Origin of the sequence: Allobosea sp. TAB14, assembly GCF_052113865.1 — a bacterium.
Classification (GTDB): Bacteria; Pseudomonadota; Alphaproteobacteria; order Rhizobiales; family Beijerinckiaceae; genus Allobosea; species Allobosea spartocytisi.
In genome coordinates this window covers 1-55,964 of record NZ_JBFRDQ010000020.1, presented here as the reverse complement: position 1 = coordinate 55,964, position 55,964 = coordinate 1, and the positions used below count along the sequence as shown (strand labels likewise).

The window sequence follows — 55,964 nt, the reverse complement described above, 5'->3', positions numbered from 1 at the left end:
GGCGCTGGCGAAGCACGCCGTGCGCTTCGGCTTCGAGGGCGTCACCGTCACCGGCACCGGCGCGGATGAGACCGTCTGGCTCGCCGTGCAGCGCGAATGGCAGGACGATCCGAAGGGCAAGACCAAGATCCTGTCCTACAAGCCCGCGACCAGGGAATGGGGCGTGCTGCACTATCCGCTGAGCCAGCCGGCGAAGGGGCACTGGATGGGCCTCTCGGAGCTCGTCGCGCTCGGCGACGACCGTTTCGCCGTGCTGGAGCGCGACAACGCCTTCGGGGCTAAGGCCTTCAAGACGATCCAGGCCTTCTCGGTGAAGGGGCTCAAGCCCGCCGCGATCGGCGCAAGCGAGATCCCGACCGTCTCCAAGACCCTGCTGCGCGATCTGACGCCGGACCTGATGAAGGCCGGCGGCTACGGTCTCGACAAGGTCGAGGGCATGGCGGTGGACAAGGCCGGCCACCTCTTCGTCGTGACCGACAATGACGGCGTCGAGGATTCCTCGGGCGAGACGCAGTTCTTCGCTTTCGGGCCGCTGCCGCGCTGAGCAACATCGATACAGAAACGCGCCGTCATTCCGGACAAGCCGCGATAGCGGCGCCGATCCGGAATCCATCGTAGAGCTCCGCGCCCCATGATGGATTCCGGGTCAAGCCCGGAATGACGGCGCGTTTTGATCAAAAGACGGTGCGATCTGGCGCGCACAAACAAAAAGCCCGGATGCATGAGCATCCGGGCAGGTGCCTGGCTGATGATCGAAAAGCCAGGTGGGAGGAGAGGGTTACCAGCCGGCGAGGACGGCGCCCTTGAAGCGCTCGGCGACGAAAGCCTTGATCTCGGGCGTGTGGTAGGCGCCGAGCAGGCTCTTGACCCAGGGCTTGTCCTTGTCGGCGCTGCGCACGGCGATGACGTTGACATAGGGACCCTTGGCGTCCTCGCGCAGGATGGCGGAGGCCGGGTCGATCTTGGCGTCGACGGCGTAGTTGGTGTTGATCGCGGCGGCGGCGACGTCATCGAGCGAGCGCGGCGTCTGGGCGGCCTCGATCTCGATGATCTTGAGCTTCTTCGGATTGGCGGTGATGTCGGCGACGGTCGGCTTSAMGCCGACGCCGTCCTTCAGCTTGATSAYGCCCTTGTCCTGYARCAGCAGCAGCGAGCGGCCGCCATTGGTCGGGTCGTTCTGGATCGCGACGCTCGCGCCGTCCGGCACCTCGCTCCAGCTCTTGTATTTCGACGAGTAGATGCCGAGCGGGAAGTTCACCGTCAGCCCGACGGTCTCGATCTTGAAGCCACGATCCTTCACCTGATTGTCGAGATAGGGCTGGTTCTGGAAGGAATTGGCCTCCAGCTCGCCGGCGTCGAGCGCCTGGTTCGGCACGACGTAATCGGAGAACTCGATGATCTTGAGCTCGACGCCCTGCTTGGCCAGCAGCGGCTTCACCTTCTCCAGGATCTCGGCATGGGGGCCGGGCGAGACGCCGATGCGGACGACCTGGTTCTGCTGGGCGAGCGCGGGCACGGTTGGGCCGAGCGCCAAAGCGAGGCCGGCGGCGAGCGTGAGGCGGCGGGTGAGGGAGATCGTCATGGTCGATGGTCCTTTGGATGGAAGACGGGGATGGCTGTAGTCAGGCTTGGCGCAGGCGCTTGTTGAGGCGGCGCGCCAGGCGGTCGCCGAAGCTCTGCACGAACTGGACGAGGACGATGAGCACGGCGACGACGGTCGCCATCACCTCGGGCATGAAGCGCTGATAGCCGTAGCGGATGCCGAGATCGCCGAGCCCGCCGCCGCCGACCGCGCCGACCATGGCCGAGAAGCCGATCAGGCTGACGATGGCCAGCGTCAGGCCGAGCACGATGGCGGGCAGTGCTTCCGGCACCAGCACCTTTCTGACGATCTGGAGGGGCGTCGCCCCCATGGCGCGCGCCGCCTCGACCAGCCCCTGATCGACCTCGCGCACCGCACCTTCGATCAATCGCGCGATGAAGGGCACGGATGCGACCGTCAGCGGCACGATCGCCGCCGTGGTGCCGATCGAGGTGCCGGCGATCAGCCGCGTGAACGGGATGATCGCGACGACGAGGATGATGAAGGGCGTCGAGCGCGTGGCGTTGACCAGCACGCCGAGCGCGGCGTTGAGGGCGGGCGCCGCGAAGAGCTCGCCGCGCTTGCTGGTGGCGAGGAAGACGCCGAGCGGCAGGCCGAGCAGCGTGCCGATGCCGGCGGCGACGGCGACCATGCTCAGCGTGTCGAGCGTCGCCTGCCCGATCAGGCGCAGGATTTCAGGAGACATGGCCGATCACCTCCGCCTTGAGACCGAGGTTGCGGAGCGCGCCGAGCACGGCCTCGCTCTCCGGGATGCGCGACGGCACCGAGACGAGCAGGCTGYCGAAAGGCTTGCCGGCGATGGCGTCGATCCGCCCGGCCAGGATGTTGACGTCGACCCCGACGACCGAGCTCAGCCGGCTGATGACGGGGGCGGTGGCGTTCTCGCCGGTGAAGGTGATGCGCAGCACGATCTCGGAACCGGGACTGGCCTGCGGCCGGATGCGATCCGCGAGATGGGCGGGAACCTCGACGCCGGTGACGGCCTCGACGAAGCGCGCCGTCGTCGGATGCTGCGGGTTGGTGAAGACGGYRAAGGTCTCGCCYTCCTCGACGATCCGSCCGCCCTCGATCACCGCRACGCGGTCGCAGATYTCCTTGATCACCGGRATYTCGTGGGTGATCAGCAGGATGGTGATGCCGAGCTCGCGRTTGACCTGCCGCAGCAGCGCGAGGATCGATTGYGTCGTCTCGGGATCGAGCGCCGAGGTCGCCTCGTCGCAGAGCAGCAGCTTCGGGTCGGTCGCGAGCGCGCGGGCAATGCCGACGCGCTGCTTCTGCCCGCCGGAGAGCTCGGCCGGGTAGCGCCCGCTCTTGTCGGCGAGCCCGACCAGCGCCAGCAGCTTCTCGACCTTGCTGGCGATGGTCGCCTTCGGCGTGCCGGCGATCTCGAGCGGCAGGGCGACATTGTCGAACACCGTGCGCGAGGACAGCAGGTTGAAGTGCTGGAAGATCATGCCGATCTCGCGCCGGCGGCGACGCCATCCGGCCTCGTTCAGCGCGGTCACGTCCTCGCCCTCGATCAGGATCCGGCCCGCGGTGGCGTGCTCCAGCCCGTTGACGAGCCGGATCAGCGTCGATTTGCCGGCGCCGGAGCGGCCGATGACGCCGACGATGGCGCCGGCCGGCACGGTGAGGTCGATGCCCGACAATGCGGCCACGGCCTGCTGCCGGCTGCGGCCGGCATAGGTCTTGCCGACCTGCTCGAAACGGATGATCGGATCGGGAACGGCAAAAGGCCGTGCGCCGATGCCCAGAGCATCGGGTTTGACGGGGGCGTTCATCATGTCCTCAGAAATGCGGATGGCAGGACCAGTGGCTGATGCCGAGCTGTTCCAGCGTCACGGCCTGCACCGAGCAACGCTGATCCTCATTGCCGGCCGGCCCCGTTTCCGGAACCGCCCGGCGGAACCAGGCACTGAGCGCCTGCCACAGGGAGAAGAAAGTCCGCATGGCCGTTACGACGCCAGGCGAAAGGCCGGCGTACCCCGGCGGGGCCCGGCCAGCATGCGCGCGGCCAGCTCCGCCGCGCCAGGGGTGGCGAAGCGGTGGCCGTCGAGGGCGCGGAAGGCGGCGCTCGCCGCGATGAAGGTGAAGAAGCGCTCATCGGCGCGCCGGTTGACGAGGCCGGCCTGCGTCTCGCCGACCTCGATGACATAGGCTTGCTGGGCCGGGCTGTGCCGGCCGGCGTATGGCAATGGAAGGGACATGGCTCTGCTCTCGGGCCGCGTTGCGGCGTTGAAGGTGACGATGGAACGAAGGGGCTTGAGGCGCCCGATGGTCTCAGCGTCGACAGCGGCAGAGCGGGGAACGGAAGCGCGGTCGGTTCCGGAGGTCGTTCGCGTCGGTCATGTCAGTCTCCTCGGTCTGGAGCCCACGACCAAGTCGTGGCGCTTTAGCGTTTGGTGACGCGGCGCAAGCTGCTGCTCAAATCTCCGCGGCTCCCGGCACGCCGGAAGCACCGCCAATCTGGTTCAGGAAGTCCTGTTTGTCAATCGCTCCGTTCTTTTAAAGAAACGAGCCATCGGAGAATAATCTTCTCCGCGACGAGAGGGCGAACGCTGCCGGGGCAGGCGTGCTGCGGCAAGAGGTGGGCTTGACCACAGCCTCGAACGGGCGCCATGGATGCCGCATGCCGGCCCGTGCCCGCCTTTTCCAACGGCTGCGCCGCTCCGTTCTCGGGGCGTGGTTCGCTGCCGCCTATGCGCTGACGGTGCTGGCGCTCGCTCTGGCGCCGACGCCTTCCGTCGCGTTCGGGCTGCCCGGCGGCGTTCTGCTCTGCTCGGGCGTGCCGGCGCCGGATGGCCGTTCGGAGATCCCCGCGACGCCGCTCGGCGATCTCGCCCATTGCAAGGGCTGTCCGCATAATCCCGTTCTCGGTGCCCCTCCCGTGCTCGCGGCGCTTCTCGTTGCGCGCCCGGGTGTCCGTCAGGCGCTTTCGCGGCAATGGGATGAGGAGCAGCTCTCCGTCGCCGCGACCGGCCTGCCGCCGTCGCGTGCGCCGCCTGCCATCTGAGCGGCACGTCTTTTCTTTTCGTGATTCCCTTTGATGCCGAAGTGCCGCCGAAAGCGCTGTCGCGTCGGCCGCCGTTCCGCAGGACCATTCCGATGAAGCTCTCGCTTTCCCTCGCCGCCGCCATGCTGGCGCTCTCGGCCGGTTTCGCCTCCGCCCACGATTTCAAGGTCGGGCCGCTCAAGATCGGCCATCCCTGGTCGCGTGCCACGCCGGCTGGCGCCAAGGTCGGCGGCGGCTACCTCACCCTCGAAAATACCGGGACGACGCCGGACCGGCTGGTCTCGATCGCGGTTCCCTTCGCCGCGCGCGCCGAAATGCACGAGATGGCGACCAAGGACGGCATCATGACCATGCGCCCGCTGGAGAACGGCATCGAGGTGCCGGCCGGCGGCAAGGTCGAGTTCAAGCCCGGCGGCTACCACATCATGTTCATGGAGCTGAAGCAGCCGCTGAAGCAGGGCGAGATGATGAAGGGTTCGCTGACCTTCGAGAAGGCCGGCACGGTCGATGTCGAGTTCAAGGTGGATTCGATCGCCGCCAAGGGCGGCGAGGGCGAGCACAAGGGGCACTGAGTCAAGCTTCAGCCGTCATGCCCGGGCTCGACCCGGGGCATCTCCTCGACGAGAGTCTCGGGCCGCCGCGGCGCGGCGCCCGAGAATGACGCTGTCGTCTCAGATCTTCGCGCGCGGGTCGTGCTTGGCGATCCGGGAGAGCAGATAGTCGACCTCGGCCTTCGCCGCCGCGCTCAAGGCGGAGCCCGGCTTGCGTTGGGCGTCATGGGCCAGGATGCCGCGCTTGGCCATCACATATTTGCGCACGGCCAGGCCGACGCCCTGCTGCTGCTCGTAGCGCATCAGCGGCAGATGCAGGTCGAAGATGTCATGCGCCGCATCGCGCTGGCCGGCCTTCTGCAGCCTGACCACGTCGATCAGCAATTCCGGGAAGGCATAGCCGGTATTGGCGCCATCGGCGCCGCGCTCCATCTCGAAATCGAGGAAGAGGCCGCCATTGCCGGTCACGATCGAGATCGGCCGCAGCGATCCCTCTTTCTGGAATTTGCGCAGCGTCGAGATCTTCTCGAGACCCGGCCAGTCCTCGTGCTTCAGCATCACGCAGGACGGGTTGTCCATGACGATCTTGCGGATCACCGCCGGCGTCATCACCACCGAGAGCGTCAGCGGGTAATCCTGGATGACGAAGGGGATGTCGGTGCCGATCGCCTCGACGGCCTGCGCGTAATAGCCGGTGATCTGGTCGTCGGTGCGCAGAGAAGGCGGCGGGGCGATCATCACGCCGCCGGCGCCGAGATCCATCACCTGCCGGGCGAGCGAGCGCATTGCCGCGAAGCCCGGTGCCGAGACGCCGACGATGATCGGCTTAGCCCCCATCCTGGCGACGCAACGCTTGACCAGCTCGACCGATTCCTCCGGCTCGAGCTTGGGCGCCTCGCCCATGATGCCGAGCACGGTGACGCCGTCCGAGCCGATGTCGTGATAGAACTGGAACAGCCGGTCGGCCGAGGCCCAGTCGATGCTGCCATCCGGGTTGAACGGGGTCGGCGCGATCGGGAAGACGCCCGAGGCGTCGGAGGTCAGCGGCATGATGGTTCCTCGTCCTGCGCGTGAGATCAGACGATGCGGGTGCGGACGGTGCCGACGCCGGYGATCTCGCCTTCGAGCACGTCGCCCTTGGCGACCGCGGCCACACCCTCGGGCGTGCCGGTGAAGATCAGGTCGCCGGGCTTGAGCTCGACGAGGCCGGAGAGATAGGCGATCGTCTCCTCGACGTTCCAGATCTGCTTGGCGAGATCGGAGCTCTGGCGCACGACGCCATTGACGGTGAGCGCGATCTTGCCGGCGCTGGGATGGCCGGCCTGGCTTGCCGGCACGATCTCGCCGACCGGGCCGGACAGGTCGAAGCCCTTGCTCATGTCCCAGGGGCGCCCGGTCTTCTTCGCCGCGTTCTGCAGGTCGCGCCGCGTCATGTCGAGCCCGGCGGCGTAGCCGTAGACATGGGCGAGCGCCTCGGATTCGGGGATGTCCTTGCCGCCGGTGCCGATCGCGACGACGAGCTCCATCTCGTGGTGGAGATCCCCGGTCTTCGTCGGATAGGGCATGTCGGCGCCGTTGATCAGCAGCGCGTCGGCGGGCTTCGTGAAGAAGAACGGCTCCTCGCGATCGGGGTCGCCGCCCATCTCGCGGGTGTGCTCGGCATAGTTGCGCCCGACGCAGAAGACGCGGCGGACCGGGAAGGAGCCGCCGCCGGCAACCGGCACGGCGGTGATCGCCGGCGGGTCGATCACATAGTTGCTCATCGGATGTCTCCCTCTCGATTATCTCCGCGCCGTTCATGCGGGAGCGGCCGCGTTGCCGCAAGGGCTCCCGTTCCGGGAACGGGCCTGCGCGGGAGGCATTGCGCCTAAAGATCGAGGGGCTTTTCGCTCTCGCGGCAAGGTTTTGTGCACCGCGTCGTTGCAACCTCGGCGAAATGCCCCCTACAGTGTCGCGCCGGGTCGATCCGGCTGACGCGTATAGGAAGGGAACACACGTGAGCACGGGAACCGTCAAATGGTTCAACGAGACGAAGGGTTACGGCTTCATCACCCCTGATCAGGGCGGCGGCGACATCTTCGTTCATATCAGCGCTGTCGAGCGCTCGGGCCTGCGCGGTCTGAACGAGGGGCAGAAGATCAGCTATGATCTCGAGCCCGATCGCAAGACCGGCAAGAGCTCGGCGGTCAATCTGAAGGTAGCCTGAAGCGGCGGACTGGAAAGCGCAATCCGCTTTCCGGAGACATCCGGCGCTGAAACAACAGGATAGATCGCCAGTTTGCGCCTGATAAGGGCGCATGGCGATCTAGCGACCAACGACTACGGGAAGACGGGCGGCGGCGGCATCGTTTCCCAAGCCACGGCGAATCTCGATCGCACGGATTCGATTGCTAGGATTCCGGGCCTGTCCGTCGCCTATGGCGGCGGAACGAAGGGAAGGCGCCTCAGGAGCGCCCGGGCGCCGGATGGAAGAGCCGGCCCTTCTCGACGATCAGCACGATGCCGAGCGCGACCAGCCCGCACAGGAAGAAGCCGAGCGTGATCGGCACGACCGTGCCGTCGAAATGCTGGCCGATATAGAAGCCGAGCAGCGCGCCGACCACCGTGGTCACGAAGCCCTGGACCGAGGAAGCCGTGCCGGCGACATGGCCGAGCGGATCCATGGCGAGTGCGCCGAAATTCGGGCCGATCAGGCCGAAGCAGAACATGGCGCCGCCCTGGAAGAGCGCGAACAGCAGCAGCGTCTCATGGCCCGAGAGCGCGACCAGCGCATGGGTTCCAGTGAAGAGGATGTAGCCGATCAGCGCGCCATGCGAGACGCGGCGCATGCCGAGCCGCCCGACGATGCGCGAGTTCAGCAGGGAGGCGGCGGCCATGAACAGCGCGATCCCGGCGAAGACGATCGTGAAGAGGTGGGGCACGTTGAAGACGTCGACGAAGACCTGCTGCGCCGAGTTGATGAAGCCGAACAGCCCGCCGAGCACGAAGGCCATGGCCAGCATGTAGCCGACGCCGATGCGGCTCGTGAGGGTGGTGCGGAAGGCGGCCGAGACATTGGCGACGTCGATCGGCTTGCGGTCCTCCGGGTGCTGCGTCTCGGGCAGCTTGAACATCACCCAGATCATCACCGCGGCGCCGAACGCCGTCAGGATGCCGAAGATCCAGCGCCAGGGCGCCACCAGCAGGATCGCCTGGCCGATCGAGGGGGCGAGAATCGGCACGGCCAGGAAGACGATCAGGGCCAGCGACATCACCCGCGCCATGTCGCGGCCGGAATAGCAGTCGCGCACGATCGAGACGGTGAGGACGCGCGTCGCGGCCGCCCCGATGCCCTGCACCACCCGGGCGATCATCATCGCTTCGAAGGAGCCGGACAGGGCCGCGCCGATGCTCGCCAGCACATAGACGCTGAGCCCGAACAGCAGCACCGGCCGCCGTCCGTAGCGATCGGAGATCGTGCCGTAGAAGATCTGCGAGACGCCGAAGCCGAGCAGATAGGCCGTGATGATCCATTGCCGCTGATTGGCCGCGGCGATGCCGAGCGCCTCGGCCATCTCCGGCAGGGCCGGCAGCATGGAATCGATCGCGAGCGCGTTCGTCGCCATCAGCGCGGCGGTCAGCCCTACGAAAGGATAAAAGCCCATGCCGTGGCGCGGCCGGACGATGGCTGTCATGTCGTTCATGGCGAAACTGCGAGGTAGGCGCGCAAAATGGCGCGCAAAGGCAAGCTGCCCAGCTTGCCTTCACCGTGTAAATCGGCCGGCAAGACGCGGCAACCCGCGATGTCGGCGGCGCGCCATGCGCTGGGCGCGAGGCCGGGCGTCATCCGGCCTTCTGCATCTGCGCCATCAGCTCGTCGTCGATCTGCTTGGCCCGCAGGGCCGCCGGCCGTGCGGCGAGCCGCGCGCCATAGGCTTCGAAGGCGGGGCGCTTCTCCATCGTGCCGAACTGCAACCCCCACAGGACCTGCGAGCCGACATAGATATCCGCCGCGCTGAAGCGGTCGCCAGCGATATATTCGCTTTGCGAGACCGCGTATTCGAGCGTGTCCATCGCATCGGCATAGGTGCCATAGCCGACCGATCTTGCCCGTTCGGGCGGAGCTTCCAGCCCGAAGGCCTTGTTGGTCACGGCAGCCTCGACCGGCCCGGCGGCGAAGAACATCCAGCGGTAATACGGTCCGCGCCGATGGTCGCCGGGCGCGGGCGCAAGCCCCGCCTGCGGGAAGGCGTCGGCGAGATAGGCGCAGATCGCGGCGCATTCGGTGACGACCGTCGCGCCGTGCACCAGGGCCGGCACCTTGCCCATCGGGTTGATCGCCTTGTAGGCGGCGCCCTTCATCGGCCCGCCGAAGCCGACGATCTCGGCACGGTAGGGCTGGCCGAGCTCCTCCATCATCCAGCGCGCGATGCGGCCGCGCGACATCGGGTTGGTGTAGAGCACGAGTTCGTCGGACATGGGTTCCGCTCCTGAGAGATCGCGCGGCTTCTATCCTGCGATAGTGACACGCTCCTGTCAGGAGCGTGCCTGACGCGCCGGTGCCGAACTGTTAGTCTGCGCGCGAAGCAGGGCGGGAGCATGAACGAATCACAGCCAATACCCAGCGTCTCCGTCAGCGATGGATGGATGACGATCGACGGGCTGCCGCATCGGTATCAGCAGGGTGCGGCGCGCCGTTTCCGGCTCGATGCAGCGGCGCTGCGCGTCATCCGCGGCTATGCCAGCCGCGACGGGCGGCTCGAGGATGTCCGGCGGCTCGAGGCGGAGGCGCGGATCGTCGGGGGCGCGCTGCGCCGAGCCGGGCTGGATGGAGCGGTGGGCCGGCTGCATCTGACGCTGCGCCCGCTTGCGACCTCGAGCGAGGCGGCGCGGCTCCTGCTGCTGCTCGGCTATCGCGACGAGAACGGCGAGGCCGAGCCTTTCGCCGAGGGCTTTCTCGCGCCCTCCGTCTTCGAGGYCCTGAAAGCCGACATCTTGACGGGCGTCGCGCAGGAGCTCTCGCTGGAGGCGACGACCAGCCTCTGGATTCGCGAGGAGGACCGCGACACCCCGGCGGGGCAGCCGGTCGACTGGTATCTGGGGCCGGCGGCGGATGGGCACGGCAGCGCGCCCGCCCGTGGCTTCATCGAGAGCATCGAGTGGCGCCAGGCCGTTGCCGTCGCCCCTGAGGCGCCTGATCCGGCCGGATCGGAACCGATGGCTCCGCTCGATCACGCCGAGTCGGAGGACCACCATCTGGATGACAGCGCCGACCAGCTCCGCCGCATCAACTGGAGCCTCAAGCAGCTCCTGCTCGTTCTGGCCTTCATGCTGATCATCATCGCGATGAAATAGATCTCAGCGCTCGCGGCGCCGGATGCGGCGGATCATCTCGTTGAGCGCCAGCAGCACCAGCGCGAGGATGAAGGGCAGCAGGTAGTAGATCACCCGGAACAGCAAGAGCGCGCCCAGCACATATTCGAAGGGCAACCGGTTGAGCGCGACGAGCATCGTCGCCTCGAACACGCCCAGCCCGCCCGGCGAATGGCTGGCGATGCCGATCAGGCAGCCGAAGATATAGGCGGCGAGGAAGGTCGGGTAGTCGAGATTGTAGCCGCCCGGCAGCAGCACGAAGAGCACGGCTGCGGCGGCGCAGACCTCGCTGGCGCCGAGCGCCATTTGGCCGAGCGTCGTGCCGAGGCCGGGCAGGTGCAGGTTCCAGCCCTTGACCCGCAGCGTCCGCTCATCGGTCGCGACCCAGACGAGATAGCCGAGGATGCCGGCCGAGATCAGCCCGCCCACCGCCTGGACGACAAGCGGCGAGGTGCGCGCCAGCATCGCGACCGAATCGGCCGAATAGAACAGGCTGACGCTGAGGATGGCGCCGAGGCCGAGCCAGAAGGTGAGCCCGGCGATCACGGTCAGGCTCGCGACTTCCGAGGCGCGCACGCCCTTGGGCGCATAAATCCAGTAGCGCACCGTGCCGCCGGTCACGATCGGAAAGCCGAGCGTGAAGGACACCGAGTAGCTGGTGAAGGAGGCCAGCGCGGTGGTTCGGTAGGGGATCGACAAGCCCAGCCGGCGCAGCGCCAGGGCGTCGTAGCCGGTGAGCAGCAGATAGCTCAGCGCCGTGAAACAGGCGGCGAGGCCGAGCTGGCGCGGGCTGGCGTTGGAGAAGGCCGCGGCGAGATCGCCCGGATTCATCTGGCCGATGATGTGCCAGAGAACCGCGAGCGAGGCGCCGAAGATCAGGATGCTCGCCAGCGGCCCGAGCCACCACCAGCGGCTGCGCCTGCGCAGGTGCATTCCTGGCTCATGCGGGCCGAAGGACATACGCTCTCTTGGTCGGTTGCGCGCCGCCGGCGGGGAAGGCGGCGCGGTTGCGGAAGCGAGGTCGCCGATGGCGTCCCGGCCCGAGACATAGCGCTTCGACGGCGATGCACAAGCCGTCGAAGCGAATGGAGCGCATGAGGCGTGCGCCGGCCCGCCCCATGCGTTGGGCCTCAGCCGCCGATATTGAAGGCGGCGAGCGCGGCCATGTTGACGATGTCGGAATCCTTGGCGCCCAGCGGCACGATCTGCACCGGCTTGTCGAGCCCGACGATCAGCGGGCCGATCACGGTTGCCCCGCCGAGCTCCTGCAGCAGCTTGGTCGAGATCGAGGCGGAGTGGAAGGCCGGCATCACCAGCACATTCGCCGGCCCGGAGAGGCGGCAGAACGGATACTGGCTCATGATCTCGCGGTTGAGCGCGACATCGGCGGCCATTTCGCCGTCATATTCGAAATCGACGCGCTGGCTGTCGAGGATCTTCACGGCCTCGCGCACCTTCTCGGAGCGTTCGCCGGCCGGATGGCCGAAGGTCGAGAAGGCGAGCATCGCGACCCGAGGCTCGTAGCCGAGCCGCCGGCCGACGCCGGCGGCCTCGATTGCGATCTCGGCCAGCTCCTGCGCCGTCGGCATCTCGGTGATCGCGGTGTCGGCGACGAGCACGGTGCGCTCACGCGAGATCACCACCGAGACGCCGATCAGCCGATGGCCGGGTTTCTCGTCGATGACGCGGCGGACCTCGTCGAGCGCGATCGAATAGTTTCGGGTCACGCCCGTCACCATCGCATCGGCATCCCCGAGCGCCACCATGGCGGCGGCGAAATGATTGCGGTCCTGATTGATCAGGCGCTGGCAGTCGCGGAAGAGATAGCCTTCGCGCTGCAGACGCTCGTAAAGATATTGCGCATAGGCCGAATTGCGGTGCGAGAGCCGCGCATTCTGGACCTCGATGCCCTTGCCTTCGAGATCGACGCCGAGGAAGGTCGCTGTCTCGTAGATGCGCTCGTCGCGGCCGACCAGGATGGCCTGGCCGAGCCCCTGATTGACGAAGGAGGCGGCGGCACGGATGACCTGCTCCTCCTCGCCCTCGGCGAAGACSACGCGYTTCGGATAGCGCCGGACMCGCTCGAAGATGCSGTTCAGCGTGCCGGCGAYCGGGTCGCGGCGGGCCGAGAGCTGSGCCTTGTAGGCSTTGGTGTCGACGATCGGCTTGCCGGCGACGCCGGAATCCATCGCGGCCTTCGCGACCGCCATCGGCACGACATGGATCAGCCGCGGGTCGAACGGCACCGGGATGATGTAGTCCTTGCCGTAGCGCGGACGGGTGCCCTGATAGGCGGCGGCGACCTCGTCGGGCACGTCCTCGCGGGCGAGCGCCGCCAGCGACTCGGCGGCGGCGATCTTCATCTCCATGTTGATGGTGGTGGCGCGCACGTCGAGCGCGCCCCGGAAGATGAAGGGGAAGCCGAGGACGTTRTTGACCTGATTGGGATAGTCCGAGCGGCCCGTCGCCATGATCGCGTCGTCGCGGATGGCATGGACCTCCTCCGGCGTGATCTCCGGATCGGGGTTGGCCATGGCGAAGATGATCGGGTTCGGCGCCATCGAGGCGACCATCTCCGGCGTCACCGCGCCCTTCTGCGACAGGCCGAAGAAGGCGTCCGCCCCCTCCATCGCCTGCGCCAGCGTGCGCCGGTCGGTGACGGCGGCATGGGCCGATTTCCACTGGTTCATGCCCTCGGTGCGGCCCTGGTAGATCACGCCCTTGGTGTCGCAGAGGATGACGTTGTCGGGCTTGAAGCCCATCGCCTTCAGGAGCTCGATGCAGGCGATGGCGGCAGCGCCCGCGCCGTTGATCACGAGCTTCGCCGAGGTGATGTCGCGCCCGGTCAGGTCGAGCGCGTTGATCAAGCCGGCGGCGGCGATGATCGCGGTGCCGTGCTGGTCGTCATGGAAGACCGGGATGTCCATCAATTCGCGCAGGCGCTGCTCGATGATGAAGCACTCGGGCGCCTTGATGTCCTCGAGATTGATGCCGCCGAAGGAGGGGCCGAGATAGCGCACCGCGTCGATGAACTTGTCCGGATCCTCGGTATCGACCTCGAGATCGATCGAGTCGACATCGGCGAAACGCTTGAACAGSACSGMYTTGCCYTCCATCACCGGCTTSGAGGCGAGCGCSCCRAGATTGCCGAGRCCGAGGATSGCCGTKCCRTTSGWGATCACCGCGACGAGGTTCGAGCGGGTCGTGTAGTCATAGGCGCGCGACGGGTCTTCCGCGATCGCCAGCACCGGCACGGCCACGCCCGGCGAATAGGCGAGCGAGAGGTCGCGCTGCGTCGCCATCGGCTTGGTGGGAACGATTTCGAGCTTGCCGGGCCGCCCTTGCGAGTGGAACAGCAGCGCCTCCTGGTCGGTGAAGGTCGGGCGTGAGCGCTTCGTCGGTCGGTCGGTCATGAAAGGCGTCTTTGTTCTTGAGCGTTTCCTCAGGGGCCGCGACCATAGGGCAGCGCGCCGCCGCACCACAAGCAGCGCCGTTCGACAATACCCATGCCGGAATGGATAAAATCGCGGAGGGGTCAGAGCCTGCTGCGGACGCGCCGCGCGAATTCGCCGACATAGCGGTCGAGCGCCTCGGTCTGCTCGTCGACCTTGCGCGCGGCGGCGGCGACCCGGATGGCGGCGTCGCCCGTGACGCGCGCCTCTGTTCCCACCGCGCCGATATTGGCGCTGACGGTGTTCGCGCTCGCGGCGACGGCCTGGGCGTCGGCCGCGATGCCGGTCGCGATGTCGGCCTGGCGATTGACCACGCTGGCGATGGCGCCGGAGGTTTCCTCGATCGTCGTCATCGTATCCTGGATATGGGCCACGGCCTCGAAGGTCGTGGCGGYGGCGTGGCGGATCTCGCCCAGCGTCGCGGCGATGTCGCGCGTCGCCTTCTGCGTCTGCTCGGCCAGCGTCTTSACCTCGCTKGCGACCACSGCGAAGCCGCGCCCSRYCKCRCCGGCGCGCGCCGCCTCGATCGTSGCGTTSAGSGCGAGCAGATTGGTGCGGGCCGCGATCTCCTCGATGAAGTCGAGCACGGCGCGGACCTTGTCGGCGGCTTCCGCGAGGCCGGCCACGTCCTGGCGCGTGCTGCGGACATAGCTGGCGGCGGCGCGCACCGTCTCGTCGGCATGGCCGGTCTGGCGGGTCAGTTCGCGGATCGAGGCCTCGATCTCCTCGGCCGCCCGCGCCACGCTGCCGACGCGCAGGGAGGCCGTGCCCGCCTCTTGCGTCACGCCGTCGGCGCGGTGGGTGGTCTTGTTGGCGCTGTCGACCATCTGGCCGGCGGCCTGATGCATGTCGTGGATCGCCTCGCTGACATCGCCCAGCGCCCTGCCGACCGTGCGTTCGAGGTCGCCGGCGAGCTCGTCGAGCGCGGTCCGGCGCAGCGCCTCGATCTCGTCGCGGCGCGTCACCAGCGTCTTCTCGGCGGTGACGTCGAGCAGGATGCCGTCCCAGACATAGGTTCCGTCGGGGAGCCGGCGCCGCGTCGATTCGCTGCGCAGCCAGACCGTGCCGCCATCGGGGGCGTGATAGCGCCCCTCGAAGCGCCAGACCCCGTCATCGGTCATGTCCTCGCGGCGCTGGCCGTCGAAGCGGGCGCGGTCCTCGGCGAACATCTTGCCGAGCCAGACCTCCGGATCGCGTTCGACCTCCTCTCGCGTGATGCCGAGGGCCTTGTCGATGGCAAAGGAGGCGAACTGATAGAACAGCCTGCCATCCGGCTTCAGGATGCACTGGTAGAGCGTGCCGGGCGCGCGCCGGATCAGCGTCCGCAGCCGATAGGCGGTTTCGCGGCGATCATTGTCGTGGATGACGACGATGCCGGTGAGGATGATGCCGACCGTGCTGACCAGGATCATGGCCGGCACGGCCTCGCGCAGGAAGCGCTCTCCCGCCTCGCCCGGGATGAGGGGCACGGAGGCGAGCAGGCAGACGGCATCGAGCGAACATAGCAGGATCAGGTCGCGCGCCATTAGCGGGCGCCTGCGCCGTGCCAGCCAGATCGCGAAGGCGATGCCGATCAGCATGCGCATCACGATGCCGCTGATGCCGGTGGTGACGCCGACGCCGCCCGTCAGGTAGCGCGCGATGACGAGGGGCACTGCGGTCAGCACCGAGGCCCATGGGCCGCCGATCGGGCCAGCCAGAATGGCGAAGGTGTTGCGCGAATCGACCACCAGCCCCGGCTGGAGCGTGACCGGGTTGGCCATGCTGACCAGCGCGCCGCCCGCGAAGAGCAGGCCGACGACGCAGGAGCGCAGCCAGCTCCGCCCGGCGAACCAGGGAGCGATCACTGTCAGCACCAGCCCGGCGAACAGCAGGAAGAACAGGCTCTGGACGAGATTGATCAGCAAGCGGGCGGCCTTCCGCCGGAAACGATGGAGCCACCCTGCTTTCAATTGTTGAAAGCCGTCCTAACGGATGGCCTTGGCCGCGCATTTTGCTAGCTTGCGCGGCCCATGCGTCACAGCCCTCCCCGCGAAGCCACCCGTTCCGCCGCCCCGGCCGAGGCTGCGCCCGAGCGCGTCACGCCGATGATGGCGCAGTATGTCGAGATCAAGGCCGCGAATCCGGACTGTCTGCTGTTCTACCGGATGGGCGATTTCTACGAATTGTTCTTCCGGGACGCGGAAATTGCCTCGCGCACGCTCGGCATCGTCCTGACCAAACGCGGCAAGCACCAGGGCGACGACATCCCGATGTGCGGTGTCCCCGTGGACCGCGCCGACGACTATCTCCAGCGGCTGATCGCCGCCGGCCATCGCGTCGCCGTCTGCGAGCAGACCGAGGATCCGGCCGAGGCCAGGAAGCGCGGCAACAAATCGGTGGTGAAGCGCGATGTCGTGCGCCTCGTCACGCCCGGCACCATCACCGAGGAGCGCCTGCTCGAGCCCGGCCGTGCCAGCCTGTTCGTTGCCGTGGCGCGCCGCAAGACCGGCGAGGCCGCCGCCCTCTACGGCGTCGCCGCCATCGACATCTCGACTGGCCGCTTCACCGTGATGGAGACGCCGCAGGAACGGCTTTCCATCGAGTTCTCGCGTCTGGAGCCGCGCGAGATCGTCTGCCCCGATGCGATCCATGACGATCCCGAGCTGAAGGAGTTCTGGCGCGAGATCGCAGTGCCGGTGACGCCGCTCGCCCGCGACGGGCTCGATGCGGCTTCCGCCGAGCGCCGCCTCAAGGAATTCTTCGGCGTCGCGACGCTCGATGCCTTCGGCAGCTTCAGCCGCGCCGAAATCGCGGCGGCGGGTGCGGCCTTGGCCTATGTCGAGCGCACCCAGCTCGGTGCCCGCCCGCCGCTCTCCGCCCCGGTGCGCGATTCCGGCTCGGCGACGATGCTGATCGACGCGGCGACCCGCGCCAATCTGGAGCTGACCCGCACTTTGAGCGGCGAGCGCCAGGGCAGCCTGCTCGCCGCGATCGACCGCACCGTGACGCCGGGCGGCGCCCGCCTGCTGGCCGAATGGCTCGCCGGGCCRCTGACGGAGCAGGGCGCGATCGCCGCGCGCCATGACGCCGTGGAGCTGCTGGTCGCGGATGGCGCGTTGCGCGAGGATCTGCGGCGGGCTTTGGAAAAGGTGCCGGATGTGGCGCGCGCGCTGGCGCGGCTCTCGCTCGACCGTGGCGGCCCGCGCGATCTGGCTGCGCTCGGGGCCGGCCTGACCGCGGCGCGGGACATCGCGGCCCTGCTCCTTCGCCGCGGCGACCTGCCGGACGAACTCGCCCGCGCCATCCGGGCGCTCGGCGAGACCGACCCCGACCTGCCCCTGCGTCTGACCGAGGCGCTTGCCGAGGAGCTGCCGCTCAACCGCCGCGACGGCCGCTTCGTGCGCGAGGGCTACGATGCGGCGCTGGACGAATTGCGCCTGCTGCAGGTCGATTCGCGCAAGGTCATCGCCCAGCTCCAGGCGCGCTACGCCACCGAGACCGGCTGCCGCACCCTGCGCATCAAGCACAACGCCATGCTCGGCTATTTCGTCGAGGTGCCCCAGGCGATCGGCGAGGAGTTCCTGAAGGACCCCTGGCGCGCGACCTTCGTGCATCGCCAGACCATGTCGGACGCGATGCGCTTCTCCTCGGTCGAGCTCGGCGAGCTCGAGGCCAAGATCGCCTCCGCCGCCGACCGGGCGCTGAAGCTCGAGCTCGCCATCTTCGCCCGGCTGACCGAGGCGGTGCTGGCCCAGGCCGAGCCGGTCAAGGCGGCGGCGCTGGCGCTGGCGGCGCTCGACGTCGTCGCGGCGCTGGCCGATCTCGCCGCCCGCGAGGGCTGGAGCCGACCCATCGTCGATGCGGGCGCGGCCTTCTCCATCGAGCGCGGCCGCCATCCGGTCGTCGAAGCCGCGCTGAAGCGCGATGGAAAGCCCTTCGTCGCCAACGATACCGAATTGTCACCGCCCGGCACCGAGGCGACTGGCGGGCGCATCTGCCTGATCACCGGTCCGAACATGGCCGGTAAGTCGACCTTCCTGCGCCAGAACGCGCTGATCGCGGTTCTCGCGCAGATGGGCTCCTTCGTGCCGGCGGCAAAAGCCCATATCGGCATCGTCGACCGTCTGTTCTCGCGCGTCGGCGCCGCCGACGATCTGGCGCGTGGCCGTTCGACCTTCATGGTCGAGATGGTCGAGACCGCCGCGATCCTGAATCAGGCCGGCCCGCGCGCGCTCGTCATCCTCGATGAGATCGGGCGGGGAACCGCGACCTTCGATGGCCTCTCCATCGCCTGGGCGGCGATCGAGCATCTGCATGAGGTCAATCGCTGCCGCAGCCTGTTCGCGACGCATTATCACGAGCTGACGGCATTGGGAGACCGGCTCGACCGCGTCGCCAACGCGACCGTGCGCGTCACCGAATGGAAGGGCGAGGTCGTCTTCCTGCATGAGGTCGTGCCGGGCGCGGCCGATCGCTCCTACGGCATCCAGGTCGCCAAGCTCGCCGGCCTGCCGCCGGCGGTGGTCGAGCGCGCCCGCGCCATTCTCGGCGAGCTGGAGAAGACCGAGCGTGAGAAGCCGGTCGCTTCGCTGGTCGACGACCTCCCGCTCTTCGCCGCGCCGCTCCGGCGCCCGGCCCCCGTCGTCACCGAGGATCAGCCCGACGGCTTGCGCGACGAACTGGCCGGGATCGAGCCGGACGAGATGACCCCGCGCGAGGCGCTGGAAGCGCTCTATCGGCTGAAGGGGCTGGCCTGAAGCCTGCTCTATCCCAGCCGCTTGATGCTGGTGATCGCGCCGAAGCTCTTGTCGCGGATGCGGTCGCGCGCCTCGCGCAGCGGCTCGCGATGCACGTCCATCGTATGGCCATTGGCGTGCAGCAGCGTGTCGGGAGCGGTCAGGATGCCGACATGGCCCTTCCAGAAGACCAGGTCGCCGCGCTTGAGCCCGGACAGGCTCTCGTCGAAGGCGACGGCCGCGCCGAGCCCGGCCTCCTGCATGTCGGAATCGCGCGGCGCGGCGATGCCGGCGGCCGCGAGCGCGAGCTGCGTCAGCCCGGAGCAGTCGAGCCCGAGGCTGGTCTTGCCGCCCCAGAGATAGGGCACGCCGAGGAAGCGCTCGGCGACCCCAACGTAATCGGGCTCGAAGCGGTCGAGCGCGGCGAGATGCTTCAGGAAGACATGGCCGCCATCGCTGAGGACAGCGAAATCGCCCGTTTCTCCTGCCACCGTGACGGCGGCGTTGAGCGAGAGCACCGTGAGCGGCGGCAATTTGATCGAGGGTCCGGGATAGACGAAGGTCCTGAGCGCGCTGACGCGATGCGTCGGAGCCGGAGCATCGGCTCGCAGGCAATCATCCGGCAGATAGCCGACATAGCCATCGCCTGCGAGCTGAACCCAGGCCCAGCCTTCATAACGCTCATAGACCTGCACCAGCTCGCCCGCGAGCGCCTCGGTATCGAGGGCCGCGTCCGGTCGCGGTTCGCGCCGCAGCGGCGCGGAGGCTGCGACCACGCGCATCGGCTGCGGCTCGGCGAAGGCGGGTGCCTTGACCTGCCCGCGCAGATGGCTGGCTGCGAGATCGGGGCGGAAGGCGGTGATGCGACGGTCGAGAATCACGGTCATGGCGGCACCCTAGAGCATGTCGGACGAGATCGTCATTGTGGGGAGCGCCGGCACCGAAGCGATCCAGGGCGGAGGAGGTCTCAACCCGCCCCGATCTCCTTCGCATGCTCGGTGACGAGGTCTCCCAGCCGCTCCACGGCCAGCGCCCCCGCGACGGTGCGCTGGATCACGACATTGCGCCGGTCCTCCTCGTCGCGCTTGCGGGTGAGCAGGCCGAGCTTGCCGAGTGTGTCGAGCGCGCGGGTGATGACCGGCTTGGTCACGCCGAGCTGCCTCGCCAGTCCCCTGACCGTATGTGGCGGCAATTCGAGATAGACCGTGAGCAGGATCGCGGTCTGGCGGGCCGAGAGATCGGCCTGCCCGTCCCGCACCAGATCGAGATGCACCTGCCGCCAGAGCCTGAGTGCCTGCGAGGGCCTGATCTCCAACGGCATGCGGACGGGGTTCCAGATCGTTACGGACCCGTATCATTATCCTGCAGGGGGAAAGGCGCAATCGGCTTCGCCGATCAGCCTTAACCGGCCGGGTAGAGTTGCTTCGCCAGCGCATAGCTCAATCGCGCCGCCTGGCATTCGCCGCCTTCCGGGCGGCCGGGTTTGGTTGTGGGGTTCCAGCCATAGATGTCGAAATGGGCGTAGGACTGCGTGCGTTCGACGAAGCGGTTGAGGAAGAGCGCCGCCGTGATGGAGCCGGCCATGCCGCCGCTCGAAACATGGTTCACATCGGCGATCTTGGAATCGAGCATGCGGTCATAGGGAGCCCAGAGCGGCAGTCGCCAGACCGGATCGTTCACCGCGAGGCCGATCCGCGCGATCTCGGCGGCGAGCCCTTCGTCATGCGTGTAGAAGGGCGGCAATTCCGGCCCCAGGCATGATCATCCGGGCGGCGGCGATCGCGGCGGCCGCCCCGCCCATATCCTTCTTCATCAGCAGCATGGCGGCCGCGGGCTTGATGTCGAGCCCGCCGGTGTCGAAGGCGACGCCCTTGCCGACGAGCGTGACCTTCGGATGGGCCGGATCGCCCCAGACCAGATCGATGAGGCGCGGCGCCCGTGGCGAGGCCCGGCCGACCGCATGGATCATCGGCAGGTTCTCGGCGATCAACTCGTCGCCGGCGATGCTGGTGACGCTCGCGCCGCATTCGGCCGCGAGCACCTGGATCGCCGCCTCGATCTCGTCGGGGCCCATGTCGTTCGCCGGCGTGTTGACGAGGTCACGCGCCAGCATCGCCGATTCGGCGATCAGGCTGATCTCCGCCCCGTCCACGCCCGCGGGCAGGACGAGCCGGGCCTTCGCCGGCGCAGGCTTGCGGTAGCGGTCGAAACGGTAGCCCTGCAGCAGCCAGCCGAGCGTGGCCAGGTCGGGATCGTCGATCTCTCCCGCGAGCGCATAGTCCCCCGCCGGCAATTGCGCCGCCAGCCGCGCGGGCGCGAAGGGATCGCGGTTGCGGCCCGGCCTGTCGAGGCCGAGCAGCACGGCGGCGAGCCGCCCTTGGGCATCCGGCAGGAAGCAATGCTGCCCCGTCCGCGCCGTGAAGCCCTGCGCCAGCGCGAAGCTCCCCTGCTCGGATGTCAGGCGTTCCTGAAGATCGGGCCAGCCCGGCGCGGAAACGGCATGAACGGGGATCGCGGCGGCGGCGGCGGAGGTCAGGAGGCTGTGCACGGGCGGAAACCGGTTTCGGGGCGGCGGGAGCGGCTGGTTAACAATGCATTAGGGTTAACGCTTTATCACCGGAGCGACCAGACGAACCCATCAGGACGTAAGTCCGCGAGGCTATCCGGCCCATGTCGCAAACACAGCCCGCTTCCCGCCCTCCGTTCCCGCGTCGCCGGCGTGCCGGTCTCGGTTTCGCCGTTGGCCTTGCGGCGCTGGCGCTCGCCGGCTGCCAGAGCCGCGGCGGCCCCGGCGACATCACCGGCTCGATCGGCCGCAGCCAGCCGGCCCAGCCGCGCACGGCCTCCGACTGGCAGGCCGAGCGCGACAGTTGGGCCAGGCGCTACGACGCCAATCCGAAGGATCGCGACGCGGCGTTCTACTATGCGCGTGCCTTGCGCGCCTCCGAACAACATGCACAGGCCCTCGCCGTTCTCCAGAACGCGGTGCTCGTGCATCAGGACGATCGCGAACTGCTCGGGGCCTATGGCCGTTCGCTCGCCGACAATGGCCGCCTGCGCGAGGCCGACGAGGTGCTCTCCCGCGCGCATTCGCCGGAGCGGCCGGATTGGCGCATTCTCTCGGCCCAGGGCACCGTCGCCGACCAGCTCGGCGAGCACGACCGGGCGCAGCAGCTCTACCAGACCGCATTGAAGCTCGTGCCGAACGAGCCGACGGTGATGTCCAATCTCGGGCTGTCGCTGGCGCTGTCGCGGAACCTGCCGGAGGCGGAGCGCGTCCTGCGCCAAGCGGCGGCCACGCCCGCGGCCGATGCGCGCGTCCGCCAGAATCTGGTCCTCGTCCTCGGCCTGCAGGGCCGTTTCGGCGAGGCGGAGACGCTCGCTCGCCAGGACCAGAGCCCGGCGGAAGCGGCGGCGGCCATCGCATATCTCAAGCGCAGCGTCAGCCAGCAGAACAGCTGGGATCTGCTGAAGGGAAAAGCCCGCGTGCAGCCGGCGCCGAAGCCGCCCTTGGCGCAAGGGCCGGGCGCGGCCAGCACACAGGATCAAGGCTGACCCGTCGAGGAGGACGCCGGCGATCGGCCGGCTACGAGCGTGGCCCGATCAGGGCCAGCTAATGAAGACTGAACAAGGGTGATGAAGCCGCCGCCGCGCCGAGTTCGTTGGCGCTCGCCTGCAGCCAGGGGGCGATCTCGGCCATCCGTTCCCGGGTCATCCGGATCGTCGGGCCTGCTACGCTGATCGTTCCGACCGGATGCCCGACGCCGCGCTTGCGGATCGCGGTGGCCATGGCTGATGTGCCGACCTCGTAGGCCTCGGTCACGCAGGCGTAGCCGAGCCTGCGCGTCTGTTCGATTTGCTCGAGCAGCTGATCGATCGTGCGCGGCGCGTTGGGCCCCAGATCCGGCCGATGCAAGCCTTGTCTTTCGACCACCATCCGCAGCTGCGCATCGTCGAGGCTCGCGAGCCAGGCCTGCCCGTTCGCGGTGGCGGCAAGATAGACTTCGGTCTCGGTATGGGGGACGTAGAACAGTCCGCTTTGCGCGCTCTGGGATTTGGCGACCCAGGTCAGATGGTCGCTTTCGACGACCGCGAGCCTCACCAATTCCCCCGTTCGCTTGGCGAGGTCGTCGAGAATGGGCTGGACGAGGTCGGTGATGCCGCTGGTTCCGAGATAGGCGAGCCCCAGCGCCGCGAGCTTGACGCTGAGGCGCACCGCGCCATCGGGCGAGCGGAAGACAAAGCCGCCTTCGACGAGCCCCTGAACCGTCCGCTCGGCTGCGGCCTGTGGAATCTTCAGCAGTTGCGCCAGTTCGCGCGGGGCAAGGCCGTTCGGATACTGCGCCAATGTTTCAAGCATGCCGAGAGCCCGGATTCGACTGGACATGTCAGTGCGCCGTCCCGGGGAACAAGGGCAGTTCCTCGCTGGCCTTGGCGATTGCCTCCGCCGTTTCGCGCAGCGGCGGCAGGATGCGATCCATCGCTTCGCTCGTCATGCGGATGACGGGGCCGGCAACGCTGATCGTGCCGATCGGGCGTTTCGAGCGCTCGCTGAAAGCCGCGACGGCGATGGCCGCGGTTCCTGGCTCGTAGGTCTCGAAGATCTTGGCGTAGCCCAGTTCCCGTGCGGTCTCGACGAAGCCCAGCAGCTCGCGCATCGTCCGCGGCGCGTTGGGGCCGTATCCCTCGCGCTTCAGGCCCTGCCGGGCCGCCAATTGCAGCGCCTCGTCCTCGTCCAGGCAGGACAACCAGGCATGGCCGTTCGAGGTCGCGGCCAGATAGACCYCGGCGCCTTCATCGGGGTTGTAGAGCAGCCCGCGCCGCGCACCTTGCGCCTTCGCGACGCGGATCAGTTTCTCGTCGTGGATCACGGCCAGCGTCACCAGCTCGCCGGTCTTGTCGGCGAGCTGGTCGAGAAGCGGCTGGATCCGGGTGGTCACCCCGGCGGAAGCCAGGTGGCTGAAGCCGAGCGCGACGATCTTGGCCGTCAGCCGATAGGCCCCGCCCTCGAACTCCTGGCGGACATAGCCTTCGTCCTTGAGATCGGCGAGCAGCCTATGCGTCGCACTGCGGGGGATCGCCAATGCGTCGGCGATCGCCATCAGCGGCAGGCCGCCGGCGTGGCGCGACAGCATCTCGATAATCGCGATCGCCCGATCCATGGCGCCTCCATTCCAATTGGAAGCTTATTCAAATTGGAACGCAGTGTCACTTCTCTTGACCGCAGTGGAACTATGATATTTATGGAACCAGTTCCACTTTATCGAACGGGCCCGATCCGTGGCGGTAGCCTCCTTCGTCAACGACAAGCGCGATGCTCCAGCCGTGGAGTCGATCACCGGTCGCACGCGCCTCTTCGCCGTGCTCGGCGACCCGGTGGCGCAGGTCATGGCGCCGGCCATGATGAACCGGCTCTTCCGCGAGCGGGGCGTGGATGCCGCGCTGATTCCGGTGGAGGTGTCGCCCGGCGATCTGGCTGCCGTCGTCGAAGGCCTGAAGCGGATCGGCAATCTCGACGGCTTCCTCGTCACGGTGCCGCACAAGCTCGCGGTCTGCCGTCACGCGGATCGGCTCAGCGAGGCCGCGCGGCTGGCGGGGTCCGTCAATGCGATGCGGCGCGAGGCAGACGGCAGTTGGTCTGGCGACAATTTCGACGGTGCGGGCTTTGTGCGGGGTCTTCTCGGCGCCGGCCACGCCATCGCGGGCAAGCGCCTCACCCTCGTCGGCGCAGGAGGGGCGGGCGTCGCGATCGCCGCCGCGGTCCTGCAGGCGGGGGCATCGACAGTGTCGGTCGTCGATATCGATCCGGCGCGGGCAGAAGCGCTCGCGGGCCGTCTTGGCGAGCGCTGGCCGGGTCTTGCGCGGGCCGCAAGCTCTCTCGATCCGGCGAGCGACGTGGTGGTGAACGCCACGCCGCTGGGTTTGCGCGAGGATGATCCGCTGCCCTTCGCGCTGGATGGCCTGCGCGCCGAAGCCATCGTCGCCGACATCATCATGAAGCCGGCGCAGACGCGGCTGCTGCGCGAGGCTGCTGCGCGCGGCCTGCGGACGCATCCCGGACTTCCGATGCTGAACGAGCAGATTCCCCTCTACCGGGAGTTCTTCCGCATCCCCTGAGACACCGACCCCGGCGAAAGACCGGGGCGCCTGGAGGAAACCTTGACGTATCAGTTCGATTTCTCGGTCCTGCTTCCCTATTGGGAGCAGCTGCTGCGCGGCTGCTGGCTGACGATCCTGCTCTCGGCGATCTCGATCTCGGCCGGGCTCACGATCGGCATCCTGACGGCGCTTGCCAAGCGAAGCCGGTTCACGGCGGCGCGGATCGCGGCCGGCACCTATGTCGAGMTCATCCGGAACACGCCGTTCCTGGTGCAGGTCTTCTTCATCTTCTTCGGCCTGCCGGCGCTCGGCATCAGCTTCCAGCCCTGGAGCGCCGCCATCCTGGCGCTCAGCCTCAACTGCGGGGCCTTCTCGGCGGAGGTCATCCGCGGCGGCATCGACGCGATCGCGCGCGGCCAGTACGAGGCCGGCACGGCGCTCGGCCTCAAGCCGCTGCAGATCTTCCGCCACATCGTCCTGAAGCCGGCGCTGCGGATCATCTTCCCGGCTCTGTCCGGCCAGTTCGTGCTGACGCTGCTGACGACCAGCATCGTCTCGTCGATCTCGGCGGAGGAGCTGACCTCGATCGCCCAGTCGATCGATACGCTGACCTTCCGCAGCTTCGAGATCTACATCGTCGCGACGATCCTCTACCTGACGATGTCGTTCGGCTTCGCGACTTTGTTCAAGCTGATCGACCGCGTCTATTTCTCCTATCCGGTGAAGTGAGGGCGCCATGATCAGGCAATTCGGTCTGCCGGAAGCGCTCGCCATCCTCTCGGGTGTGCAGGCGACGATCCTTCTCTCCCTGATCGCCTTCGTCGGCGGCGGTGTCGTCGGGCTCGCGGTTGCGCTGATGCGCACTTCGGAACGGACATGGCTGCAGCGCTGCGCCGGCTTCTACATCGACTTCTTCCAGGGAACGCCGCTGCTGATGCAGCTCTTCCTCGTGTTCTACGGGTTGCCGGTGCTYGGCTACAAGGTGAACCCCTGGATCGCCGTCGCCATCGGCTTCACGCTGCATGCCAGCGCCTTCCTCGGAGAGATCTGGCGCGGCAGCATCCAGGCCGTGCCGCGCGGGCAGACTGAGGCCGCCTATGCGCTGGGCCTGAGCTATGCCTCCCGCATGCGCAACGTCGTGCTGCCGCAGGCGATGCGGATCTCCGTCGCGCCGACCGTCGGCTTCATGGTGCAGCTCATCAAGGGCACTTCGCTCGCCGCGATCATCGGCTTCGTCGAATTGTCCCGTGCCGCCCAGATCATCGCCAGCGCGACCTACAAGCCGCTGCTCGCCTATGGCTGCGCGGCGATCGTCTACTTCGTCCTCTGCTTCCCGCTTTCACGCCTGAGCATGCGCCTCGAGAAGCGCTTCGCCGTGAAGACCTGACGACCCCTGAAAACAACATCAACCGGAGGAAACACCCATGAACTGGATTCAGACGTTCCGGCGTACGGCGCTGGCTTCGGCCATCGTGCTGGCAGCCGCATCCGCGATGGCCGGAGCCGCTGCGGCGCAGACGGTGGAGTCGATCAAGAAGGGCGGCGTGCTCAAGATCGGCTCGCAGGTCTCCCAGGTGCCCTGGGGCTTCAGTGATGCTTCCGGCAAGCTGACGGGCTTCGACATCGAGCTCGGCGAGATGCTGGCGAAGGATCTCGGCGTGAAGGCCGAGGTCACGCCGGTCACGTCGAGTAACCGCGTCGCCGCGCTGCTGACCGGGCAGGTCGACGTGCTGGCGGCGGTGATGGGCATCTTCGCCGACCGGCAGAAGGTCGTGCTGTTCTCGCGGCCCTACACCACCAACGACACGATCTATATCGGCAAGGCCTCGGCCAACATCAAAGGCTGGAACGACCTAAAGGGCGTCCGGGTCGGCGTTCCGCGCGGCACGCCGCAGGACATCGCCATCACCAAGGCGGCGYCGGCGGGTGCCACCATCCAGCGCTTCGACGATGACGCCGCGACCGTGCAGGCGCTGATCGCGGGGCAGGTCGACATGATCGGCGGCGCCGCGACCCAGGTTCCGAACATCGCCCAGGTGGCCGGTCCCGGCAAGTTCGAGCAGAAGTTCATCGTGGCGCGCGCCTATAACGCCTTCGCGGTGCGGCCCGGCTCGCGCGAATGGGCCGATTATCTAAGCGATTTCGTCGCCCGCAAGCTGGCGAGCGGCGAGTTGCCGGCGCTCTACAAGAAGTGGATCGGTGGCGACCTCGCCGAGATGCCGAAGACGGGCGAGGGCGAAGCCGCGCTCCCGGTTTCGATGGTGCAGTAACCGCGCGGGCGGCGTCCCCGCCGCCCGCCACTCTCCGGAATGAGCAAGGCCATGTCAGTCAATCCCGATCAACGAAGCCGCGCGAGTGCATCCGCCGACGCCCCGATCATCGAGATCGCGGGCCTGCGGAAATGGTTCGGCACCTTCCAGGTCCTGCAGGACATCGCGCTGACTGTTGCGCGCGGTGAGCGGATCGTCATCTGCGGGCCGTCGGGCTCGGGCAAATCGACGCTGATCCGCTGCGTCAACAGCCTCGAGCGCTATCAGGAAGGACGCCTCGTCGTCGACGGATACGATCTCGGCGCCGGGCAGAAGAACATCGACACCGTGCGCGCCGAAGTCGGCATGGTGTTCCAGCAGTTCAACCTCTTTCCCCATCTCACGGTGATGGAGAACTGCATGCTGGCGCCGATGAAGGTGCGCGGCACGCGGAAGAAGGAGGCGCAGGAGCTGGCGATGCGCTTTCTCACCCGCGTGCGGATCGCCGACCAGGCGCTGAAATATCCGGCGCAGCTTTCCGGCGGCCAGCAGCAGCGCGTCGCGATTGCCCGCGCGCTCTGCATGACGCCGAAGATCATGCTGTTCGACGAGCCGACCTCGGCGCTTGACCCCGAGATGGTCAAGGAGGTGCTCGACACCATGGTCGGCCTCGCAGAGGACGGCATGACGATGCTCTGCGTCACCCATGAGATGGGCTTCGCCCGCAAGGTCGCCGACCGCGTGATCTTCATGGATGCCGGACAGATCGTCGAGATGGGCAAGCCTGAGCCCTTCTTCGCGAACCCGCAGAATCCCCGGACGCAAGCCTTCCTCGGGCAGCTCCTGCACTGACGCATCGCCAGCGGCGCGGGCAGCGCCCATCGCCGCAGACATTTTCCAAAGGGACCCATCATGCTTCCGGGCAAGTTCTACGAAGAGATCCAGATCGGCGACGAACGCCTGACGCCGCGTGTCACCGTCACCGAGGGCCATGTCCTGGCCTATGCCGGCGTCGCCGGCGACTTCTCGCCGATCCATATGGACGAGGTTTATGCCCAGTCGACGGTGTTCGGCGGGCGCATCGCGCATGGGCTGATGGGCTTGTCGCTGACCGACGGCATGAAGGTGCAGTCCGGCTTCTTCCATGACGGCATCGCGCTGGGCTGGAGCTGGAACTTCAAGAAGCCGATCCGGATCGGCGACACCTTGCAGGTGAAGTTCCGCGTCGCCGACATGCGCATTCCGAAGAGCCGCAGCGACATGGGCATCCTGACCATCGCCATCGCGCTCCTCAACCAGCATGGCGAGGTGGTGCAGGAGGGCGAGCACCGGCTGATGGTGCCGCGCAAGCCGGGCGCAGGCCAGGCGGAGGCCAACTGATGGCCCGCAACAAGTTCATGAGCGCCGATCAGGCCGTCGGGCTGATCAAGGATGGCGACACCGTCGCGCTGGTCGGCGGCGGCGGCGGCCTGATGGAGGCGACGCATACCTTCCGCGCGGTCTCGCGCCGCTTTCTCTCGACCGGCTATCCGCGCAACCTCACCGTGCTGCATGCGCTCGGGATCGGCGACAAGAAGAGCGAGGGGATGAACCATTTCGCGCATGAGGGGCTGGTCAAGCGCGTCATCGGCGGCCACTGGGTCTGGTCGCCGAAGATGCAGGAGATGGCCCGCGACGAGAAGATCGAGGCCTATGTCCTGCCGAGCGGCTGCGTGATGCAGCTCTATCGCGAGATCGGCGGGCAGCGGCTGGGCCTGTTCACCCATGTTGGCCTCGGCACCTTCGTCGACCCGCGGCACCAGGGCGGCAAGATGAACGCCTCCGCCAAGGAGGATCTGGTCGAGGTGGTCAATCTCGGCGGGCAGGAACTGCTCTGGTACAAATCCTTCCCGATCAATGTCGCGATCATCCGCGGCTCCTTCGGGGACGCGGACGGCAATATCAGCCTCGACCAGGAGGCGGCGAATGTCGATGTCTATGCGGCGGCCCTCGCGGCGCATAATTCCGGTGGCATCGTCATCGCGCAGGTCCGCACGGCGGTGGATGTGAACTCGCTTCCGGCGCGATCGGTCCGGGTTCCCGGCGCCATCGTCGACGCGGTCGTCGTCGATCCCGATCAGCGCATGAGCTACGACCTGCCCTATGATCCGCTGATCTCCGGCGAGCGCCGCGGGCCCACCCCGCTCGATCCGCCGGAGCCGCTCAACATTCGTTCGCTGATCGCCCGGCGCGCCTACCAGGAATTGACCGAGGGCGACGTCATCAATTTCGGTGTCGGCATCGGCGAGGGCGTCGCCAAGATGGTGGCGGAGCGCGGCGAGGTCGGGCGCTATTACCAGACCATCGAGCACGGCACCTATGGCGGCTCGCTGCTCGTGGGCCTGCTCTTCGGCTTCGCGCGCAGCGCCTCGGCCATGATCGACGGCCCCTCGCAGTTCGACTTCTATGCCGGCGGCGGCCTCGACACCGCTTTCCTCGGCTTCGGCGAGCTCGACGAGGCGGGTGACGTCAACGTCTCCAAGCTCGGCGGCCTGACCGTCGGGCCCGGCGGCTTCATGGACATCGCCCAGAACGCGAAGAAGGTCGTGTTCTGCGGAACCTTCGATACCAAGGGCAGCAAGCTTCAGCTCGGCGACGGCAAGCTGGCGATCGCACAGCACGGCCATGTGCGAAAGCTTGTCGGCAAGGTCGAGCAGATCACCTATTCCGGCAAACAGGCGCTGAAGCGCGGCCACAAGGCGGTGTTCGTGACGGAGCGGGCTGTCTTCAACCTCGAAAACGAGGGGCTCGTCCTGAGCGAAGTCGCGCCCGGCGTCGATATCCGCCGCGACATCCTCGAGCGGATGGACTTCATGCCGCTCATTCCCCGCGATCCGCAGCTCATGGACAGCGCGATCTTCACCGACTGAACCGGCCTTCGATCCGTTCCGAGGACATCATGGACTATCGCAATCTCGGCCGCAGCGGCCTCAAAGTATCGCGCATCGCCCTGGGCTGCATGAGCTATGGCGACCCGACCCGCGGCAATCATAGCTGGGTGATGGGTGAGGAGGAGGGGCGCCCCTTCATCCGCAAGGCGCTGGAAGCCGGCATCAACTTCTTCGACACGGCGAATGTCTATTCGGACGGCGCCAGCGAGGAGGTGCTCGGCCGCGCCATCCGCGACTTCACGACGCGCGAGGCGGTCGTCATCGCCACCAAGGTCTATGGCCGGATGCGTCCCGACGCGAACGGCCAGGGTCTGTCGCGCAAGGCGATCTTCTCCGAGATCGACGCCAGCCTGAAGCGCCTCGGTACCGACTATGTCGATCTCTACCAGATCCATCGCTGGGATTATGAGACGCCGATCGAGGAGACGCTGGAGGCGTTGAGCGACGTCGTGAAGGCGGGCAAGGCGCGCTATCTCGGCGCGTCCTCCATGCATGCCTGGCAATTCATGAAGGCGTTGGGCTTGCAGCGCCAGCATGGCTGGGCGCCGTTCGTTTCGATGCAGAACCATCTGAACCTCCTCTACCGCGAGGAGGAGCGCGAGATGCTGCCGCTCTGCCGTTCCGAGGGCATCGGCGTGGTTCCTTGGTCGCCGCTGGCGCGCGGCCGGCTGACGCGGCCCTGGCAGGACGAGCCGGCGACGGCGCGTGCCGCGGCCGACGAGGTCGGCAAGGGCTTTTACGACAAGTCAAAGAGCGCCGACCGCGCCGTGGTCGACCGGGTGGGGGACATCGCAGAACAGCGCGGGGTTCCGCGCGCCCAGATCGCGCTGGCCTGGCTGCTGCACAAGAACGGCGTCACGGCGCCTCTGATCGGTGCCACCAAGATGGCGCAGCTCGACGATGCGCTGGCGGCGCTGCCTTTGAGGCTCTCCGAGACGGATATCGCCGCCCTGGAGGAGCCCTATGTCGCCCATGAGCTTTCGGGTTTCGCTTAGGTCAAGGACCGCGCCTTCGGTCTCGCGATCATAAAAACGACCTCCGCGAGGCGGATATGCCAATCGCGGTCGTCCAACGCCTCGGCGGGCCTCAAGCCGGCGCGATGACCACGGCCTCGCAGGAGCCCGCGGACGCAGCCGGCCGATGCTCGACGCCGTGCGGAATCACGATGAACTCGCCTTCGCGCACGGTTTCCTCGCGATCGCGGAACTCCATGAGCAGGGTGCCCCTGTGCACGAAGACGGGCACGCTCTTGCTGCCGGCGGGGTACTTGCCGTCAAGAGCGGCAGTGCCGATGGTGAAGCCGGCTGCACCAGCCTCCTTCACGATGGCGATACGCTCGGGCGTGTCGATCGACCCGGCGATGTAGACCGGCTTCGAGACCGCCTTACAGACCGCCATCATCAGAGCTGGAACGTCGCCCTTGGAGCGATAGGCGAGGAGATCGAGCCCATGCACGCCGTCGCGCGCGGCGAGCGACCTCGCGCTGTCGACGATCTCCTCGATGCTGCCTTCCAGCACGCTTGGGTGGCCGACGATGCGCCCAGGGAAGGGGCAGTATTGGATCGACGAGCCTGCAATGATCGGCAGCACATCCTCGGCATGAGTGCCGCCGAGCAGCATGTCGACACCGATGTCGAGGGCGGCCCTGGCCGATGCGGTCTCGCTGTCGCGGTCGAGCGAGACGACCTCGAGATAGGAGGTCGCTCCCCCCGCCTTGATCGCAGCGTTCAGTGCCTTGAGCTGCGAGATCGGGAGACCGATATCCTTGAAGCCGATATGGCGGACGCCGAGGCTGAGCGCAGTCTGCAGCTGCTGCGCGGCGTCCTCGACCGTGCGGTCGTTGCGCGTCAGCATGAAGATGAAGCGAAGTCCCATGACGCTGCCTTTCAGATGCGGCTGTTCGTGGCCCCGCATGGCAAGAGGCCTTCGTCTCCATCGAGCGAATATTTGTGGAGTGGCCTCATGAGATTGCCGATTTGACCGCTGCCTGTGTGCGATAATTCAGCCCGAGTCGACGGAAGATCTGCAAACCGAGCCCGACCAGTGTCGAAAAAGCAGCTCTGCTTTTGCCGATGCCCCGGCCGACCGGAGGCGTCGGCATAGTCCGTGCGATCGATGCTGTGTCCCGTTGTGAGCTTACGAGCGATCCGCATCGAGGATCAATCGCTTCCGCTCAACACCGACACCCCATGTTCGCCGTCCGATTGGGAAAACCGTTCGGCGATATCTGCTATACCGGTGGTGGCGAAGTCGCACGGTACCTGGCGCGGCATGGCGGACCGGCAGGCCCGCCAGCGTGCCGAGGGCGGCTGGATCCGCGGGAAGCAGGACGATGGGGCCACTGACGACGTGGACTTCGGATCGAAGCGGATTGAGGCCCGATTGCGGTCCGTTGAGCGCGGTTTCTGCGGCGCTTACTGCACGCCTTTGGTCGTCTTCGCATGGCCGTCAATCTGAGAGCCCGCCGCGTTCAGGATCCGGCGCGCCAGCGTTTCGTCGTTGACCGTCCTCGACAGCAGGACCGCACCGACCATCATCGACAGTTTTGCCAGAAGCGCATCGCTGTTCTCCTCACCGGACAGGCTTGCGATCATGTCGAGGTTCGCGCGGATGCCGGCTTCGAACTCGGCCTTCACCTCCGGGCCCTGCCGGGCCGCGTCGGATGCGAGCGCGACGAACGCGCATCCTTCGGCGCGCTCCGCGACGTGCTCCGGGCTGAGGTAGAACTCCGCTACGGCCGAAAGCGGGTCATCCGGGCGAGAGGCGGCTGCGGACGACCAGCGCTCGGCCGAACTGGCGATCGCTCGCCGCGATGCCAGCGCTGTCAATTCATCCTTCGAGGCGAACTGCTTGTAGAAGCCGCCCTGCGTCAGGCCGGCTCCGGCCATCAGGTCCTTGAGGCCAATGCCGTCGAAGCCGTGCTCGCGAAAGAGCCGGCTCGCCGTCTCGATCACCCGCTCCCTGTTCTGTGCCGCTTGCTCTCGGGAGACCCGCATGCCGTGCTCCAAAAAATTAGATTGCGTTCACACTCTATAACCGTCATAGATGTCGGACGCAATCTATTTGGTAAGCATCATGACAAGGAAATCCCGGTTCGCCCTGCTCGCAGTCGGGGGCATCGTGGTCGCCGCCGGGATCGGGGGCGCCGTTATGCTGATCGGGCACAAAGCCGCTCCTTTGGCGGCTGTCGACTCCCGGCAGGAACCGCCGATCGTGCGCGTGTCGACGGCAAGCCCGGTCACAGGCGCCGACCGGCGCTTTACGGGCGTCATTGCGGCACGCGTCCAGAGCAATCTCGGCTTTCGCGTCCCGGGCAAGGTCGTCGAGCGGCTGGTCAATATCGGCCAGTCCGTGAAGGCGGGACAGCCGCTTCTGCGGGTTGACGAGACCGATCTGCGGTTGGCGCTCACCGCCAAGCGCAACGCGGCCATCGCCGCCCGGGCCGTGCTGACGCAGGCGACGGCCGACGAGGCGCGCTACGCGGTACTCGTGAAGAACGGATTCGCCGCCAGCCCCCAGCGCTACGAGCAGGCGAAGGCCGCGCTCGACACCGCCAAGGCCCAGGCCGCCGCGGCAGAAGCCGAGGCGAATGTCGCGGAAAACGAACTCAACTATGCCGTACTGGTCGCCGACGCGGACGGGATCATCGTCGAGACCCTGGCTGAGCCCGGGCAGGTCGTCGCGGCAGGGCAGGTGGTCGCCCGGCTCGCGCAGACGGGTCCGCGAGAGGCGTTGGTGGTCCTGCCCGAAACGGTCAGGCCCCCGATCGGCTCCGCCGCGCAGGCGACGCTCTACGGCGTCGCGGGGCGCAGCTTCCGCGCCACTCTGCGCCAGCTATCCGACTCGGCCGATCCGCAGACCCGGACCTATGAGGCTCGCTACGTCCTCGAAAGCGAGGCTGCGCTGGCGCCTTTGGGTGCGACCGTTACGGTCCGCTTGTCCGATATAGCGACTGACGCCGAGACGGAGATTCCGCTCGGAGCAGTTCTCGACGACGGACAGAAGACCGGCGTCTGGCTTCTCGACGATGCGGGCTCCGCCGTGACGTTCCAACCCGTGCGTCTCGTTCGCGTCACAAGCGAAACGGCGGTCGTCTCGGGGCTGCAGGCCGGCCGCCAGATCGTGTCGCTCGGGGCGCATCTCCTGCGCGAAGGCCAGCCGGTCCGGACTTCCTCGAACGTCAAGGCGGCCTCGCGATGAGCTTCAATCTCTCGGCCATCGCGGTCCGCGAACGCGCCGTCACCCTCTTCACGATCCTCCTGCTCGTCGCGGCTGGCGCCTACGCCTTCGTCAAGCTCGGGCGCGCCGAGGATCCGAGCTTCACCATCAAGACGCTGACGGTCACCTCCGTCTGGCCTGGCGCGACGGCCCGCGAGATGCAGGACCTCGTCGCCGAGCCGCTGGAGAAGCGGCTGCAGGAACTTGCCTGGTACGACCGCGTCGAGACGACGACACGCCCGGGCTATGCCTACCTCACGGTCAACCTGAAGGACGCCACGCCGCCTTCCAAGGTGCAGGAGGAGTTCTATCAGGCGAGGAAGAAGCTCGCCGACGAGGCGCGCAACCTACCGCCCGGCGTGCTCGGTCCCTTCGTCAACGACGAGTATTCCGACGTCAGCTTCGCGCTCTATGCGCTGAAGGCGCAGGGTCTGCCCATGCGGGAGCTGGCGCGGCAAGCCGAAACCATTCGGCAGGATCTCCTGCACGTTCCCGGCGTCAAGAAGGTCAACATCCTTGGCGAGCGCCCCCAGCAGATCTTCGTCGAGTTTTCCTATGCGAAGCTCGCGACGCTGGGCGTTTCCGCCCAGGACATCGTCACCGCCCTGCAGCGTCAGAATACGGTCACGGCGGCGGGCTCGGTCGACACCAAGGGCCCGCGCGTCTTCATCCGGGTCGACGGCGCCTATGAGGGTGTCCAGGCCATCGCCGACACGCCGATCGTCGCCGGAGGCCGGACCCTCAAGCTGTCCGACATCGCGGATGTCCGCCGCGGCTACGAGGATCCGCCGAGCTTCATTATCCGGCATCAAGGCGAGCCCAGTCTCATGCTCGCCGCAGTGATGCAGGACGGCTGGAATGGGCTGACGCTCGGGAAGGATCTCGAGAACAAGACCGCCGCGATCGGCCGGACATTGCCGCTCGGCATGTCGCTCGAAAAGGTAACGGACCAGGCGGTCAACATCGCCGCGTCCGTCGACGAGTTCATGATGAAGTTCGCGATGGCGCTCGGCGTCGTGCTGCTCGTCAGCCTGCTCAGCCTCGGCTGGCGCGTCGGGATCGTGGTCGCAGCGGCGATCCCCATCACGCTCGCGGCCGTGTTTTTCATCATGCTGGAGACCGGCCGGTTCTTCGACCGGATCACGCTCGGCGCGCTGATCCTGGCGCTCGGCCTCCTCGTCGACGACGCCATCATCGCCATCGAGGTCATGGTCGTGAAGATGGAAGAGGGCATGGACCGCATCAAGGCGGCCGCCTATGCCTGGAGCCACACCGCCGCGCCCATGCTCTCGGGCACGCTGGTGACGATCGCCGGCTTCCTGCCCGTCGGCTTCGCCTCTTCCACGGCCGGCGAATACGCCGGCAACATCTTCTGGGTGGTCGGCTTTGCGCTGATCGTGTCCTGGATCGTAGCGGTGGTGTTCACGCCCTATCTCGGCGTCAAGATGCTGCCGGAGATCAAGCCGATCGAAGGCGGTACGCACGCGATCTACGACACGCCGAACTATCGGCGTCTGCGGCGGCTCATCACCTTCGCGGTCGACCACAAGTTTCTGACCTGCGCGATCGTCGGCATCGCTTTCGCTCTCTCCGGCGTCGGCATGGGCGGGCTGAAGCAGCAGTTCTTCCCCACCTCCGACCGGCCCGAGGTGCTCGTTGAAATCCGCCTGCCGGAAGGCAGCAGCATCGAGACCACGACCGCCGCAGTCCAAAAGGTCGAGCGCTGGCTCGAACGGCAGCCCGAAGCCAAGATCGTCACCAGCTATGTCGGTCAGGGCGCGCCGCGCTTCTTCCTCGCGCTTTCGCCGGAGCTGCCCGATCCGGCCTTCGCCAAGATCGTCGTGCTGACGCCGGATGCCCATGCGCGTGAAGAGCTCAAGCTTCGGCTGCGAGAGGAGATCTCGAACGGGCTCGCGCCCGAGGCCTATGTCCGCGCCACGCAATTCGTCTTCGGGCCTCCCTCGGTATTCCCCGTCGAGTTCCGCATCGTCGGCCCCGACCCGGCTGAACTCTACAAGATCTCCGAACAGGCCCTGCAGGTCATGCGCGGCATCCCCGATGTCAGGGAAGCGAACCGCGACTGGGGCAACCGCACGCCGGTCCTGCGCTTCGTGCCGGACCAGGACCGCCTCAACCTGATCGGCCTGTCGCCGGCGCAGGTCGGCCAGCAGCTCCAGTTCCTGCTGAGCGGGGTGCCGGTCACGCAGGTCCGGGAAGACATCCGCAACGTGCCGGTCATCGCCCGCAGCGCCGGCGCCGAACGTCTCGACCCGACGCGTCTCGCCGACTTCTCCCTGATGAGTCGGGACGGGCGGCAGATCCCCCTCGACCAGATCGGACACTCCGAGATCCGCTACGAGGAGCCGGTGCTGAAGCGGCGCGATCGGATGCCGACGATCACGGTCCGCTCGGAAGTTAACGAGGCGACGCAGCCTCCGGAGGTCTCCAAGCAGGTGCGGGCCGCGCTCCAGCCGCTGATCGACGCGCTGCCGGCCGGCTATCGCATCGACATGGGCGGCTCGATCGAGGAGGCAGCCAAGGCGAACGATGCTCTTGGCAAGATTTTTCCGCTGATGATCGCCGTGACCCTGATCGTCGTCATGGTCCAGGTGCGGTCGTTCTCGATGATGACGATGGTGCTGTTCACCGCCCCGCTCGGCCTGATCGGCGTGGTGCCGACGCTGCTCGCCTTCAACCAGCCCTTCGGCTTCAACGCGATCCTGGGCCTCATCGGGCTGGCGGGCATCCTGATGCGCAACACCTTGATCCTGACCGACCAGATCAAGGAGAACCAGATCGCGGGGCTCGATGACTATCATGCCGTCATCGAAGCGACGGTTCAGCGCACGCGGCCGGTCATCCTGACGGCGCTCGCCGCGGTCCTGGCCTTCATTCCCCTGACCCACTCCGTCTTCTGGGGTTCGATGGCCTATACGCTGATCGGCGGCACGGCGGTCGGGACGGTGCTCATCCTGCTCTTCCTGCCGGCGCTTTATGCTGCGTGGTTCCGGATCAAGCCGACGGTCGCAACCGCCCATGAGGTCGAGGCCGGGCCGAGCGCCGAGACTTCGCCACTCGCCTATGCGCACGCGGCTGAGTAACCATGCGAGACAAGTGACAGTTCGCTCCGGCGTGCGGCGTCCGATGGTGCCAACGTGATCGCCAAGGCGAGACGGGGGTCGCGGAGCTGATCGCGGCCGAGCAGAGCCTGTTCGATGCGCGTCGCTCGGCCCGTGACGGCCAGAAGGAGTATTCTGCGCATGTCACGCTCAAATACGCCATCGTCAGGCTCAAATTGAATGAGACAGGCTCATTTTCAGTGAGATCCTACAACCCGGCGCGCTTACTGCCACTTGAAGACCTGCACCAGCGCCGGGACTAGGATGATGACGAACAGCACCGGCAGGAAGAACAGGATCATCGGCACGGTGAGCTTCGGCGGCAGCGCGGCGGCCTTCTTCTCGGCGGCGTTCATGCGCTGGTCCCGGCTTTCCTGTGCGAGCGTCCTGAGCGCCGTGCCGAGCGGCGTGCCGTAGCGCTCCGCCTGGATCAGGGCGGTCGAGACGGATTTGACGCCCTCGAGCCCCGTTCGCAGCGCCAGGTTCTCATAGGCGAGCCTGCGTTCGGCGAGATAGGAGAGCTCGGCCGTGCACAGCGCGAATTCCTCGGCCAGCGCCACGGACTGGCTGCCGATCTCGGTCGAGACCTTGCGGAAGGCGAGCTCGATCGACATGCCGGATTCGACGCAGATTAGCAGGAGGTCGAGGGCATCGGGAAAGGCCTGGCGCATCGAGGCCTGGCGCTTGCTGATCTGATTGGACAGGAACAGCTCGGGAGCCTTGATGCCGAGATAGGCGGCTGCGATGGCGATGCCGCACCGGACCATGAAAGACTGGCCGAAATCGTTGAGCACGAAGACGTAGAGGAGGGTGAACAGGAAGAGGCCGACCGGGACGGCAAGCCGGAAGAACAGGAAGCCGATCTCCGCCTGCGGACCCCTGTAGCCCGCCATCGAGAGCTGCCGCTTGGCAGTCTCCGTGCCGAGCCAGTCGCCCAGTTTGAACTGTTCGACGATGCGTCGCATATAGGCCTTGGGTTCCTGGCGCAGGCTCACCTTCTCGCCTTGGCGGTTCAGCCTCTCGCGTTCGCGCGCGCGGATCTTGTCCCGTTCGGTCGCGACGTTCTTCATCCGCTTCTGCAGGCTGTTGCCCTCGGTCAGCGGGATCGCGATGGTCAGCACCGTGGCCGCCGCCGCGACGGCGGCCAGCAAGGCCAGCAGGAACTGCGGATCGGTGACTTTGGCGATGATCAGGGATAGCATCGCATCGCCTCAGATGTCGAAATTGATCATCTTGCGCATCACCAGCACGCCGATGAGCATCCAGATGCCGCTGGCGACCAGCGCGAATTTGCCGGCCTGGGTCAGCCAGAGCAACTCGATGTATTTCGGTGTCGTCAGGTAGACGAGCCCAGCGACCACCGGTGGCAGCGACCCGATGATCGCCGCCGATGCCTTGGCCTCCATCGACACCGCGTGAATCTTGTCGCGCATCTTGCGGCGCTCGCGCAGCACGCGCGAGAGGTTGCCGAGGGTCTCGGACAGGTTGCCGCCCGTCTTCTGCTGGATCGCGATGACGATGCCGAAGAAATTCGCCTCGGCGCAGGGCATCCGCTCGAACAGTTTCACCGTCGCTTCCGAGAGCGGCAGGCCGAGCGCCTGCGCCTCGATGATCTGGCGGAACTCGCCGCGCACCGGCTCGGCCGCCTCGCTGGCGATGATGCGCAGGCAGTCATTGACCGGCAACCCGGCCTTGATGCCGCGCACGATCACGTCGATGGCATTGGGGAACTCGATCCCGAACTTCTTGAGCCGCCGGGTCTTGCAGCGCTTGAGGAACCAGACTGGTAAGCCGAAGCCGCCGATGAAGAGGCCCACCGCGCCGAGAAGCGGATTGCCGCTCATCATGAAGAGCAGCAGGCCCAGGACCACCGCCGTGACAGCGCTGATGATATAGAATTTCTGTCGCGACCAGTTCAGGCCGGCCTGGGCGATGCGGGTTTCGAGCGTGACCTTGTTGCGAGCGTTTTCCCGGTTCTCGATCTCTTTCAGGCTCTGCGCGATCTGGCCGCGCTTCATCCGCGCCTGGGTCTCCCGGTCCATGCCGCGCGCGGTGACCGGGGTCGCGAACTCCTTGCGTCGCTTCTCGGCGCGCTTCTCGCCGCTGAGCATCGGGTAGAACAGCGCGTAGAACACGCCGCCGACCGCGAGCATGGCCAGAGCGGCGACGGCGAGGACGCTCGTGTTCATGGCCTGCCCATCCTGCCGGGGCTGCTGCGATCAGGCGACATGGCCCTCGCCCATCTGTTCGAGCTGGTCGAGGGCGGCGGCCAGGCGCTGCTCTTCCCCGAAATAGCGGGCGCGCTCCCAGAAGCGGGGCCGCCCGACGCCGGTCGAGCGGTGGCGCCCGATCAGCTTTCCGGCGGTGTCCTCGCCGAGAATCTCGTAGGTCATCAGGTCCTGGGTGATGATGACCTCGCCTTCCATGCCCATCACCTCAGTGATGTGGGTGATGCGGCGCGAGCCGTCGCGCATGCGCTGGGCCTGGATGATCACGTCGACCGAGGAGCAGATCATCTCGCGCAAGGTCTTCGAGGGCAGCGAGAAGCCGCCCATGGTGATCATCGATTCGATACGGCTCAGGCACTCGCGCGGCGTGTTGGCATGCAGCGTTCCCATCGAGCCGTCATGGCCGGTGTTCATTGCCTGCAGCAGGTCGAAGGCCTCAGGCCCGCGCACCTCGCCGACGATGATACGCTCGGGGCGCATGCGCAGGCAGTTCTTCACAAGATCGCGCATCGTTACCGCGCCGGTGCCTTCGAGATTGGGCGGGCGGGTCTCGAGGCGCACGACATGGGGCTGCTGGAGCTGAAGCTCGGCGGCGTCCTCGCAGGTGATGACGCGCTCGTCATGCTCGATATAGTTGGTCAGGCAGTTCAGCAGCGTCGTCTTGCCGGAGCCGGTGCCGCCGGAGATGACGATGTTGCAGCGGACCTTGCCCATGATCTTCAGGATCTCCGCGCCCGGCGGCGAGATCGCGCCGAACTTGGTGATCTGGTCGAGCGTCAGCTTGTCCTTCTTGAACTTGCGGATGGTGAGCGCGGGCCCGTCGATGGCCAGGGGTGGCGCGATGACGTTGACGCGGGAGCCGTCGGCGAGGCGCGCGTCGCAGATCGGCGAGCTCTCGTCGACGCGCCGGCCGACCTGGCTGACGATGCGCTGGCAGATGTTCATCAATTGCGCGTTGTCGCGGAAGCGGATGTTGGTGAGCTGGATCTTGCCGCCGGTCTCGATGAAGGTGCGGGATGCGCCGTTGACCATGATGTCGGCGATGTCGTCGCGCGCCAGCAGCGGCTCCAGAGGGCCGTAGCCGAGCACGTCGTTGCAGATGTCGTCGAGCAGTTCCTCCTGCTCGGCGATCGAGAGCACGACGTTCTTCAGCGAGATGATCTCGTTGATGATGTCGCGGATTTCCTCCCGCGCCGATTCGGCATCGAGCTTCGCGAGCTGCGACAGATCGATGGCCTCGATCAGCGCCCCGAAGATCATGCTCTTCATCTGGTAGTATTCTTCGGAGCGCGGCGTCTCCTGGGCCGCGACCTTGCGGTCCTCCGACATGGCCGCGATCGGCTCGGGCTTGCGTGGCGCCGTGGCGGCGGCAGGAGCTCTCGGGGCCAGGACCGGCGCGGTCGCAGCGCCTGCGGATCGCTTGCCGAACATCTCAATCGTCTCCGGCGCAGGCGCTTACGGCGCCCGGCGCCGCGATGAAGTCGAAATCTGGGAGGCCGCGGCGTGTCATGAGGCTTTGCGGCGCTTCAGCTTGGAGACCAGCGGCTCGAGCAGGCTGCGCCTGCCGCGCCTTGCCTCTCCACGCCCGGTGAGCGCGCTGGCGATCTGGGTAAAGGCCTCGTTCGCCTTGCTGCCGGCCTGCACCTCCGCGATCATCTGGCCGTTGTTCGCGGCCGTTCCGAAGAGCTGGGCATCGAAGGGAATCGCCGACAGCACCTCGACGCCGAGGGTCTTGGCGAATTCGGCGGCGGCGATCTCCGGCCGCTTCGGCATCCCGACCTGGTTGAGCACCAGCCTGGCGCCGGTGTCGTTGGGGCGCGCGGCGCGGGCGAGGTCGATGAAGTTCTTGGCATTGCGCAGCGAGGCGAGCTCCGGCTCCGCCACGATCACGATTTCGTCCGCGCCCAGCAAGGTGCGCTTCACCCAGGCGCCCCATTGATGCGGAACGTCGAGCACGATGTAGGGCACGCTCGTACGCAGCAGGTCGAGCAGTTGCTCGAGCGCATCCTCGCCGAGATCGACGGTCCGGTCGAGCATCGCCGGCGCCGCGAGCAGCGCGAGGTTGTCGCTGCAGCGCGAGAGCAGCCGGTCGAGCATATTGGCGTCGAGGCGCTCGGGAGCGAAGACCGCCTCGGCGATACCTTGCGGCGGATCCTGGTTGAAGTTGAGGCCGGCCGTCCCGAAGGCGATGTCGAGATCGACGATGACGGTCGAGGCGTCGAGGCTGCGTGCGATCGCCCAGGAGATGTTGTGGGCGACCGTCGAAGCGCCGACGCCGCCCTTGGCGCCGGTCACGGCGATGACGCGCCCGAGATGGCGGGCCTCCGGCGCGATATAGAGCTCCGACAGGGTGCGCAGCACGTCGAGCGTTTCGAGCGGCGCGATGAGATACTCGCTGACGCCGCGACGGATCAGGTCGCGATAGAGCTGGACGTCGTTGACATGGCCGATGACGACGACCTTGGTGCCGGCATCGCAGCTCTCCGACAGCGCGTCGAGATTGGTGACCAGCGTCGCCGGATCGGAGACGGTTTCGAGCACGATGACATTGGGCGTGGGCGCGGCGCGGAAGGCTTCCACCGCCGCAGCGGGGCCGCCCATCTGGATGCGGGCATGGGCCTTGTCCATGCGCCGGTCCGCCACGACCCCCTGCATGGCGGCGGCCACCGCCGGCGTTTCGCAGAAGGCCTGAAGTGTGATGCGCGGCAGCGGCGCCACGATCTCCTCGCCGCCGGGCACGCCCGGCTGGATTTCGCCCGATTCGGGAAACGTCATGTCCCGCCTCCGACCGCGGAGTTGATCTGCGGCGTCGTCGACCGGTACTCCGTCGACGGATCCTTGCCTTCGCGGATCTTGGCGATGGCGCCCATGCGCTTGACGATGTCGGGCCGGCCCTCGTTGCGAGAGCGCACGAGATCAATCGGATCCGCGACCTGCGCGGCGAGCGTCGCCTGCGTCGAGCAGCCGAAGTTCCAGTAGGGCTCGTTGGAGGCGGAGAACTTGAAGTCCGAGCTGCCGAGATCGGTCGGCCATTGCCCGCATTCATGCGGCAGCGTCGCCTGCAGCGAGGCGAAGGTCAGCCGGATCGGCGAGGCCAGGCCGGGATCCCGGACCGGATAGGTCCGCACGGAGAGCGCACCGGGCGAGACGCCGCCGCGCGCCAGCGCCGCGCGGATGCCGCCCAGCGTGTCGCGGGCCGCGAGGTCGCGCCGATCGCCCGTCGGAACCTCGGCGACCATTCCGCCCCGTCCGGAGCGGCGATATTCGCGGGCGAAATCGGCGACGTCCTCGCTCTGGCGGTGGTCGAGCGCAGCGCCCGAACGGCCGACGAAGACGTCGAGGGAGCGGGGAGCGTCCTTCAGCACGATGGGATGTCTTTCGCGCACGTCGATGGGGGCGAGCGAGGCGGTCGTCTCGGCCTTGCCGGCGCATCCGGCAGCCAGTGCACCGGTGACGAGAAGAGCGGCGACCATCCGCGCGGAGGACGGGGAGCCGGATCGGGAGGGTGCGGTCATCGTCAGGCCATCCACTTCTTGTGACGCGCTCAGTCGGCGATGAAGCCCACCCGGCCCCGATAGGCCTGGGGAACCGCGCCGCCGCCGCTGCCATAGATCTTGTTGAGACGGCCGAGCAGGATCGCCTGGGCGTCGTGGGATTCGACGAAGCCGTCATCGGGGCGCTGGACCTGGTTCGGCTGCATCGGCTTGGCGATGTAGGGCGTCGCCGTGATCATCAGCTCGGTCTCCTCGCGCTGGTAATCGCGCGAGCGGAACAGCGTGCCGATGACCGGCAGGTTCATCAGGCCGGGCAGGCCGTTCAGCGACTGCTTCGTGACGCGCTGGATCAGGCCGGCCGTGGCCAGCGTGCCGCCGGAGGGGAGCTCGACGGTCGTATCGGATTTGCGGACGCGGAAGGCCGGCATATTGAGGCCCGCATCGTCGGAGCCGCCCAACCGCAGCTGGTTCTCGAAGTCGAGCTCGGTGACCTCCGTGGCGATGCGCATGCTGATCTTGTTGTCGGACAGGACGATCGGCGTGAAATTGAGCGTGACGCCGACAGGCTTGTACTCGATCTGAATCTGGCAGCTGCGCCGATTGAAGGTGTCGTAGGAGCAGTTCTGGCCCTTCGGGACCGGAACCTCGCCGCCGGCGGTGAACTTCGCCGTCTCCCCCGAAATCGCGGTGACCGTCGGTTCGGCGAGGACGCGCGCCATGCCGGCGCGCTCCAGCGCGCGCAGCGTGAAGTYCTGGGCGTTGCCGAGGCCGGCCGTGATCGCCGTGGCGGAGAGAGCCTGCGGCTGGAGCGGCAGTGGATTGTCGATCGAGGGCGTGACCGAGAACTTGCCCAGCTTCCATTCGCCGGTGGAGTTGATGCCGAGCTGCTTGATCGCCTTGCGCTGTACCTCGGACACCACGACCTTGACCATGACCTGGTCGCGATCCCGGATCGTCAGCGAGTTGATCACCGAGCCTTTCTTGTCCGACTTGTCGGAGACACCGACGAAGGCGTTGGCGATGTCGACGGCCTGGGTCGCCTCGGAAGCGTTGGGCACCGTGCCGACCAGCAGGATCGAGTCGCCGGCCGGCTTGATCTCGATCTGCGAGTTCGGCAGGGCGGTGCGCAGCGTCTGGCGCAGGACGTTCAGGTCGCGCCCGACATTGATCTCGAGCGCGGTGATCTGGCGCCCTTCGCTGTCCATCACGAACATAGAGGTTGCTCCGTCGGCGATGCCGATGACGAAGAGCTTGCGCGCCGTCCGGACCACGGCGTTGGCGACCTTCGGGTTGGCGACGAAGACCTCCTTGGCGTCCCGCGGCAGTTCCACGACGAGCGATCGGCCGATCGAGAGGTCGAGCTTGCGCGAGAGCGCGTATTCGCTGGTGCCGACATTCAGGACGGGCGCCGGCCCGGTCGCCTGCGCGAAGGCATGCGAAGCCGACAGCAGGAGCGCGGCGGCGAGGCTGGCGGAGGTTAGGCGGGTGGGCGGTCGGATCATGGCTTCACGCTCTTGGTGGTGATGCCGTAGCGCACCAGGGTCATCGCATTGTCGTTGTTGCGGGCAGGCTGCGAAGCGTTGTCGCCGGCGTCCTTCAGGCTGCGCAGGGCCAGTGAGAGCGTTCCGGTTTTCTGGCCTTGGATCAGGGTCTCGACCTGGCCGGGGTCGACCTCGAGGGTGGCGGTTTCGCCGACGACCACCTTCTCGCCGTTGCGTTCCTGCACGTTCTGGCCGATGGCAAGGACGCGGATGTTCCGCAGCAGGGTTTCGCTGACGAATGCCTCGGCGCCGCGCCCGTTGGCCGATTCACCCTTCCAGGTGCAGATCACGTCGACACGGTCGTTCGGCAGGATGAAGCCGCCGGCCGTGCTGGCGCCGCGGCTGTCGGTCGAGATCGCGATCGCGCGCATGCCCGTGGGGAGGACGGCTGAAAGGAAGCCGGTTCCGTCGGTCCTGATGAGCTTCTCGCGACGGATCGGTTCGGCGGCGAGGACGGCATAGCGCGCGAGCTGCCCGATGATCTCCTTCTCGGCTTCCGGAGTCTCGTCCTTGCGAATGACGCCGGCCGGCACGCTGGCGAGCGGCCAGTCGAGCCAGCGCAGATCGTTCTGGGAGACGGTGTTGCCGATCGGGATGTCCGCTGCGGCCACCAGCACGGGCACGGTCGGCGCCGGTTCGACCTTGGCGATGGGAGCAGGCGCTTGCGAGGGCTTTTGGACGAGGAGCGCGGCGCACAGGCCGGCGGCCAGCGCGACGACGAGAATGATGATGCGGGCGGGGCTCATTGACGTTTGATCCTCGGCCAATCGAAGCTGGCCCTTGACCGGGATCGTCTTCGGGAAACGTCAATTTATAGTTAATGGGACGTATACGTTTGGAATTTGCTGCCGCTACGGCAGCAGGCCGCCGTCACAGGCCGATTGCGGCTCGCCAGATCGCCGTCTCGGGCAGCACCAAAAGGGCGGCGAAAGCCAGCGCTATCCCATAGGGAACCCCTTCATTTGCTGCATGCAACCGTCGCGCCCAACGCCATTTCTCTGCCAGTGCCGGCAGCGGCTGGGAACGCAGCCTAAGAAGAAGTATAGTCAGAATTCCGCCGAGGATGCCGGCGATCGCAAAATAGGAGCCCAACTGGTCGAAGCCGAACCAGAGTGCCGTAGCCGCCGCAAGCTTGGCGTCGCCGCCCCCGATCCAGCCCGCCGCGAAGAGGCCGAAGGTGACAGCCAGGACGAGCGCTCCTGCAGCAAGGTGCCAGGCTATCTCCACGACGCTCAGCCCGAGCACGGCTGCGCAGATCGCGAAGCCGGCGATTAGGGCGAGGCAGAGTCGATTGGAGATCGTCATTGCGACGAGGTCGCTCGCCGCCGCATAGGCCATGGCGAGCGGGAAAAGGCCGAGGACGAGTACGAGTGACGGCGACATACGGCGAAACTCCGGACATTCCTTGCCAGTATGGTCGAGAGTTTTCACCCAAGCCTTACGGTAATAGCGAAAACTGCAACCTGAAAGTCGAACGCCCCGGCTTGGCCAGGGCGTCCCAATAAGTCTCTAAGAACAGTTCGGGCGATCAGGAGGCCGGCGCGGCGGAGGCGAGCCGGGCGGCAATCCGGTTGAACAGGCCCGACAGGTCGGTGCCGATCTGGGTCATCGCGGTGATGGCGGCGACGGCGATCAGGGCGGCGATCAGGCCGTATTCGATGGCGGTGGCGCCGGACTCGTCCTTGACGAAGCGAGCGAAAACATTGGTCATGTGAGAACTCCTCTTACCACGGTTTGACGGCTGCCTTCGCTCTAGCTGGCTTCGGTCAGCGACAGGAACGACGTTAGCGGGAGCGCCTTGCCGAACGGTTAAACGAAACGAAGAATTCGGTTCGAATAAAAGGCAATTGTTCCGTGGTTAACGCGTGATTTACAAGATTTGATACTTGGCGTTGGAGATTTTATACAAGTAAGTCGAAATCGATTTCGGTAAATATCCAATTTAAGCATTTTCAAAATCGGAATTGAATCCCGGGAATTTCCCGTAACGAAAAGCCTCTCGCGATTTTTTCCCCTTGGTCAATCTCGGCGGCCTCCCCTGAGAACCTTGCGCCAGCGGGGTTTAGGGTTTGGTTCATCATTTTGCGCTTTGCTGGCCGGGTCGCAAACTTCGAGGCGCCGCCCATGTTCACTTTCCGGAGCTCGGCAGGACATTGTTCCCGCATGTGCCGGACCCTCGCAGGCCTGCTGCTTGTGCCGTTTCTGTCGGCCCAGGCCGTGCTCGCGGCGCCGCAATCCGTGACATTGGAAAGCGTCGTGGTGCTGGTCGACCATGCCAAGGTCGTCCGCCTGCCGGAAAGGGCGCAGACCGTCATCGTCGGAAATCCGGCGATTGCCGATGTCGCCGTTCAGCGCAACGGGGTGATGGTCGTGACCGGCAAGAGCTTCGGGGTCACGAATCTCATCGCGCTCGATGCCGGCGGCTCCCTTCTCGCGGAATCGCTCGTGCGCGTGAGCGCGGCTTCCGATTCCGTACTGACCGTCCAGCGTGGCATGGATCGCGAGAGCTATTCCTGCACGCCGGAGTGCCAGCCATCGGTGCAGCTCGGCGATGCGCCGAAATATTTCGGCGAGGCCGGGGCGCAGACGTCGAGCCGCAACGCGCTCGCCACGGGTCGCAGCGGCGCGCCTGCGCAATGAGCGGCCGGCGGGCCGTCCGCCTTTGGTAAACGAAGTCTTCCYGCTGCTTTCGAGGAAGCTCATCAGACTCTAACCGATCCGAAATTCTTTGGCTGTAACACATCCGCATCGGGCGAGGGCTCGAGAGTAGCAGCGAGTTGCGGATCGGATGACGTCTCTTCCTCTTGATGCCGATGACGATGGATCTCGCGGTCGCGGCAGGATGCGGCTGATGGGGAGGTTCCGGCGCGCGCAGGACGGTGCTGCCGCCATCGAGTTCGGCATCGTCGCGCTGCCATTCTTCGCCTTCCTCTTCGCGATCATCGAGACGGCGCTGATGTTCTGGACGAACCAGGTACTTGAGGAATCGCTCTCCCAGGCTTCGCGTCTCCTGCTCACTGGACAGTCGAAGAATCGCTATACCTCGACGAATCCGGCCCTGAACGCCCAGGCCTTCCGCAACGACATCTGCGCCCTAGCGCCGATGGGGTTGATCGACTGCTCCAAGCTGTTCGTCGACATCAAGATTTACACGAACTTCACTGACGCTAGGAACGGCACGACCAACCCCGCCGCTGGTGGCGTGCTGAACACCAACGGCTTTTCCTATAATCAGCCGCAGCCCGACCAGATCGTCGTGGCCCGTGCGGTGCTCGATTATCGCCTGTTCCTGACAGCTTGGCCTTCGACGTCGCTGGCCAATATTGGCGCGGGTCACCGTGCACTGGTGGCGACGACGACCTTCCGGGCGGAGCCTTTCACGTGACGACATCTTCGAAAGCGCGGAGCTGGCACCGCTTTCGGTGCGATACGGAAGGCTTCGCGCTGGCCGAGTTCGCCCTGGCGTTGCCGGTGATGCTGGTCGTCTATTGCGGAACTGTCGATGTCGCGCAGATGGTGATGGCCAATCGCAAGGTGACGCAGTTGACCCTGGCCCTGGCCGACCTGAGCGCGCGGCGCTCACCGCTCCCTCCCGACGAGATCGAGAATATCTTCAATGCGGCTCAGGCCGTGCTGATGCCGTTCGACTCCGCGAACATAAGCATGGTCATCTCCAGCGTCGTCATCGATGCAGGCGGCATCGCCAAGGTCTGCTGGAGCAATCAGCGCAATGGCCAGGCGCTGGCGCGCGGAACGACGGTAACGTTGCCGGACAGTATTCGCGTGCCCAGCACCTCGGTGATTATGGCGCGGGCGAGCTACACATACACGCCGATGGTCGGCTATGTCCTGACCCGCACCTTCACGCTTGGCGGTGATCCGATCTATACGCGCCCGCGCTCGGGCCAGGCGGTCGGCTCAGCCAGCATCGAGCAGGTCGTCCAGACCGGGACGCCCCCCTGCCCGATCTTCTGAGGATCGCATCGCGACGCCGGAGGCCAGTGAGGGCTAGGGCGTCTCGGGCACTTTACGGCCTGGGCCGGACATGCGACCGCTGCGTCGCAACGTAGCAACCGGGCCGCACCGATGCGTATTCTCCTTGTCGAGGACGAGCCCGAGATGGCGGCGGCGCTGCGGGCTGCCCTCGGCCAGAACGGCATGGTGGTGGACCATGCATCGACCTTGGCCGAAGGCGAGGAGGCGATCGCGACGAGCGTCCACAGCGCGGTGCTGCTCGATCGCAACCTGCCCGATGGCGACGGCCTGACGCTGCTGGCCAGCCTGCGTGCCCGAAAATCGACGGCACCCGTCATCGTCCTCACCGCGCGTGGCGAGCTCGGCGAGCGGATCAGGGGCCTCGACGTCGGGGCGGATGATTATCTGGCCAAGCCCTTCGCGGTCGAAGAGCTCCTGGCGCGGCTGCGTGCCGTGCTGCGCCGGCCTCACGATCTGGCGCCGGACATCCTGCGCATCGGCGGCCTCGAATTCGATTGGCGCCATCGCTGCGCCACCGTCGAGGGGCGCGTGCTCGAGCTGCCGCGTCGCGAATTGCTGGTGCTCGAGGTGCTGTTGCGCCGGCATGGACGAACCGTCCAGCGCTCCGCCCTGGAAGAGGCCGTCTATGGCTTCGATGACGAGATTCAGTCGAATGCCCTCGACATGCATGTCTCGCGTCTCCGGCACAAATTGGCGAAGGCCGGGGCGAAGCTGGAAATCCACGGCATTCGCGGCATCGGATATCTGCTGAAACGGGCGGCATGATCCGGCCCGTCCCTCCTTCATATTCCTTGAAATGGCGGCTTGTCCGGCGCCTGCTCGCCCTCCAGGCGGCGCTTTTGTCGCTTCTCGTGCTGCTGATCGTCGGGGCGCTCTATTTCGGCGGTCATCTGTTCAATTTCGAATCCGAGGATGTCACCATCGATGCGTTGAAGACCGCGGTCGTGCGCAGTGCCGATGGTGGTCTCGCATTGCAGGCGACGCCGGAGCTCGAGCGGTTGCGCTCCACCGTGCCCGACCTCTGGTTCATCGTGCGCGATAGGCAGGGACATAAGCTGACCGAGGGCGCGCCGCCGCCTCATTTCGCGCGCATGGGCAATGGCCTGGACGATGTCGGCAATGCACGTCTGGGCTGGAACCTGGGGGATCCGCCGCGAGCCAACGCCCAGATGCGCTGGATCACGAGTGCTGCGGGCGAGATTCAGGTCGTGACCGGGCCCGGGGCCGAAGCGCCGCTGGGCTGGCTGATACAGGCCGTCCTGATCGTCTTCGCGAGCTTCGTCCTGCCGGCGCTTGCGGTCATGGCGCTCGCCACCGTCGTGGGGACGCCGGCGGTTGTCAGCCGCGCGCTCGGGGGGCTCGAAGCCGTCGCCGGGGAAGCGGAGCAGATCGACCTCGACCGTCAGGGCGCGCGGCTCACCGCCACCTTCACCCCGAGCGAGGTGACGCCGCTGGTCGACGCGGTCAATCGCGCCTTGCAACGGCTCGACGAGGGCCATGCCCGGCGCAAGCGCTTCCTCGCCGACGCGGCTCACGAATTGCGAACGCCCATCGCGATCCTGCAGACGCGGTTGGAAACGCTCGAGGACACGCCGCAGCGTGTGCGGCTGTTGGAGGATGTCGCGCGGCTTGCCGTCATGGCCGAGCAATTGCTTGATCTGCAGCGGCTGGAGCGGGATCGGGAGGTCTTCGCCGCGCTCGATCTCGTCGCGCTGAGCCGGCGCGTCGCAGTCGATCTCGCGCCCCTCGCCATCGCCGGAGGCTACGAACTGGCCTTCGAGTCGGAGGCCGAACAGGTTAGCGTCTTTGGCGACAGGGCCGCGCTCGAGCGGGCTCTGGCCAATCTGGTGCAGAACGCCATCCAGCATGGCGGGCGACGCGGGACGATCACCATCCGCGTCGGCCATGAACGCACGGTCGATGTCACCGATGAGGGACCGGGTATCCCTGCCGAAGAGCGGGAGCGCATCTTCGAGCCGTTCTCGCGCATGGCGCCGCGGGATCGCGGCGCTGGCCTCGGCCTGCATCTGGTGCAGGAAATCGCCCGGCYCCATGGCGGGTCCGTGGCTGTGCTGGATCGCCCGCTCGGGGCCTGCTTTCGCCTGAGCCTGCCCCGACCTGCTTGCTGACGACCATGTGCCGCGCTGCCGGGCCGACGTGGATAATGCTGGGATAATCGACGCAGGCGATGCCGGATCGCCCGCGCAATCCCGACGATGAGGACCTGTCGCGGCGGAGATGGCACGCGACATGGTTTCAAGATCGCTCAGGCGACCGGGCGCCGACAACACGCGAAAGCAATGCCCTCTCGCCTCCGGAGACATTCCGCATGTTTCCGAAACGCGGGAACGCTCCCTCGCCCTGTTCCATCGCATGTTCGTCGAGCAAGCCGGGGCCCGCTTTGCTCGAAAATGCGCTCGCGTCACGACGATGATGCTCGCGCTCGGCCTCTGTGCCTGCGCGAGCCCGTCGAACCAGCCCTCCAATCTGCCACTGGCGGAAACGACGGCGTCGCTCCACACGTCCTCTTTCCCGGACGAGACGGGATCGACCGCGATCATTCTGGCTTTCTCCGGGGGCGGAGCGCGTTCGGCCGCCTTCGGCTATGGCGTGCTGTCGGCCCTGGCGGAGCAGCCCGCGCGCGACGGAACGGCGCTGACGCTGGCGGATCAGGTCGCGGCGGTGGCCGGCGTTTCCGGCGGCGGCATCCTCGCCGCTCATTTCGCCTTGTACGGCCCGGCGGGGCTCGGCGCCTTCAGGCGGGACTATCTCGACCAGGATCCCGAGGCGGCCCTGCGGACGGCGATCACACCGGTCAATCTGCTGCGCGGCTATCGCGGCGGCGTCAACGATCTGACCGGCTTCGGGGCCTGGCTCGACGCGCACCTCTATCACGGCGCGACCTTGGGGAGCCTCGACCGTGGCAAGGGCCCCCTCCTCCTGCTGCACGCGACCGATCTCTACAACCGCGCGCCTTTCGCGTTCGATCGCGCAAGCTTCCGGGCGATCTGCAGCGACTATGACAGCTTTCCGCTGGCCCATGCCGTCGCCGCCTCCTCCGCGGTGCCGGTCCTGTTCGCGCCGGTCGTTCTGGAAAATTTCAGTCCGGACTGTCCGCTTTCGGCCCGAAAAGCAGCGACGCCCGGAAGGTCGACGCTCGCCCGCCATGTCGAGGAATCGCAGAAGCGCTACGAAACCGAAGCGGATTTGCGTTATCTCAAGCTGCTCGATGGCGGCCTGGTCGACAATCTCGCGGTCCACAACCTCGTCAGGGCCATGAACCGGCCCACTCCGGCCCCTTTGCGTGCCGGCGCGGCCCGCCACCTCCGGCGCGTCATCCTCATTGTCGCCGACGCGTCGCTACGCATCGGCGGCGACCTCTCGAAGACTGTGGAAGGGCCCGGCGCTGTGGACACGATCACCGCTTCGATCGATGCGATGATCGACACGGGGAGCCGTACCGGTCTCGACATGCTCGAGCACGAAGCCGGGCTTTGGYGCGAGCGATTGATACGGTGGCGTTGCGGCGGCAAGGACGCGGAGCGGGATTGCGACAGGCTGGATGTCACGGTGGTGCGGCTGTCGCTGGCGGATGTGCGGGACGCGGCGGAGAAAGCCCGTATCCTTCAACTCAGCTACAAGCTGTCGCTGAAAGCGGACGAGGTCGATTTCCTGTCCGGGCTCGGCCGCCGGCAGCTTTTGGCGAATGCCGATTACCGCCGCCTCTTCGGCGCGCGGGGCGCCTTGCGAACCGTCGCGGCGAGATAATCAGCCGCGCAGCACCATCCGCCCGGTCTGGACCTCATAGCCTTGCAGCTTGCCGAGGAAGGAGTTCCCGAGCAGGCTCATCGAGAGCGCTCCGGGCGGCATCACCACCGCCTCGACATTGCGGACGATGATCTCGCCGAGCCGGATTTCCCGCAGCATGGTGCTGGTCGCGGCCACCGCGCCATTGGCGGTGTTCAGCATCATGCGCCGGCCCTGCCTGTCGGGCTTGATCCCGAGCGCCCGGGCATCGTCGGCCGTGAGCGCGACGATGCTGGCCCCCGTATCGACCATCATCTTGACCCGGTAGTTGTCGATCGTCGGATGGACGATGTAGTGGCCGCGATAATCGGCGGCGACGGCGAGCGTCGTCGGTCCGCGCGGTGCCGGCGCCCGGGAGGTCGTCGACGCGGCTGTCGCCATGGGCTCGGCCTCAACCTTGGGGGCGAGCCATTGCGTATAGGATAGCGCGACGCCGATGGCGGTCGCTGCCACGCCCAAAGCCCAGCTCGACGGATTCGCCACGGCTCCTCGCTCCGCTTCTCGCAAGCAGGGCCTCCCGCGACATGGGGCGGCGGCACTGCTCGGGGCGGAGCATCACGCCGTCAAGCCTGACGAAGCGTGAACGGCGAGCCGCGAAATCGGCGGAAATCGCGAATGGAGCGCGCCTTTGTCGCCGTCAGGCTTAACCCGGGCTTACCGCATTCATAGAAAGGACTGCCCGACGAGCGTGGCGATCTCCTCGGCGCGCGGGATGCTCGGCTGTGCGCCGGCCCGCGTGCAGGCGAGCGACCCGGCCACCAGCCCGCGCTGCAGCGCGCCCGAGAGCCCATAGCCGGCCGCCAGCGCGGCGGCGAAGGCGCCGGTGAAGCTGTCCCCCGCGGCGACCGTGTCGACGACTGTGACGCGGGGCGCTTCGAGGCGCCGCCGCACTCCGCTTTGCCAGCCGACGACGCCGGCAGCGCCCAATGTGGCGATGCCGATGATGCCGCGTTCGGCATCGAGGCGCTGGGCGATGGCGTCGGGGTCGCGTTCGGGCCAGCCGAGGGACTGCGCGAGGACGAGCGCTTCATGCTCGTTGACGATCAGGATGTCGACGAGGTCGAGCAGCGCCGGCGCGGGAGCCCCGGCCGGCGCGAGGTTGAGGATGACGCGGCCACCCGCGTGCTTCATCAGCCGCGCGGCCTCGAGGCAGCCATCCTCCGGCACCTCCCGCTGCAGCAGCAGGATGTCCTCGGAGCCCAGAGTTAACTGCTTCAGGGCGTCGGGGCTGGCCTGCGCATTGGCGCCGGCGGCGACGATGATCTGATTGGCGCCCTCGCTGTCGATGGCGATGAAGGCCGCGCCGGTCGGCGCATCGACCTGCGCGACATAAGCGAGGTCGACGCCGTCGGCGGCCAGCAGCGACAGGGCCGTTTCGCCGAAGCCGTCCCGGCCGGTCGCTCCGACCATGGTGACGGCGGCGCCGGCMCGCCGTGCTGCCAGCGCCTGGTTGGCGCCCTTGCCGCCGGGGTGGACCGCGTAATCCGGCCCGAGCACCGTCTCGCCGGCGCCGGGCAGGCGCTCGACCGGCGTGACCAGATCGATATTGATCGAACCGAAGACGAGGATCATCGGGTGAGGCCCGCTGCGAGGCGCCGCACGCCGGCGACGAAGGCGGCTTCCGGCGCCGTGACGACGGCCGCGATGCCCGCCGCCGCGAGCCCGGCGCCATAGCTCTCCGCCATGACGCCGTCGGCGACGAGCTGGATGCGACCCGTCCGGCCGAACAGCGCCTGCGCCCCGGCGATCTCCTGCGCCACCAGCAGCGAGGAGAGGAAAGGCCCGACCTCGCCGCCCTTCATCCGGCCGGCGAGCACCTCGGTCCGGGCGCCGAAGGCGGCGTTGAGCAGGCCGGCGGGCCGCTTCGCCGCGGCAAAGCCGCGTGCGGCTCCGTTGTTGGCGTCGTCACCGGCGGGCTCCTCGGCAAGCCGCGCGAGGATCGACTGGTTGCGCAGCAGCCCATAGATCTCGCCGGTCATGAAGCTGGCGAAACGCGTGATCCGCCCGCCCTTGACCTCCGCCCATTTCGAATGGGTTCCCGGCAGGCAGGCAAGCCCGTCCGTGAGACCGAGCCCGACGACCAGCGTCTCCTCGCCGCGCATCACGTCGAAGCTGCCATCGTCGCAGCTCAGCCCCGGCAGGATCGTCGCATGGGTGCCCGCGGTGAGTTCCACGGCGATGCCGGCGGCGGCGATCGCCTCAGGCGAGGCCGGGCAGGCGACATAGGGCGCCTCGACCCAGCCATTGCGGCTGCCGACCATGCCGGCCAGCACGATCGACGCCTCGGGCGCGGCGCGCCGGAGATCGCCCGCGAGCGCCTCGAAAGCCGCCGGATAGCCACCTGCCGGCACGGACTGGATGCCCTGATCGGCCATGCGCCGCATCGCGACCTCACCGGCTTCGGAGATCAGGAAGGCGCGCGCGCGGGTTGTGCCCCAGTCGAGCGCGATCAGTGGTTTGGGCATGGCAGGCTCCAGAAGGGAGCGCAATGTCCTCGCGGCGCGAGGCCCGGTCAAGAGCCCCACGGCGAGACTTGTATGCCGACTGCCATGGCGCGAATCTCCATCGCGCATTCCCTGATTCTGGACATCCCGATGCTCGAGCTCGAAGCCGCCGGCCTTAAGGCCATGATCGTTCCGGAGGCGGGCGGCATCGTCTCCCGTCTCGACTGGCTGGGGCCGGACGGGCGCCTGCACGCTCTGCTGAAGCCGTCCGGCGACGAACCGCTTTCGACGGCCTCGCCCATCTTCTGCGGAACATGGGCGTTACTGCCCTTCGCCAATCGCGCCTTCGGGAGCGTGGTCGACGATGGCGAGCGGCGTTTCCTCGTCCCGTCCAACGATCCGGGAGGCGGCGGTACGATCCACGGCTTCGGCTGGCAGGCGAACTGGCAGGTGCTGCGGTATGACTGCAGCCATACCGTACTCGAACACCGCCGCACCGACGGCCCCGACCCCTATCGTTACCGGGCCCGGCAGGAGATTTCACTCGGCCGGGACGGTATGACCATTCGCCTGTCGATAGAGAACGAGGCGGACACGGCACTCCCTTACGGAATCGGGCACCATCCCTGGTTTCCCTGCGCCGTGGATACGCGCCTCGTCATGCGGGCCGCCGGCGTGCTCGTCTTCGGCGAAGCCTTCCGTGCGACCGGGCAGCAGAGTTTCGATGATGGCGGCCCCTATGTCGCGCCAAAACCCTTTCGCCGCGACGAGGTCACCGCCTGGAGCTTTCTCGGCTGGGACGGTACGGCGCGGATCGAGACGCCCTCGACCGGCCTCGCGGTCACGCTGACCGCGAGCGAGAGCCTGAACTGCCCGGTGGTCTGGGCCCCGGCGGGCGCGGATTTCCTCTGCGTCGAGCCGCARAGCCACGCCATCGGCGCGCCGAGCGAGCCGGCGGCCCGCACTGCTGCGCCGCTGAAGCGGCTTCAACCGGGCGAGACGCTGGAGGGCTGGTTGAGGATCGCGCCCGAGGCGCTCGCGCCTCAACGCCAGCCGTAACCGTAGCCGCTCGGATAATAGGGCTGATAGCCATAGGCGTCGGCGGGGATGGCGGGCCGCAGCATGATCTGGCCGCGTGCCGCTTCCCAGC

General features: G+C 67.1%; 55 protein-coding genes and 1 pseudogene (1 of these 56 running past the window's edge). 24 read left to right on the top strand and 32 right to left on the bottom strand.

The window, feature by feature from the left end:
• Positions 1-544, top strand: the 3' end of a protein-coding gene (locus AB4Y99_RS04985) for an esterase-like activity of phytase family protein (RefSeq protein WP_441522583.1). The gene continues 1,658 nt to the left of window position 1, outside the view; the window shows 544 of its 2,202 coding nt (coding positions 1,659-2,202); its start codon lies beyond the left edge, outside the window; it ends in the stop codon at positions 542-544.
• A gap of 234 nt (positions 545-778) precedes the next feature.
• Here the strand turns inward: AB4Y99_RS04985 and AB4Y99_RS04980 are convergent, their stop codons facing one another.
• From AB4Y99_RS04980 to AB4Y99_RS04960, 5 genes are read right to left on the bottom strand one after another with little or no spacing between them, the layout of a single operon-like run.
• The gene (locus tag AB4Y99_RS04980) at positions 779-1,582 is read right to left on the bottom strand and encodes a MetQ/NlpA family ABC transporter substrate-binding protein (protein WP_441522582.1); all 804 of its coding nucleotides are present in this window, start codon (positions 1,580-1,582) and stop codon (positions 779-781) included.
• A 40-nt stretch (positions 1,583-1,622) separates the two neighbouring features.
• Positions 1,623-2,288, bottom strand: a complete 666-nt coding sequence (locus AB4Y99_RS04975; protein WP_112762445.1) for a methionine ABC transporter permease — start codon at positions 2,286-2,288, stop codon at positions 1,623-1,625.
• Positions 2,278-3,384: a methionine ABC transporter ATP-binding protein gene (locus AB4Y99_RS04970; RefSeq protein WP_441522581.1), complete on the bottom strand. Its 1,107-nt coding sequence runs from the start codon at positions 3,382-3,384 to the stop codon at positions 2,278-2,280. The genes AB4Y99_RS04975 and AB4Y99_RS04970 overlap by 11 nt, the downstream gene beginning before the upstream one ends.
• A 7-nt stretch (positions 3,385-3,391) precedes the next feature.
• The gene (locus AB4Y99_RS04965; protein WP_166652877.1) at positions 3,392-3,553 is read right to left on the bottom strand and encodes a hypothetical protein; all 162 of its coding nucleotides are present in this window, start codon (positions 3,551-3,553) and stop codon (positions 3,392-3,394) included.
• Between the two features lie 5 nt (positions 3,554-3,558).
• Positions 3,559-3,810 (bottom strand): hypothetical protein, encoded by a 252-nt coding sequence (locus AB4Y99_RS04960; RefSeq protein ID WP_441522580.1) that lies wholly within the window; start codon positions 3,808-3,810, stop codon positions 3,559-3,561.
• A gap of 422 nt (positions 3,811-4,232) precedes the next feature.
• Here AB4Y99_RS04960 and AB4Y99_RS04955 point away from each other — a divergent pair, with 422 nt between their 5' ends.
• Complete coding sequence (locus AB4Y99_RS04955; RefSeq protein WP_441522579.1) at positions 4,233-4,616, top strand: hypothetical protein; 384 nt, start codon at positions 4,233-4,235, stop codon at positions 4,614-4,616.
• A gap of 92 nt (positions 4,617-4,708) precedes the next feature.
• Positions 4,709-5,188, top strand: a complete 480-nt coding sequence (locus AB4Y99_RS04950; protein ID WP_081925515.1) for a copper chaperone PCu(A)C — start codon at positions 4,709-4,711, stop codon at positions 5,186-5,188.
• 99 nt (positions 5,189-5,287) lie between these two features.
• Here AB4Y99_RS04950 and AB4Y99_RS04945 read toward each other — a convergent pair whose 3' ends face one another.
• Positions 5,288-6,217 carry a dihydrodipicolinate synthase family protein gene (locus AB4Y99_RS04945; RefSeq protein WP_113252783.1) on the bottom strand — a complete coding sequence of 310 codons (930 nt, stop codon included), beginning with the start codon at positions 6,215-6,217 and terminating at the stop codon, positions 5,288-5,290.
• Positions 6,218-6,243: 26 nt separating this feature from the next.
• On the bottom strand, positions 6,244-6,930 hold the full coding sequence (locus tag AB4Y99_RS04940) for a fumarylacetoacetate hydrolase family protein (protein WP_441522578.1): 687 nt from the start codon (positions 6,928-6,930) through the stop codon (positions 6,244-6,246).
• Between the two features lie 233 nt (positions 6,931-7,163).
• Here AB4Y99_RS04940 and AB4Y99_RS04935 point away from each other — a divergent pair, with 233 nt between their 5' ends.
• The gene (locus AB4Y99_RS04935; RefSeq protein ID WP_038364926.1) at positions 7,164-7,373 is read left to right on the top strand and encodes a cold-shock protein; all 210 of its coding nucleotides are present in this window, start codon (positions 7,164-7,166) and stop codon (positions 7,371-7,373) included.
• 238 nt (positions 7,374-7,611) lie between these two features.
• Here AB4Y99_RS04935 and AB4Y99_RS04930 read toward each other — a convergent pair whose 3' ends face one another.
• The 3 genes from AB4Y99_RS04930 to AB4Y99_RS04920 are packed head-to-tail and all read right to left on the bottom strand — an operon-like array spanning position 7,612 to position 9,625.
• Positions 7,612-8,850 (bottom strand): multidrug effflux MFS transporter, encoded by a 1,239-nt coding sequence (locus AB4Y99_RS04930; RefSeq protein ID WP_248311207.1) that lies wholly within the window; start codon positions 8,848-8,850, stop codon positions 7,612-7,614.
• Positions 8,847-8,993: a hypothetical protein gene (locus tag AB4Y99_RS04925; protein WP_156115992.1), complete on the bottom strand. Its 147-nt coding sequence runs from the start codon at positions 8,991-8,993 to the stop codon at positions 8,847-8,849. Before AB4Y99_RS04925 ends, AB4Y99_RS04930 begins: the two co-directional genes overlap by 4 nt.
• The gene (locus AB4Y99_RS04920; protein ID WP_441522577.1) at positions 8,990-9,625 is read right to left on the bottom strand and encodes a glutathione S-transferase family protein; all 636 of its coding nucleotides are present in this window, start codon (positions 9,623-9,625) and stop codon (positions 8,990-8,992) included. The genes AB4Y99_RS04925 and AB4Y99_RS04920 overlap by 4 nt, the downstream gene beginning before the upstream one ends.
• Positions 9,626-9,793: 168 nt before the next feature.
• Between AB4Y99_RS04920 and AB4Y99_RS04915 the strand changes: the two genes are divergently transcribed.
• A complete protein-coding gene (locus tag AB4Y99_RS04915) occupies positions 9,794-10,501 on the top strand; it encodes a hypothetical protein (RefSeq protein WP_441522576.1) in 708 nt (235 codons plus the stop codon).
• 3 nt (positions 10,502-10,504) lie between these two features.
• Here the strand turns inward: AB4Y99_RS04915 and AB4Y99_RS04910 are convergent, their stop codons facing one another.
• From AB4Y99_RS04910 to AB4Y99_RS04900, 3 genes are all read right to left on the bottom strand, one after another.
• On the bottom strand, positions 10,505-11,452 hold the full coding sequence (locus AB4Y99_RS04910) for a lysylphosphatidylglycerol synthase domain-containing protein (RefSeq protein ID WP_162737798.1): 948 nt from the start codon (positions 11,450-11,452) through the stop codon (positions 10,505-10,507).
• 197 nt (positions 11,453-11,649) lie between these two features.
• A complete protein-coding gene (locus AB4Y99_RS04905; protein WP_441522575.1) occupies positions 11,650-13,932 on the bottom strand; it encodes an NADP-dependent malic enzyme in 2,283 nt (760 codons plus the stop codon).
• Positions 13,933-14,054: 122 nt separating this feature from the next.
• Positions 14,055-15,878, bottom strand: coding sequence for a methyl-accepting chemotaxis protein (locus AB4Y99_RS04900; RefSeq protein ID WP_441522574.1), 1,824 nt, complete (start codon positions 15,876-15,878; stop codon positions 14,055-14,057).
• Between the two features lie 105 nt (positions 15,879-15,983).
• On the opposite strand from AB4Y99_RS04900, the gene mutS reads away from it, so the two are divergent.
• Positions 15,984-18,710 (top strand): DNA mismatch repair protein MutS, encoded by a 2,727-nt coding sequence (gene mutS, locus AB4Y99_RS04895; protein ID WP_441522573.1) that lies wholly within the window; start codon positions 15,984-15,986, stop codon positions 18,708-18,710.
• Between the two features lie 8 nt (positions 18,711-18,718).
• Here mutS and AB4Y99_RS04890 read toward each other — a convergent pair whose 3' ends face one another.
• The 3 genes and pseudogenes from AB4Y99_RS04890 to AB4Y99_RS04880 all read right to left on the bottom strand — a co-directional run bounded on the left by AB4Y99_RS04890 (position 18,719) and on the right by AB4Y99_RS04880 (position 21,225).
• Positions 18,719-19,576, bottom strand: coding sequence for a C40 family peptidase (locus AB4Y99_RS04890; protein ID WP_441522572.1), 858 nt, complete (start codon positions 19,574-19,576; stop codon positions 18,719-18,721).
• Positions 19,577-19,656: 80 nt separating this feature from the next.
• Positions 19,657-20,010, bottom strand: coding sequence for a MarR family transcriptional regulator (locus AB4Y99_RS04885; RefSeq protein WP_112762455.1), 354 nt, complete (start codon positions 20,008-20,010; stop codon positions 19,657-19,659).
• Between the two features lie 80 nt (positions 20,011-20,090).
• Positions 20,091-21,225, bottom strand: a pseudogene (locus AB4Y99_RS04880) (leucyl aminopeptidase family protein).
• A gap of 134 nt (positions 21,226-21,359) precedes the next feature.
• On the opposite strand from AB4Y99_RS04880, the gene AB4Y99_RS04875 reads away from it, so the two are divergent.
• Positions 21,360-22,244, top strand: a complete 885-nt coding sequence (locus AB4Y99_RS04875; protein WP_441522571.1) for a tetratricopeptide repeat protein — start codon at positions 21,360-21,362, stop codon at positions 22,242-22,244.
• A 58-nt stretch (positions 22,245-22,302) separates the two neighbouring features.
• Here AB4Y99_RS04875 and AB4Y99_RS04870 read toward each other — a convergent pair whose 3' ends face one another.
• Positions 22,303-23,049 carry an IclR family transcriptional regulator gene (locus AB4Y99_RS04870; RefSeq protein WP_197062773.1) on the bottom strand — a complete coding sequence of 249 codons (747 nt, stop codon included), beginning with the start codon at positions 23,047-23,049 and terminating at the stop codon, positions 22,303-22,305.
• A gap of 28 nt (positions 23,050-23,077) precedes the next feature.
• Positions 23,078-23,851, bottom strand: a complete 774-nt coding sequence (locus AB4Y99_RS04865; RefSeq protein ID WP_441522570.1) for an IclR family transcriptional regulator — start codon at positions 23,849-23,851, stop codon at positions 23,078-23,080.
• A gap of 118 nt (positions 23,852-23,969) precedes the next feature.
• Between AB4Y99_RS04865 and AB4Y99_RS04860 the strand changes: the two genes are divergently transcribed.
• From AB4Y99_RS04860 to AB4Y99_RS04825, 8 genes are read left to right on the top strand one after another with little or no spacing between them, the layout of a single operon-like run.
• Entirely contained in the window at positions 23,970-24,806 is an 837-nt protein-coding gene (locus tag AB4Y99_RS04860) for a shikimate dehydrogenase family protein (protein ID WP_441522569.1), read from the top strand.
• A 42-nt stretch (positions 24,807-24,848) separates the two neighbouring features.
• Positions 24,849-25,517, top strand: coding sequence for an amino acid ABC transporter permease (locus AB4Y99_RS04855; RefSeq protein ID WP_441522568.1), 669 nt, complete (start codon positions 24,849-24,851; stop codon positions 25,515-25,517).
• A 7-nt stretch (positions 25,518-25,524) separates the two neighbouring features.
• A complete protein-coding gene (locus tag AB4Y99_RS04850) occupies positions 25,525-26,175 on the top strand; it encodes an amino acid ABC transporter permease (protein ID WP_051988233.1) in 651 nt (216 codons plus the stop codon).
• Positions 26,176-26,212: 37 nt separating this feature from the next.
• On the top strand, positions 26,213-27,058 hold the full coding sequence (locus AB4Y99_RS04845; RefSeq protein WP_441522567.1) for a transporter substrate-binding domain-containing protein: 846 nt from the start codon (positions 26,213-26,215) through the stop codon (positions 27,056-27,058).
• 51 nt (positions 27,059-27,109) lie between these two features.
• Positions 27,110-27,889: an amino acid ABC transporter ATP-binding protein gene (locus AB4Y99_RS04840; RefSeq protein WP_112762457.1), complete on the top strand. Its 780-nt coding sequence runs from the start codon at positions 27,110-27,112 to the stop codon at positions 27,887-27,889.
• Between the two features lie 60 nt (positions 27,890-27,949).
• Entirely contained in the window at positions 27,950-28,417 is a 468-nt protein-coding gene (locus AB4Y99_RS04835; RefSeq protein WP_441522566.1) for a MaoC family dehydratase, read from the top strand.
• Positions 28,417-29,946 carry an acyl CoA:acetate/3-ketoacid CoA transferase gene (locus tag AB4Y99_RS04830; protein WP_441522565.1) on the top strand — a complete coding sequence of 510 codons (1,530 nt, stop codon included), beginning with the start codon at positions 28,417-28,419 and terminating at the stop codon, positions 29,944-29,946. Before AB4Y99_RS04835 ends, AB4Y99_RS04830 begins: the two co-directional genes overlap by 1 nt.
• 29 nt (positions 29,947-29,975) lie before the next feature.
• Positions 29,976-30,962: an aldo/keto reductase gene (locus AB4Y99_RS04825; RefSeq protein WP_113252775.1), complete on the top strand. Its 987-nt coding sequence runs from the start codon at positions 29,976-29,978 to the stop codon at positions 30,960-30,962.
• A gap of 91 nt (positions 30,963-31,053) precedes the next feature.
• Here AB4Y99_RS04825 and AB4Y99_RS04820 read toward each other — a convergent pair whose 3' ends face one another.
• The gene (locus AB4Y99_RS04820) at positions 31,054-31,881 is read right to left on the bottom strand and encodes a 4-hydroxythreonine-4-phosphate dehydrogenase (protein ID WP_441522564.1); all 828 of its coding nucleotides are present in this window, start codon (positions 31,879-31,881) and stop codon (positions 31,054-31,056) included.
• Positions 31,882-32,381: 500 nt separating this feature from the next.
• Positions 32,382-32,963, bottom strand: a complete 582-nt coding sequence (locus AB4Y99_RS04815; RefSeq protein ID WP_441522563.1) for a TetR/AcrR family transcriptional regulator — start codon at positions 32,961-32,963, stop codon at positions 32,382-32,384.
• A 154-nt stretch (positions 32,964-33,117) separates the two neighbouring features.
• Between AB4Y99_RS04815 and AB4Y99_RS04810 the strand changes: the two genes are divergently transcribed.
• Both AB4Y99_RS04810 and AB4Y99_RS04805 read left to right on the top strand, forming a co-directional pair.
• Entirely contained in the window at positions 33,118-34,167 is a 1,050-nt protein-coding gene (locus tag AB4Y99_RS04810) for an efflux RND transporter periplasmic adaptor subunit (protein WP_441522589.1), read from the top strand.
• The gene (locus AB4Y99_RS04805; protein ID WP_441522562.1) at positions 34,164-37,286 is read left to right on the top strand and encodes an efflux RND transporter permease subunit; all 3,123 of its coding nucleotides are present in this window, start codon (positions 34,164-34,166) and stop codon (positions 37,284-37,286) included. Before AB4Y99_RS04810 ends, AB4Y99_RS04805 begins: the two co-directional genes overlap by 4 nt.
• 242 nt (positions 37,287-37,528) lie before the next feature.
• On the opposite strand, the gene AB4Y99_RS04800 is transcribed toward AB4Y99_RS04805, so the two are convergent.
• The 9 genes from AB4Y99_RS04800 to AB4Y99_RS04760 form a co-directional block, all read right to left on the bottom strand.
• Entirely contained in the window at positions 37,529-38,506 is a 978-nt protein-coding gene (locus tag AB4Y99_RS04800) for a type II secretion system F family protein (RefSeq protein WP_112762462.1), read from the bottom strand.
• Between the two features lie 9 nt (positions 38,507-38,515).
• Entirely contained in the window at positions 38,516-39,493 is a 978-nt protein-coding gene (locus AB4Y99_RS04795) for a type II secretion system F family protein (protein WP_441522561.1), read from the bottom strand.
• 30 nt (positions 39,494-39,523) lie between these two features.
• A complete protein-coding gene (locus AB4Y99_RS04790) occupies positions 39,524-40,963 on the bottom strand; it encodes a CpaF family protein (RefSeq protein WP_441522560.1) in 1,440 nt (479 codons plus the stop codon).
• A 75-nt stretch (positions 40,964-41,038) separates the two neighbouring features.
• Complete coding sequence (locus tag AB4Y99_RS04785) at positions 41,039-42,307, bottom strand: CpaE/TadZ family protein (RefSeq protein ID WP_441522559.1); 1,269 nt, start codon at positions 42,305-42,307, stop codon at positions 41,039-41,041.
• Entirely contained in the window at positions 42,304-43,047 is a 744-nt protein-coding gene (locus tag AB4Y99_RS04780; protein ID WP_142022414.1) for a CpaD family pilus assembly protein, read from the bottom strand. The genes AB4Y99_RS04785 and AB4Y99_RS04780 overlap by 4 nt, the downstream gene beginning before the upstream one ends.
• Before the next feature lie 29 nt (positions 43,048-43,076).
• A complete protein-coding gene (locus tag AB4Y99_RS04775) occupies positions 43,077-44,528 on the bottom strand; it encodes a type II and III secretion system protein family protein (protein ID WP_441522558.1) in 1,452 nt (483 codons plus the stop codon).
• Positions 44,525-45,313: a Flp pilus assembly protein CpaB gene (cpaB, locus tag AB4Y99_RS04770; RefSeq protein ID WP_441522557.1), complete on the bottom strand. Its 789-nt coding sequence runs from the start codon at positions 45,311-45,313 to the stop codon at positions 44,525-44,527. Before cpaB ends, AB4Y99_RS04775 begins: the two co-directional genes overlap by 4 nt.
• Positions 45,314-45,437: 124 nt before the next feature.
• Positions 45,438-45,998, bottom strand: coding sequence for an A24 family peptidase (locus AB4Y99_RS04765; RefSeq protein WP_429068187.1), 561 nt, complete (start codon positions 45,996-45,998; stop codon positions 45,438-45,440).
• Positions 45,999-46,095: 97 nt separating this feature from the next.
• On the bottom strand, positions 46,096-46,278 hold the full coding sequence (locus AB4Y99_RS04760; RefSeq protein WP_142022411.1) for a Flp family type IVb pilin: 183 nt from the start codon (positions 46,276-46,278) through the stop codon (positions 46,096-46,098).
• Positions 46,279-46,730: 452 nt separating this feature from the next.
• On the opposite strand from AB4Y99_RS04760, the gene AB4Y99_RS04755 reads away from it, so the two are divergent.
• The 6 genes from AB4Y99_RS04755 to AB4Y99_RS04730 all read left to right on the top strand — a co-directional run bounded on the left by AB4Y99_RS04755 (position 46,731) and on the right by AB4Y99_RS04730 (position 52,331).
• Positions 46,731-47,207, top strand: coding sequence for a pilus assembly protein N-terminal domain-containing protein (locus AB4Y99_RS04755; protein WP_142022410.1), 477 nt, complete (start codon positions 46,731-46,733; stop codon positions 47,205-47,207).
• 202 nt (positions 47,208-47,409) lie between these two features.
• On the top strand, positions 47,410-47,952 hold the full coding sequence (locus tag AB4Y99_RS04750) for a TadE/TadG family type IV pilus assembly protein (RefSeq protein ID WP_441522556.1): 543 nt from the start codon (positions 47,410-47,412) through the stop codon (positions 47,950-47,952).
• Positions 47,949-48,542, top strand: coding sequence for a TadE/TadG family type IV pilus assembly protein (locus tag AB4Y99_RS04745; protein ID WP_441522555.1), 594 nt, complete (start codon positions 47,949-47,951; stop codon positions 48,540-48,542). Before AB4Y99_RS04750 ends, AB4Y99_RS04745 begins: the two co-directional genes overlap by 4 nt.
• Before the next feature lie 111 nt (positions 48,543-48,653).
• Positions 48,654-49,328 (top strand): response regulator transcription factor, encoded by a 675-nt coding sequence (locus tag AB4Y99_RS04740; protein ID WP_441522554.1) that lies wholly within the window; start codon positions 48,654-48,656, stop codon positions 49,326-49,328.
• Positions 49,325-50,692, top strand: a complete 1,368-nt coding sequence (locus AB4Y99_RS04735; RefSeq protein ID WP_441522553.1) for a sensor histidine kinase — start codon at positions 49,325-49,327, stop codon at positions 50,690-50,692. Before AB4Y99_RS04740 ends, AB4Y99_RS04735 begins: the two co-directional genes overlap by 4 nt.
• A gap of 301 nt (positions 50,693-50,993) precedes the next feature.
• Positions 50,994-52,331, top strand: coding sequence for a patatin-like phospholipase family protein (locus tag AB4Y99_RS04730; protein WP_441522552.1), 1,338 nt, complete (start codon positions 50,994-50,996; stop codon positions 52,329-52,331).
• Here the strand turns inward: AB4Y99_RS04730 and AB4Y99_RS04725 are convergent, their stop codons facing one another.
• The 3 genes from AB4Y99_RS04725 to AB4Y99_RS04715 all read right to left on the bottom strand — a co-directional run bounded on the left by AB4Y99_RS04725 (position 52,332) and on the right by AB4Y99_RS04715 (position 54,835).
• Positions 52,332-52,853, bottom strand: coding sequence for a retropepsin-like aspartic protease family protein (locus AB4Y99_RS04725; RefSeq protein WP_142022404.1), 522 nt, complete (start codon positions 52,851-52,853; stop codon positions 52,332-52,334).
• 180 nt (positions 52,854-53,033) lie between these two features.
• Complete coding sequence (locus AB4Y99_RS04720) at positions 53,034-53,942, bottom strand: ribokinase (protein WP_441522551.1); 909 nt, start codon at positions 53,940-53,942, stop codon at positions 53,034-53,036.
• Positions 53,939-54,835, bottom strand: coding sequence for a 2-dehydro-3-deoxygalactonokinase (locus tag AB4Y99_RS04715; protein ID WP_441522550.1), 897 nt, complete (start codon positions 54,833-54,835; stop codon positions 53,939-53,941). The genes AB4Y99_RS04720 and AB4Y99_RS04715 overlap by 4 nt, the downstream gene beginning before the upstream one ends.
• Before the next feature lie 129 nt (positions 54,836-54,964).
• Here AB4Y99_RS04715 and AB4Y99_RS04710 point away from each other — a divergent pair, with 129 nt between their 5' ends.
• Complete coding sequence (locus AB4Y99_RS04710) at positions 54,965-55,873, top strand: aldose epimerase family protein (RefSeq protein WP_441522549.1); 909 nt, start codon at positions 54,965-54,967, stop codon at positions 55,871-55,873.
• Positions 55,874-55,964 lie beyond the last annotated feature (91 nt).

Coding starts and splice junctions, on each gene's coding strand:
- AB4Y99_RS04945 (WP_113252783.1), bottom strand. CDS start 6,217: ATGCCGCTGACCTCCGACGCCTCGGGCGTCTTCCCGATCGCGCCGACC.
- AB4Y99_RS04930 (WP_248311207.1), bottom strand. CDS start 8,850: ATGAACGACATGACAGCCATCGTCCGGCCGCGCCACGGCATGGGCTTT.
- AB4Y99_RS04755 (WP_142022410.1), top strand. CDS start 46,731: ATGTGCCGGACCCTCGCAGGCCTGCTGCTTGTGCCGTTTCTGTCGGCC.
- AB4Y99_RS04950 (WP_081925515.1), top strand. CDS start 4,709: ATGAAGCTCTCGCTTTCCCTCGCCGCCGCCATGCTGGCGCTCTCGGCC.
- AB4Y99_RS04810 (WP_441522589.1), top strand. CDS start 33,118: ATGCTGATCGGGCACAAAGCCGCTCCTTTGGCGGCTGTCGACTCCCGG.
- AB4Y99_RS04785 (WP_441522559.1), bottom strand. CDS start 42,307: ATGACGTTTCCCGAATCGGGCGAAATCCAGCCGGGCGTGCCCGGCGGC.
- AB4Y99_RS04815 (WP_441522563.1), bottom strand. CDS start 32,963: ATGCGGGTCTCCCGAGAGCAAGCGGCACAGAACAGGGAGCGGGTGATC.
- AB4Y99_RS04760 (WP_142022411.1), bottom strand. CDS start 46,278: ATGACCAATGTTTTCGCTCGCTTCGTCAAGGACGAGTCCGGCGCCACC.
- AB4Y99_RS04955 (WP_441522579.1), top strand. CDS start 4,233: ATGCCGGCCCGTGCCCGCCTTTTCCAACGGCTGCGCCGCTCCGTTCTC.
- AB4Y99_RS04830 (WP_441522565.1), top strand. CDS start 28,417: ATGGCCCGCAACAAGTTCATGAGCGCCGATCAGGCCGTCGGGCTGATC.
- AB4Y99_RS04795 (WP_441522561.1), bottom strand. CDS start 39,493: ATGAACACGAGCGTCCTCGCCGTCGCCGCTCTGGCCATGCTCGCGGTC.
- AB4Y99_RS04715 (WP_441522550.1), bottom strand. CDS start 54,835: ATGCCCAAACCACTGATCGCGCTCGACTGGGGCACAACCCGCGCGCGC.
- cpaB (WP_441522557.1), bottom strand. CDS start 45,313: ATGAGCCCCGCCCGCATCATCATTCTCGTCGTCGCGCTGGCCGCCGGC.
- AB4Y99_RS04740 (WP_441522554.1), top strand. CDS start 48,654: ATGCGTATTCTCCTTGTCGAGGACGAGCCCGAGATGGCGGCGGCGCTG.
- AB4Y99_RS04920 (WP_441522577.1), bottom strand. CDS start 9,625: ATGTCCGACGAACTCGTGCTCTACACCAACCCGATGTCGCGCGGCCGC.
- AB4Y99_RS04840 (WP_112762457.1), top strand. CDS start 27,110: ATGTCAGTCAATCCCGATCAACGAAGCCGCGCGAGTGCATCCGCCGAC.
- AB4Y99_RS04885 (WP_112762455.1), bottom strand. CDS start 20,010: ATGCCGTTGGAGATCAGGCCCTCGCAGGCACTCAGGCTCTGGCGGCAG.
- AB4Y99_RS04825 (WP_113252775.1), top strand. CDS start 29,976: ATGGACTATCGCAATCTCGGCCGCAGCGGCCTCAAAGTATCGCGCATC.
- AB4Y99_RS04870 (WP_197062773.1), bottom strand. CDS start 23,049: ATGCTTGAAACATTGGCGCAGTATCCGAACGGCCTTGCCCCGCGCGAA.
- AB4Y99_RS04875 (WP_441522571.1), top strand. CDS start 21,360: ATGTCGCAAACACAGCCCGCTTCCCGCCCTCCGTTCCCGCGTCGCCGG.
- AB4Y99_RS04925 (WP_156115992.1), bottom strand. CDS start 8,993: ATGACGCCCGGCCTCGCGCCCAGCGCATGGCGCGCCGCCGACATCGCG.
- AB4Y99_RS04835 (WP_441522566.1), top strand. CDS start 27,950: ATGCTTCCGGGCAAGTTCTACGAAGAGATCCAGATCGGCGACGAACGC.
- AB4Y99_RS04965 (WP_166652877.1), bottom strand. CDS start 3,553: ATGCGGACTTTCTTCTCCCTGTGGCAGGCGCTCAGTGCCTGGTTCCGC.
- AB4Y99_RS04975 (WP_112762445.1), bottom strand. CDS start 2,288: ATGTCTCCTGAAATCCTGCGCCTGATCGGGCAGGCGACGCTCGACACG.
- AB4Y99_RS04910 (WP_162737798.1), bottom strand. CDS start 11,452: ATGCACCTGCGCAGGCGCAGCCGCTGGTGGTGGCTCGGGCCGCTGGCG.
- AB4Y99_RS04790 (WP_441522560.1), bottom strand. CDS start 40,963: ATGTTCGGCAAGCGATCCGCAGGCGCTGCGACCGCGCCGGTCCTGGCC.
- AB4Y99_RS04750 (WP_441522556.1), top strand. CDS start 47,410: ATGCGGCTGATGGGGAGGTTCCGGCGCGCGCAGGACGGTGCTGCCGCC.
- AB4Y99_RS04800 (WP_112762462.1), bottom strand. CDS start 38,506: ATGCTATCCCTGATCATCGCCAAAGTCACCGATCCGCAGTTCCTGCTG.
- AB4Y99_RS04805 (WP_441522562.1), top strand. CDS start 34,164: ATGAGCTTCAATCTCTCGGCCATCGCGGTCCGCGAACGCGCCGTCACC.
- AB4Y99_RS04780 (WP_142022414.1), bottom strand. CDS start 43,047: ATGACCGCACCCTCCCGATCCGGCTCCCCGTCCTCCGCGCGGATGGTC.
- AB4Y99_RS04890 (WP_441522572.1), bottom strand. CDS start 19,576: ATGACCGTGATTCTCGACCGTCGCATCACCGCCTTCCGCCCCGATCTC.
- AB4Y99_RS04960 (WP_441522580.1), bottom strand. CDS start 3,810: ATGTCCCTTCCATTGCCATACGCCGGCCGGCACAGCCCGGCCCAGCAA.
- AB4Y99_RS04820 (WP_441522564.1), bottom strand. CDS start 31,881: ATGCGGGGCCACGAACAGCCGCATCTGAAAGGCAGCGTCATGGGACTT.